This is a genomic window from Streptomyces sp. NPDC107471, assembly GCF_055582845.1.
On sequence record NZ_JBVJPC010000005.1, the window covers coordinates 247,367 to 305,037 of the forward strand.

Sequence of the window (57,671 nt, forward strand, 5' to 3'; positions counted from 1 at the left end):
GTGTCGGCGTAGGGCGCCACCACTTCCGCGGCGTGCAGCACGCTGTCCTTCGCCGAGCCGGTCGCGGCGCGCACGCTGTCGATGCGGGTCACGGGATCCTCCTCCTCGGTGGCGTACGGTAATTCGACTTTCCACCCTTTTACGGATCATGCATGCCGGAGCTCAGCCCGGCACCTGAGGGCGGGCATCCGGATCAATAACGGATGAATACGTGGCAACAGGAGCTTGTCGACGACAATGCCACGGATCGCCGCCCCGCGCCCCTGCCCGGACCTTCCCGGACCGGATCCGTGCGAGGATCGGTCGGGCACAGGAAGACAACGGAAGGCAGATCGTGGCCGAGCAGCTTTACGCCACCCTGAAGACGAACCACGGCGACATCGAAGTCCGGCTTCTGCCGAACCACGCCCCGAAGACGGTCAGGAACTTCGTCGAACTCGCTCAGGGCGAGCGCGAGTGGACGCACCCGGGCACGGGTGAGAAGTCCACCAAGAAGCTCTACGACGGCACGATCTTCCACCGCGTCATCAGCGGCTTCATGATCCAGGGCGGCGACCCGCTGGGCACCGGCATCGGCGGCCCGGGTTACGAGTTCGAGGACGAGTTCCACCCGGACCTCGGGTTCAACAAGCCGTACCTGCTGGCCATGGCCAACGCCGGTCCCGGCACCAACGGCTCGCAGTTCTTCATCACCGTCTCCCCGACGGCCTGGCTGAACCGCAAGCACACCATCTTCGGCGAGGTCACGGACGCGGCCAGCCAGAAGGTCGTCGACGCCATCGCCGGCGTCAAGACCACCCGCCCCAACGACCGCCCGGTGAACGACGTCGTCATCGAGCAGGTCGTCGTGGAGACCCGCCAGGGCTGAGCCCGGGCAGCCGCCGCGCAGGGAACCAAACGCCCCGCTCAACCGTAAGGATGAGCGGGGCGGTGCACGTGGCACGACGACCTAGGGCGACTTGGGGGATGGCATGAATCAGGAGGCGGGCAGCACTCCGGAGGCCCAGCACCTGCCTGGCTGCTACCGGCACCCGGACCGCGAGACCGGCATCCGCTGCACCCGTTGCGAGCGTCCGATCTGCCCCGAGTGCATGGTCAGCGCCTCCGTCGGCTTCCAGTGCCCCGAGTGCGTGCGCGACGGCGGCGGCAGCGGGCCCGCTCCGGCCGCGGCCCGGCCGCGCACCATCGTCGGCGGCACCGTCACGGCCGATCCCCGACTGTTCACGAAGATCCTCATCGGGATCAATCTGGCGATGTTCCTCGCCATTCAGATCCAGCCGTCGCTTGTGCGGGACCTGGCGCTGTACGGCGCGTGGCCGCCGGCGCCGTTCACGCCCACCGAGGGGGTCGCGGGCGGTGAGTACTACCGCCTGGTGACCTCGATGTTCGTGCACGAGCAGATCTGGCACATCGGCTTCAACATGCTGAGCCTGTGGTGGCTCGGCGGTCCCCTCGAAGCGGCCCTGGGCCGGGCCCGGTATCTCGCGGTCTATTTCGTCTCCGGTCTCGCGGGAAGCGCCCTGGCCTATCTGCTGGCGACTCCGATCACCCAGACATTCGGCGCCTCGGGCGCGATTTTCGGCCTCTTCGGTGCCACCGCGGTCCTGATGCGCAAGCTGAACTACGACCTGCGGCCGATCATCGCGCTCCTGGTGATCAACCTGATCTTCACCTTCGGCTGGAGCAGCATCTCCTGGCAGGCCCACATCGGCGGCCTCGTCGCCGGCCTGATCACCGGCTTCGGCATGGTCCACGCCCCACGCGAGCGGCGGGCGCTGGTGCAGTACGGCACCTGTGCGCTGGTGCTGCTGGTCGTCGTGGTCGTGACCGTGATCAGAACCGCGCAGCTCACCTGACGGAGCCCGCGGACCCCCTCTGAGCGGCCCTTGTCCACAGCGAGTGCCGGATCTTGTGCATACAGTGCGGGAACTGCTGTGCCCCCTGTCGCTGACCCGTGTTCATGCAGGTCAGGCAGGGGGCGAACAGGCTTGCGGCAACTGGTGCGATGGTCGTACCGGCGTCAACGTCCGATGGGTTATCCACAGATCGTCGTCTTTTCCCCAGCCGGTTGTGGAAATGCGGCCAGGCTGTGGATAACTCAGCGAATACCCCTGGGGAGAGCTACTTCCACTGGGTGGAGACGCCGAATCCGGCGGCGATGAAACCGAAGCCCACCACGATGTTCCAGTTGTCCAGGGCATCGAGGGGCAGGGAGCCGTCGGTCACATAGAAGACGACGATCCAGGCGAGCCCGATGAGGAACATGGCCAGCATCACAGGCGCCACCCAGGCGCGGCTGTTCAGCTTGATGGCGGTCGCCTGCTTCGCCGGCGGCGGCGTGTAGTCGGCCTTCTTGCGGATACGTGACTTCGGCACGAGGGTCTCTCCTGTCGATGCGCTGCGTGGCCGCGCAGGTAACTGGTCCGGGCTCGGGGCAGCGTACAAGGGGACACTGAGTGCTCCCCCGGGCGTCCGTTAGCGTAGTGCTTCCGCAGCGCCGAAGGAGATAAGGGTACGTTGAGCAATTCTGCCGACTCCCCCCAGTCCGGATCCAGCCCTGTCCGCGGGCGGGGTTTCCGGCCGGTGCGCGTGCTCACCGTGGGGGTCTTCGCTCTCGCCGGACTCATCTTCTTCACGAGCTTCAACACGGCCAAGGGCACCGACATCCGCACGGACGCCTCCCTGCTGAAGCTCTCGGACCTCATCCAGGAGCGCAGCCGCAACAACGGCGAGCTCGACGAGTCGAACGGCTCGCTGCGCCGGGACGTCGAGTCGCTCGCCGAGCGCGACGACGGCAGCACCAGGGCCGAGGACGAGAAGCTGGCCGCCCTGGAGGACCGCGCGGGCACCCAGAGGCTCAAGGGGAAGGCGGTCACGGTCACGCTCGACGACGCCCCGCCGAACGCCACCGCCAAGCTCCCCGGCTATCCCGAGCCGCAGCCCGACTACCTGGTCATCCACCAGCAGGACCTCCAGGCCGTGGTCAACGCCCTGTGGAAGGGCGGCGCCCAGGGCATCAAGGTCATGGACCAGCGGCTGATCTCCACCAGCGCCGTGCGCTGCGTCGGCAACACCCTGATCCTCCAGGGCCGCGTCTACTCACCGCCGTACAGGATCCAGGCGGTCGGGGACCCCGACAAGCTGAAGCAGGCACTCGCGGACTCCAAGGCCATCCAGAACTACATGGTCTACGTCAACGTCTACGGCCTGGGCTGGAATGTCGCCGACGACGGCACGGTGACTCTTCCCGGCTACTCGGGCACAGTGGATCTGCAGTACGCCAAGCCCGTGGAGTAGCACGGTGTGAGCCCCTGGAGCCGCCGGTGCGTGTCGTCGTCAGGACCGTCAGCGAGCTGTGCATCACCGCCGGCGCCCTGATCGTGTTGTTCGTCGTCTATGTGCTGTTCTGGACCGGTGTGAAGGCCGACACCGTCATGGACGACCAGATCGACCAGTTGCAGGACCAGTGGGCCCAGGGGAGCGTGCGGCAGCCGCAGGTGACCACCGGCCCGTCCGTCGCCCCCGCGGAACCGGCGCCGTACCGGAGCGGGAAGCCGTTCGCGATCATGTACATCCCCCGGCTCGGTTTCACGTGGAACAAGCCCGTGCTCGAGGGCACCGGGGTGGGCACCCTCAAGAAGGGCCTCGGCCACTACGCGAACACCACGCGGCTCGGGCAGCGGGGCAACTTCTCGGTCGCCGGCCACCGGCGCACCTACGGCGATCCCTTCAAGGACTTTCCGCGGCTGCGGCGCGGTGACGCGGTCGTCCTGACGGACGGAACCACCTGGTTCACGTATCGGATCGACAAAGGGCCCTACAAAACCGTGCCCACCGACATTGAGGTGATCGATCCTGTGCCACGTAAATCCGGGTACACGCGCCCTGGCCGTTATCTCACGCTGACCACGTGCGATCCGGAGTGGGGACACAGCCACCGGCTGATCGTCTGGGCCCACCTGGACTCCACACAGCCTGTGGAGGACGGCAAGCCGGTTGCCCTGCGCCGTTAGTCTGGTGCGGTACGGCGTGTGTGTGGTGCCGTGGTGCGACGGAAGGGACGGCATGTACGGCTGGATCTGGCGGCATCTGCCGGGGAACGCGTGGGTGAAGGCGCTGCTCTCCCTCATGCTGGTCGTTGCTGTGGTCTACGTCCTGTTCCAGTACGTGTTCCCGTGGGCCGAACCGCTGCTGCCCTTCAACGATGTGACGGTGGACAACCAGTGAGCGCGCGCATTCTCGTCGTCGACAACTACGACAGCTTCGTCTTCAACCTGGTCCAGTACCTGTACCAGCTCGGCGCGGAGTGCGAGGTGGTGCGCAACGACGAGGTGTCGACGGCACACGCCCAGGACGGCTTCGACGGCGTCCTCCTGTCGCCCGGCCCCGGCACGCCGGAGCAGGCCGGGGTCTGCATCGAGATGGTGCGCCACTGCGCCGCCACCGGGGTGCCCGTCTTCGGCGTCTGCCTCGGCATGCAGTCGATGCAGGTGGCGTACGGCGGTGTCGTGGACCGCGCCCCCGAGCTGCTGCACGGCAAGACCTCCCTCGTGGAGCACGAGGGCAAGGGCGTCTTCGCCGGGCTGCCGACGCCGTTCACGGCGACCCGCTACCACTCGCTGGCGGCCGAGCCGGCGACGGTCCCGGCCGAACTGGAGGTCACCGCGCGGACGCACGACGGGATCGTCATGGGGCTGAGGCACCGTGAACTCCCGGTCGAGGGTGTGCAGTTCCACCCCGAGTCGGTGCTGACGGAACACGGTCACCTGATGCTGGCCAACTGGCTGGTGGAGTGCGGGGACCAGGGCGCGGTGGCGAGGTCGGCGGGGCTCGCCCCGGTGGTGGGCAGGGCCACGGCGTGACGGCCCTGCGCCCCGAGCGCGAGGACTTGTACGGCGACGCGTCGTACCAGTCCTACGGCGGCGACCCCTACGGCGGTCAGTCCTTCGGCGGGGCCGCCCCGGCCGAGGAGGCCCGTGCCGAGGAGCCGTACGACGGGGCGTCGTACGCCGGGGAGTCGTCGGGCGGGGCGTCGGCGCCGTACGTGCCCCCGGCCGACGACGAGACGGTGGCGTTGCGGATACCCGATCCGCCGCCCCCCATATCCGCCTCTGCGGCCCCTTCCGTCACATCCGCCACTGGATCCCCACAGGGCGGCCGTGCGGCCCGCAGAAAGGCCGCCAAGCGCCGTCACGGGCGTCATGGCGGCGCGGCCGGCTCCGAGACGCAGCCGGAGGCGGAGTCGGCCGACGGCAGGCCGCTCTCCCGGGTCGAGGCCCGCAGACAGGCCAAGGCCCGCAAACCCGGCGCGGCCGTCGTCGCGAGCCGGGCGATCGGCGAGATGTTCATCACCACCGGCGTGCTGATGCTCCTGTTCGTCAGCTACCAGCTCTGGTGGACCAATGTGCGGGCGCACGCACAGGCGGACAAGGAGGCGAGCAGTCTCCAGAACGACTGGGCGAGCGGGAAGGGCGCCCCCGGCACCTTCGAGCCGGGCCAGGGCTTCGCCCTGCTGCACATCCCGAAGCTGGACGTCGTGGTGCCGATAGCCGAGGGCGTCAGCAACAAGAAGGTCCTCGACAAGGGCATGGTCGGGCACTACAGCGAGGGCGCGCTGAAGACCGCGATGCCCGACGCCAAGACCGGCAACTTCGCGCTCGCCGGGCACCGCAACACCCATGGCGAGCCCTTCCGTTACATCAACAAGCTCAGCCCGGGTGACGCGATCGTCGTCGAGACGCAGGACGAGTACTTCGTCTACAAGATGACGTCGACGCTGCCGGTGACGTCTCCGAGCAACACGAGCGTGATCGACCCCGTCCCCAAGGGATCCGGTTTCACCACGGCCGGCCGCTACATCACCCTCACCACCTGCACCCCGGAGTTCACCAGCAAGTACCGGTTGATCGTCTGGGGCAAGATGGTCGAGGAACGGCCGCGCAGCAAGGGCAAGCCGGATGCGCTCGTCCAGTAAGGGCAGATGACAAGTGGCAGCGACCACCGAGCAAGAGCAGAACACCGGCACCCTCGCGCCGCGCCGCCGCGGCCCCGGCCGGATCGCCATGGCGGTCAGCGTCTTCGGTGAACTCCTCATCACGGCGGGCCTGGTGCTCGGCCTGTTCGTCGTCTACTCGCTGTGGTGGACGAACGTCGTCGCCGACCGCGCGGCGCACAAGGAAGCCGACAAGGTCCGCGACAGTTGGATGCAGAACCGGGACACCGGCCCCGGCGCGCTGGACACCAGGAACGGCATCGGCTTCCTGCACGTCCCCGCCATGAAGAACGGCGAGGTGCTGGTCGAGAAGGGCACCTCGACGAAGATCCTCAACGACGGTGTCGCCGGCTACTACACCGACCCCGTCAAGGCCACGCTCCCCACCAGCGGCAAGACCGGCAACTTCTCCCTCGCCGCCCACCGCGACGGCCACGGCGCGAAGTTCCACAACATCGACAAGGTCAGGAAGGGCGACCCGATCGTCTTCGAGACCAAGGACGAGTGGTTCGTCTACAAGGTCTACGCGGTCCTGCCCGAGACCTCGAAGTACAACGTCAAGGTCCTCGGCCGGATCCCCGAGGAGTCCGGCAGGAAGAAGGCCGGCCACTACATCACCCTGACGACGTGCACGCCGGTCTACACCTCGCGCTACCGGTACGTGGTGTGGGGCGAACTGGTCCGCACCGAGAAGGTGGACAGCGAGCGGACGCTGCCGAAGGAACTGCGGTAAGCAGCGACGGAAGAGCCCCGGCCCCCTCAGAGGGGGCCGGGGCTCTTCCGTGTGTGCCGGTGCCGTACGGCTAGCCGGTGGCGCCCCCGAAGAAGCCGCCGCCGTTGTTGCCGCCGTTGTTGTTGCCGCCCCCGACGCTCACCGTGGTCAGCGTGATCGGGGTGCCACCCGGATCACCCACCTCGTTGCCGCCCCCCGGATCCTGCTGGGCCACCAGGGCGTTGTCGCTCTGGTCGCTGCCGTTGGCGAACTGGATGTTCGTGAAGCCGGCGTTGTTGAGGATCTGCCGGGCCTGGGCGACCGTGCGACCCACGACGTTCGGGACCTCGGTCTTGTCCGCCGCCTTGCCGATCTGGATGTTGACCGAGGAGTTCTTGTCTGCCTGGGTGCCGGCCTGCGGCGCGGTCGAGATGACCTTGCCGATCTGGTTGGTGTCGTCGGTCTCGATCTCGGTGCAGTTGCCGACGAGGTTGTTCGCCTGCATCTGTGCCCTGGCCTCGTCGCAGGAGCGGCCGACGACGTCCGGGACCGTGGCCTTCTCCTCGGCCTTCGCGATGGTGAGGGTGACGGTGGAACCCTTCTCCACCTCCGCGCCCAGCTCCGGGTTCTGGTCCAGGACCGTGCCCGCCTGCTCGGTGGACACCTTCTGCTTGGTCTTGACGACGAACTGGTACTTGTCGCCCTGCAGCGTCTCCGTGGCCTTGTCGACGTCCTCGCCGAGGACACTGGGGACGGCCACCTTCGGCGCCCCGGTGGACACCACGATGCTGACGGCGGTGTTCTTGTCGACCTTGGTGCCGCCCGTCGGGTCCTGCTCGCAGATGTTGCCCTTGGCGGTGTTCTCGCAGGCCTTCTGGGTGACCTCGCCGAGTTTCAGGTCGACGTTGCCCAGTTGTCTCGTGGCGTCGTCCTGCGACTGGTTGACCAGGTTCGGCACGGCCACCTGGTCGTTGCCCGCGCCGCCCCCGCTGAAGATCCACTTGCCGATCAGGATCGCGCCGACGAGCACCAGGATGCCCGCCACCACCAGCAGGATCGTCGAGGTGTTCGACTTCTTCTGGCGGCGCCGGTCGGGGCGGTCGTCGTAGCCGTAGCCGCCGTCGTCCGGGTTCGTCGGCGGCAGCATGGTGGTCGCGCCGGCGTCGGAGCGCAGGGCCGTGGTCGGCTGGTCGTCCGGGTAGCCGCCGTAGCCCACCGAGCCCATGGCGGCGGTGGCCGCGACCGGCTGGCCGTCGAGGCAGGCCTCGATGTCGGCACGCATCTCGTCGGCCGACTGGTAGCGGTAGTTGGGGTCCTTGACCAGGGCCCGCAACACGATCGCGTCCATCTCGGGCGTGATCTCGGGGTCGAAGACCGACGGCGGCTGCGCCTCCTCGCGCACGTGCTGGTACGCGACGGCCACCGGGGAGTCGCCCACGAAGGGCGGCCGGACCGTCAGCAGCTCGTAGAGGAGACAGCCGGTCGAGTAGAGGTCTGACCGCGCGTCGACCTGCTCGCCCTTCGCCTGCTCCGGCGAGAGGTACTGGGCGGTGCCGATGACCGCCGAGGTCTGGGTCATCGTCATGCCGGAGTCGCCCATGGCGCGGGCGATGCCGAAGTCCATCACCTTGACCTGGCCGTTGCGCGTGAGCATCACGTTGGCCGGCTTGATGTCCCGGTGGACGATCCCGCTGCGGTGGGAGTACTCCAGCGCCTGGAGGATCCCGATGGTCATCTCCAGGGAGCGCTCCGGCAGCAGCTTGCGGCCGGAGTGCAGCAGCTCACGGAGCGTGGAGCCGTCGACGTACTCCATGACGATGTACGGGATCGAGACCCCGTCGATGTAGTCCTCGCCCGTGTCGTAGACCGCCACGATCGCGGGATGGTTGAGCGAGGCGGCCGACTGGGCCTCCCGGCGGAACCGGGCCTGGAAGGACGGGTCGCGCGCGAGGTCCGCGCGCAGCGTCTTCACCGCCACGGTGCGGCCGAGGCGCGTGTCCATGGCGAGGTAGACCTCCGCCATGCCACCACGGCCGAGCACCTGGCCCAGCTCGTACCGGCCGCCGAGGCGACGCGGCTCTTCCATAGCTTCCTACCAGCCCTCTCCGTCGGTCCCGACGGGCACGTGTGTGCCGTCGGAGGCTGCACTCCGGGCCTACCGTACCCGGCTAGCTTTGTGTGACCTGGCCAAGTGCGTCACCCGATACAGGACCGGTATCGCAACGTGCACCGATGTGGAGGTGACGTGAGCGGGGTCACTTCTTGGAGTTGATGACCGCCTCCATGACGCTCTTGGCGATGGGCGCCGCGAGACCGCTTCCGGAGATGTTCTCGCGGACCGCGTTGTCGTCCTGGACGACCACGGCCACGGCGACCGGCGCGCTGTCGCCGACCTTGGCGTACGAGATGAACCAGGCGTACGGGTTCTTGCTGTTGTTCTCGCCGTGCTGGGCGGTACCCGTCTTGCCGCCGACGGTCACGTTGTCGATCTGGGCCGTGGTGCCGGTGCCCTTCTCGACGACCGTCTCCATCATCGACTGGAGGATCTGGGCGTTCTCCGCCGACAGCGGCTCGCTCATCTTCTCCGGCTCGGTCTTCTCCAGGGTGTCCAGGTTCGGGGCCTGGAGCGAGTCCACCATGTACGGCTTCATCAGCGTGCCGTTGTTGGCGACGGCCGAGGCGACCATGGCCATCTGGAGCGGGGTGGCGGCGGTGTTGTACTGGCCGATGGAGGACAGCGCGGTCTGCGAGGGGTTCATGTCGTCGGAGAAGACCGACGCGCTGGAGCGGACCGGCACGAACTGCTCCTCGTCGAAGCCGAACTTCTTGGCCTCGTCCAGCATCTTGTCGTTGCCGAGGTCGGAACCGATCTTGCCGAAGACCGTGTTGCAGGAGTACTGGAGCGCGACCCGCATGGTGGCGTTCTCGCAGGGGATGTTGCCCTCGTTCTTCAACTGGGTCGTCGTCCCGGGCATGGTCCACGGCAGCGGCGACTTGGTCTTCTCGTCCGCCTCGGTGTACAGGCCGTTCTCCAGCGCGGCGGCCGCGGTGACGACCTTGAAGGTGGAGCCGGGCGGGTAGACCTCGCGCAGCGCCCGGTTGAGCGAGGGGTCGTCGGGGTTGTTCTTCCTGTCGAGCTTCTTCCATGCCTCGGCGTCGGCGTCGCTGCCGCCGGCGATCGTGGAGGGGTCGTACGACGGGTAGGAGGCCAGCGCCAGGATCTTGCCGGTGGACGGCTCGATGGCGGCGACGGCACCCTTGCCGCCCTGCTTCTTCAGACCGTTGTAGGCGGCCTTCTGCGCGGCGGCGTTGAGGGTGGTGACGACATTGCCGCCCTCCTTCGGCTTGCCGGTCAGCATGTCGAGGGTGTTGCGGAAGAACAGCCGGTCGTCGTTGCCGGTGAGGATGCCGTCCTCGATGGACTCGAGCTGGGTGGCGCCGTAGGCCTGGGAGACGAAGCCGGTGACCGGCGCCCACATGGCGCCGTCCTTGTAGGTGCGCTTGTACTTGAAGTCGCCGGACGTCGTCTCGGCGTGCCCGGTGATCGACTTGCCGTCGACGATGATGTCGCCGCGGGGCGTGGCGTAGCGGGCGATCAGCACACGGCGGTTGTCCGTGTCCTCGCGCAGAGCGTCGGCCTTGACGTACTGGAGCCAGTTGTCGCGGATGAGGAGGGCGAGGATCAGGAGGCCGCAGAAGATCGCGATCCGGCGCAGGGGCTTGTTCATGACGGGCGGACCACCTGGGTCATCTCGGCGTCGGGGCTGGGGGCGGGGGCGGGCGCCGGACGGCGTGCGGTGTCGCTGATCCTGATCAGGATGCCGATGAGGGCCCAGTTGGCGATGACGGAGGAACCGCCGTACGCCAGGAAGGGCATCGTCATTCCGGTCAGCGGGATCAGGCCCATCACACCGCCGGCCACCACGAAGACCTGGAGCGCGAAGGCGCCGGACAGGCCGATGGCGAGCAGTTTGCCGAACGGGTCGCGGGCGGCGAGGGCGGTGCGGACGCCGCGCTCCACGATCAGGCCGTAGATCAGCAGGATCGCCATGAGGCCGGCCAGGCCCAGCTCCTCGCCGAAGGTGGCGAGGATGAAGTCGGAGTTGGCGGCGAACCGGATCAGCTCGGAGTGGCCCTGTCCCCAGCCGGTGCCGAGGGTGCCGCCGGAGCCGAAGGCCCACAGGGCCTGCATGGCCTGTTCGGAGTGGACCATGCCGTCGCCGTTGGGGGTGCGGCTGAGGGTGTACTCGCGCATCGGGTTGAGCCAGGCCTGGACACGGGTCTGCACGTGCGGTTCGAAGCTCGCCACACCGACGGCGCCGGCCGCGGACATCAGCAGACCGAAGACGATCCAACTGGTCCGCTCGGTGGCGACGTACAGCATGATGATGAACATTCCGAAGAACAGCAGCGAGGTACCGAGGTCGGTCTCGAACACCAGGATGAGGATCGAGATCATCCAGACGACGATGATCGGACCGAGGTCGCGGCCGCGCGGCAGGTACAGGCCCATGAAGCGGCGGCTGGCGAGGGCCAGGGCGTCCCGCTTGACCATGAGGTAGCCGGCGAAGAACACCGCGAGCACGATCTTGGCGAACTCACCGGGCTGGATGGTGAAGCTGCCGACCTTGATCCAGATCTTGGCGCCGTAGGTGATGTTGGCGCCGAGGCCCGGGACCAGTGGAAGGAGCAGCAGGACCAGCGCGCCGACCATGGAGATGTAGGTGTAGCGCTGCAGGACCCGGTGGTCCTTGAGGAAGACCAGGACGACGGCGAACAGGGCGATGCCCATGGCCGTGTAGATGAGCTGGTTGGTGGCCTTGCCGCCGGCCTGGCCGATCTGCTGGAGCAGCTTCGACTGGTCCAGCCGCCAGATCGCGACGAGCCCGAGGCCGTTGAGCAGGGTGGCCAACGGCAGCATCAGCGGGTCCGCGTACGGCGCGAACTTGCGTACGACGAGATGGGCGACGCCGGCCAGCAGACCGAGGCCGAGGCCGTAGCTCAGCAGGCCGGCCGGGACCTGGTCGTCGATCGCCAGGCCCACGTTGGCGTAGGCGAAGACCGGGATGAGGACGGCGAACACCAGCAGCGCCAGCTCGGTGTTGCGGCGGCTCGGTGCGCCGATCGCGCCGATCGTGGACGTGTGGTGCGTCGACGTGTTCGAAGTACTGCTGCTCATCGTGTGACAGGGCCTCTCACGGCTTGCCTACTGCGTACCGCAGTTCCCGACGACCTGCTTCTCCTCGTCCGAGAGGGTGGGGCCGGGGGTGGGAGTGGGCTTCGGGGACGCGGAAGCGTTCGGGGACGGGGAGGACGTGCTCGTCGGGGTCGGTGTGGCCTTGGACGTCAGGGAGGACAGAGTGGTTCCCGTGGTGCCCCCGGCCTGGCCCTCGCCCGGCTTGGAGTTCTTCCTGCTCTCCGTGGCCTGCGCCTCGTCCTGCTTGCGGCACGCGGCGGCCTGCACGCCCAGCTCGTCGATCTTCTTCTGGGCCGTCCTCAGGTCGCCCTCGGCGATGGTGCCCTCGACCGACTTCTGCTGGTACGGCGGCAGGTACTTGAGTTCGATCTCGGGGTGGTCCTTGGACACCTTCGAGAGCGACACCCACGCCAGGTCCTGGCTGATGCCCCGGTACAGCGCCACGTGCTCGCCGTTGACGCCGACGTAGTACTGGGTCTGCGTCCAGCGGTAACCGCCGTACAGGCCACCGCCGATGACGGCGAGCGCGAGCACCGTGTAGAAGGATCTCTTCAGCCACCTGCGGCCCTTGCGGGGCTTGACGAAGTCGTCGTCGGAGTAGTCGCCGAAGCCGTTCGTCGGGATGTAGCCGGTGGTGTCGGAGGAGCCGGACGGCCCGAACTCGCCGCCCCCGCCCTGTCCGTGGCCCTGGCGGCCGAGCCCGGAGGCGCGGCCCGCGGGGGTCTGCATGATGCCGTTGTCGTGGAGCTGGTGCTGGTTCTCGGCGACCGCGCCGACCACGACCGGGGTGTCCGAGAGCTGCCCGGCGAGGGTGTCCCCGGTGTCCAGGTCCAGGACGTCGGCCACGATGACCGTGATGTTGTCGGGGCCGCCGCCGCGCAGTGCGAGCTGGATGAGCTCCTGCACGGTCTCCTGGGGGCCCTGGTAGCTGGCGAGGGTGTCCTCGAGCGTCTGGTGCGAGACGACGCCGGAGAGGCCGTCGGAGCAGATCAGGTAGCGGTCGCCGGCGCGGACCTCGCGGATGGAGAGGTCGGGCTCGACGTGCTCGCCGCTGCCCAACGCCCGCATCAGCAGCGAGCGTTGGGGGTGGGTGGTGGCCTCTTCCTCGGTGATGCGGCCCTCGTCGACCAGACGCTGCACCCAGGTGTGGTCCTGGGTGATCTGGGTGAGGACGCCGTCGCGCAGCAGGTACGCGCGCGAGTCGCCGACGTGCACGAGGCCGAGCCGCTGACCGGTCCACAGCAGGGCGGTCAGGGTGGTCCCCATGCCTTCGAGCTGGGGGTCCTCCTCGACCATGGAGCGCAGTTGGTCGTTGGCGCGCTGGACGGCCACGCCGAGCGAGGTGAGGACGTCGGAGCCGGGGACGTCGTCGTCGAGGGCGACGATCGTGGAGATGGCCTCGGAGGAGGCGACCTCGCCGGCGGCGGCGCCGCCCATGCCGTCGGCGATGGCGAGCAGGCGGGGCCCGGCGTATCCGGAGTCCTCGTTGCCCTCCCGGATCATGCCTTTGTGCGATCCGGCGGCGAAGCGCAGTGACAGACTCATGCGCACCTCGCCCGTCGGCTCCGGGTACATCCGCACGGTGCCCACCCTCCGGTCGGGAGCGCGCCGGGGCCCGGGGTGGGGGCCCACGCCGCGTGCTCGCTCCGCTCGCGCCTATTCATGATGTAGCACTACTTCCGCAGCTCGATGACGGTCTTGCCGATGCGGATCGGCGCGCCCAGCGGAATCGGGGTCGGGGTCGTCAGCCGCGATCGGTCGAGATACGTGCCGTTGGTCGAGCCCAGGTCCTCGACGATCCAGTTGCCGTCGCGGTCCGGATAGATCCTGGCATGGCGGCTGGAGGCGTAGTCGTCGTCCAGCACGATGGTGCTGTCGTGCGCCCGGCCCAGCGTGATGGTCTGCCCCTGGAGCGCCACGGTGGTGCCGGTGAGGGTGCCCTCGGACACGACGAGCTTGGTGGGGGCGTTACGGCGCTGGCGGCCCCCGGCGGCCGGCTGCTGGCGCTGCTGCGGGGGCGCCTGCCGCTGGGCCTGCTGGGCCCGGCCGGCCTCCCGGCGCGAGCCGCGCTGGGTGACGCGCGTACCGAACAGGTCGCTGCGGATGACCTGCACGGCCACGATCACGAACAGCCACAGTACGGCCAGGAAACCCAGCCGCATGACCGTGAGGGTCAGCTCTGACATTGCCCCCGCTTCACCCTTCGGCTTGCCGGTAAATGATGGTGGTACTGCCCACGACGATCCGCGAGCCGTCGCGGAGCGTAGCGCGGGTGGTGTGCTGCCCGTCCACCACGATGCCGTTGGTGGACCCGAGATCCTGGATCGTCGAGGGCGTTCCGGTCCGGATCTCGCAGTGCCGGCGCGAGACGCCGGGGTCGTCGATCCGCACGTCGGCCTCGGTGCTGCGGCCCAGCACCAGCGTGGCGCGGGAGATCTGGTGGCGGGTGCCGTTGATCTCGATCCAGTGGCGGGTGCGGGAGCCCGGCGCGGGCGCGCCGACCGGGCCGCCGGCCGGGCGGGGAGCCTGGGCGGGCTGCGGGTAGCCGTAGCCGCCGCGGCCGGGTGGCGGGGCGGCCGGCATGGGCGGGGCGCCCGCCGGAGCGGCCGGCGGGTAGCCGTAGCCACCGGGTGCCGGTGCGCCGGGCCGGCCGGCCGGGGCCGAGGTTCCGGGGGCCTGCTGGTTCGTGGAGGAGGCGAGCGTACGGCTGCGCACCCGGTACAGACCGGTGTCGAGGTCGTCCGCCTTCTCCAGGTTGACCTTGATCGGGCCCATGAAGGTGTAGCGCTGCTGCTTGGCGTAGTCGCTCACCATGCCGGCGAGCTCGTCGCCGAGCTGGCCCGAGTAGGGGCTGAGCCGCTCGAAGTCCGGCGTGCTCAGCTCCACGATGAAGTCGTTGGGCACGACCGTGCGGTCGCGGTTCCAGATGGTCGCGTTGTTGTCGCACTCCCGCTGGAGCGCCCCCGCGATCTCCACGGGCTGGACCTCGGACTTGAACACCTTGGCGAAGGTGCCGTTGACCAGACCTTCGAGACGCTGCTCGAACTTCTTCAGGACTCCCATGAGGCACCTCCTCCGTCCTTGCCGCCCTGGGTACTGCGCCGGCTGCTGCTTACCTGGTACTGCTTACTGATCGTATCCACGCGCCGGTGAATCGGCTGGTTCCCCCTGTCGGCACGGTCGACGGGTGTCGACGCCTCCGAAGTTCCCTGCGGAGCCCCACTTCGAACTCCGCTGTCGAACTCCTCTGTCAAGGATCGTAGAGGCGGCCGCAGACCAGTGTCCCGCACCTGACTGTGGACCCCTACCTGCTCCTGGGGAGACGGGCGTTACCGGTACGAGGTTGATACGTGGACCGGCACCGGCCGGCACCTGGCCCGGCGGCACCCCGGATCGGCGGCCCGCCACCGAAGCCGCTGGTGGGCGGCTGCCCCCGGACAACGGATGTGAACCCACCCTCGCCAGCGTGCTAATGTTCTGCGTGTCGGAAGGCGCCGGACCGCAAGGCGAGGAGCCCGAGGACACACCCAATGCGCGGGTGGCGGAATAGGCAGACGCGCTGGATTCAGGTTCCAGTGCCCGAAAGGGCGTGGGGGTTCAACTCCCCCCTCGCGCACCACTGGAAGCCCCTCAGGTCCTGGACCTGAGGGGCTTCTCGTTGTTCCGGTGGGCTCCCGGGTGGTGGCACGGCTCACGCTGTGAGGTCTCTCTCACTTGATCGCGGACAGGGGTGGCGAGCGCTGCTCGGCGGCGCGCTGCCGTCCGGTTCGCTGGCATCAAGCTGCACCCCCGCACCAGGTCATCGCCCGTGGCGCCGGCCACCTGCGCGGCGGGTGGGGCGGCGGGGGCGTGCGGAGGGGAGAGCTCCGGCGCGGTGGGCGGGCGTAGCGCCAGGTCAGTCGGTTCCGAACGCGGTACGGGATTTCGGGGGCGGAAACCGGCGGCATGGGTTCCGCTGTCAGCACCTTGCCAGCGCAGCTCCCTGCATTGCTTTTCTGTGGTGGTGCGTGTTGTTCCTCGGTGAAGATTCAGTTGTCGGCAGGACGGGGAAATCCGGTCGACGGAATCGCAAGAAATTAAATTCTTGATTTCCGAGGGGGAAATACTTCATGCGTGACAACCTGCTGCGTGCCGTCGTCGCCACCCTGGTTCTTTCGGTCACCGTCGTGCTGGGCGGTGCGAGCGTCTCGGCGGCCGCTCCGCAGGACCCGATCTGGGGCTCGGCGACCTTGACGACGGACAGCCCGGACGAGGACCCCATCTGGGGATGAGCTGGTCCCCGTCGGGGGATGGAAGTCGGCCAACCGTGGCCGAAAGGGTCCGCTTCTTCGAAGCGGGCCCTTTGTTACTGTGCGGTCACCCTGTGAGTCGTCACATTTTCGTTGCCAATCATTTTCTGCATAAACATAATGATCGGCGGCACCTTGTGATCACTGGGGGAGGAGCACAGATGCTGGAGCCGCTCGGGCTGCCGTCCCATGTGTCCGAGATCTACCGGTCGCTGCTCAGACAGCCGGCCTCCGTGGAGGAGCTCGTGTCCTCCCTCGGGTGGCGCCCGGAGCGGGTGCGCTCCGCGCTGGACGAATGCGTGCGGCTCAATCTCGTAAAACCCTCGTGGGGCGCCCCGGAAAACCTTCGTGCGGTCAGTCCTGAGGTGGCTCTGCAGGCCCTGATGACGCGTCGGGAAAACGAACTCCTGGAACGCCAGAAAGAATTGGGCGAGGCGCGGACGGAAGTCGCGCGATTCATCGACGACCACAACGCGGCGCAGCAGGATCTGCGGGGCTCGGTCATCGAGCGGCTCAACGGGCTCGAGGAGATACGTTCCCGCATCGAGGAGCTCACGCAGAAGTGCGAGGCCGAGCTGCTGACGTTCGCGGCCGGCGGACCCCAGACCGCGGAGAGCCGGCAGGCGAGCCGGCCGCTCTGCGAGGACCTCGCGGGACGCGGGGTGGCGATGCGCAGCGTGTACCTCGACAGCGTGCACAACGATCCGGCGACCGTGGAGCACCTGCGGTGGCTGCACTCGCACGGGGACGAGGTGCGCACGACCGCGTCGCTGCCCTCACGGATGCTGATCTTCGACCGCGCGCACGCCGTGCTGCCGACGGACCCCGACGACTCCGCGGCGGGGGCGCTGGTGCTGCACGGGCGGGGCGTGCTGGTCGCGTTGGGCGAGCTGTTCGAGCGCGTGTGGGAGAACGCGCTGCCCTTCACCCGGGGCCGGCCGCAGCACCGGGAGCGCGGCGAGGGGGAGCTGACCTCGCAGGAGCAGGCGGTGCTGCGGCTGCTCGGGGAAGGGCTCACGGACGAGGTCGTCGCGCGAAAGCTCGGGGTCTCGGTGCGGACGGGGCGGCGGATCACCGCGGAGCTGATGAGCCGGCTGGGGGCGCGGAGCCGGTTCCAGGCGGGGTTGCGGGCCGCGCAGTTGGGATGGCTGGCGGGGGCGGAGGAGGAGTGACCGGCGCCCGGGGTCTCGTGGTGTCGCCGGGCGGGCGCGGGTCCGCCGGGGCCTGCCGCGCCCCGCGGCGGAGCCGCCCGAGGACACAGCCCCGGGCCGCCGGGGGCGCGTGCAGGGACCGTATAGGGGCCGTATAGCGGGCGATCTCAGTCTTGGGGCGTCAGAGGGCGGGGCCACCGGGCTCCGGCAGTGACGTACTCAGGGAGTCGAGATGAGCAACGTGAGCCTGACGGACGGGCTGGACGCCGAGCGGAAGCAGGAGATCAAGGAGATCGTCTGCGACATCCTCGAGATCGACGAGGACGAGGTCACCGAGGTCAGCCTCTTCAAGGAGGAGCACGACGCGGACTCGCTGCGGGCCATCGAGATCCTCGCCGCCCTGGAGCGGACGCAGCGCGTGACCATCGACCAGGCCGAGCTCAGCCGCATGGTCAACCTGGAGGGTGTGTACGCGGTGGTGGCCGAAGCCGCCCGGCGCTGACGCCTCCTTCCGACCGTCAGACGGGTGAGCTGCGATGAATGCTTCGATCAGCACGGACACACAGGCCTCCGGCCGCCGGGTCGTCATCACCGGACTCGGGGTGGTCACCAGCATCGGCATCGGCGTCGAGGCCTTCACCGCCGGACTCCGTGACGGGCGCAGCGGCGTCAAGCCGATCACCGCGTTCGACACGACCGGCTTCGCGCACGCCAACGGCTGCGAGGTCACCGACTTCGAGCCGGAGCGCTGGATCGTGCGGCAGCACCCCGAGGAGCTGGGCCGCGCGAGCCAGTTCTCGGTGGCCGCCGCGCGGATGGCGGTCGAGGACGCGGGCCTGACCGAGGAGGACGTACGGGCGCGCCGCTCCCTGGTGTCCGTGGGCACCACGGACGGCGAGTCCCGCGACCTCGACCAGCTCGTCGGGACGAGCATGGACGGCGGGCCCGACGCGTACGACCCGACCGTCGCCCGGCGCATCCCCGCGGGACGGCTGTCCGCGGGCATCGTGCGCGAGCTGGGCCTGACGGACGTGGAGGCCGTGACGATCCCGACCGCGTGCGCGGCGGGCAACTACGCGGTCGGCTACGGCTACGACGCCCTGCGCAGCGGCGACGTCGACATCGCCCTGTGCGGTGGCGCGGACGCGGCCTGCCGCAAGACGTTCACCGGGTTCTACCGGCTCGGCACCGTCGCCCCCGAGGTGTGCCGGCCCTTCGACAAGGACCGCGAGGGCATCCTCACCGGGGAGGGCGCCGGCATCCTGCTCATGGAGAGCCTGGAGTCGGCACTGGCCCGCGGGGCGCGGATCTACGCCGAGGTGCTCGGCTACGGGCTCGCCTGCGACGCCCTGCACCCGGTCGCCCCGGACCAGGGCAGCATCGCGCGGACCATCGAGATCGCCCACCGCAACGCGGGCGTGACCCCGGACCAGGTCGACTTCGTCTCCGCGCACGGCACCGGGACGAAGGCCAACGACATCACCGAGGCTGGCGCCATCCGCCAGGTGTTCGGCGAGGACGCCATGCCGCGCACCGTCTCCATCAAGTCGATGATCGGGCACAGCATGGGCGCGGCCAGCGCCGTCTCCGCGGCGGCCTGCGCGCTCGCGATCACCGAGGGCTTCATCCCGCCGACGATCAACCACCGGGAGACCGACCCCGAGTGCGCGGTCGACTGCGTGCCCAACGAGGCCGTCGAGGCGGAGCTGACCGTCGTCCAGAACAACGCGCTGGCCTTCGGCGGCAACAACGCCGTCCTCATCCTCGGCGCGTACCGCGACCACCGGAGCGCGGCATGAGCTGGATCGTGACCGGGATGGGGGCCGTCGCCAGCATCGGCGGCAGTGTCGAGGAGATCTTCGACTCGCTTGTCGCGGGGCGCAGCGGGCTCGGACCGCTGCGCGGCTACGACCGGGAGAAGTTCCGGGCGCAGGTGGCCTACGAGATCGACGACCGGCCGGCGCCGGGCGTCGACGAGCCGCTGCGGGCGACCCGTTGGCTGGAACAGGCGGTCGCCGCGGCCGCCGCGGACGCCGGGCTCGGGGACGACCTGTCCTCGGTGCCGGTGCTGGTCGGCACGACCCTCAGGGAACTGCGCTCCGTCGAGCTGTCCTGGCGCGACGGGGTCCCCTTCGACGCGGCCGACCTGCACTTCGGCACCATGCTGCGCCGGCGCTTCGGTGCCGCCGACACCCACACCGTCGCCAACGCCTGCTCGGCCTCGCTGTACGCGCTGGCGATGGGCGCCGACCTGCTGGAGACGGGCGCGGCGCAGACCGTGGTGGTGGCCGGCGTCGACACCATCACCGAGAGCACCTACGGGCTGCTCGACCGCTGCTACCCCGAAGCGCCCGACCGGGTGAGGCCGTTCGACCGGGCCCGGCGGGGGATGCTCCAGGGCGAGGGCGCGGTGGCCGTCGTGCTGCGCAGGGAGGCGGACGGACCGGGTCCGGCCGACCGGGTGCACGCCCGGGTGCGCGGGGTCGCGGTCAACTGCGACGCCTACCACCCCTCGGCGCCGGACGCGAAGAGCATCGCCGCCGCCGTGCAGGAGGCGCACCGGCGGGCCGGCGTACGGCCCGCCGACATCGACCTCGTCATGCTGCACGGCACGGGCACACCGCTGAACGACGAGGCCGAGTCGACCGCGCTGGGCTCGGTCTTCGCGGGCCTGGACGTCTCCCCGTACATGACGGCCATCAAGTCGATGACCGGGCACACCGCCGGGGCCTCCGGGCTGCACAGCCTGGTCGCGGCGGTGGACGTGCTGCGCACAGGGACGGTCCCGCCGACCGTGCACCTCGACGACCCCGTGGAGGCCGTGGCCGGGTTCCGGCTGGTGCGGGGGGCGGCGGAGCGGCCGGCCGGGCCGATGCGGCTCGCGCAGATCGACTCCTTCGGGTTCGGCGGGCTCAACGCGGTCGCCGTCGTCGAGAGCATGGGGGTGGGTGATGAGTGACGTCGCCACGGCGGACGCCGTGATCACCGGACTGGGCAGTGCGGTACGCGGGCTCGACGGGCCCGCGGGGCTGCTCGACGCGCTGCCCGACGGGCACCGTACGGCGGCCGACCCCGTCGACCGGCTGACCGGGCGCGGGCTGCGGTACAAGGACCGGGCCACCAAGCTCGCCATGGTGGCGGCCCGGGACGCGCTGCGGGCGGCCGGCCTGGTCGACGAGTCCGGCGACCTGACGGTGCCGGGCGAGAGCGTCGGGGTCAGCGCCAGCACCAACTACGGCAACGCCGACACCGTCTGCGAGACCGTGCGGACCATCGACGAGTCCACCTACCTGGGCACCAGCCCGATGATGCTGCCCGCCACCTCCAGCAACGTGGTGGCCTCCTGGGTCGCCATCACGCACGGGCTGCGCGGCGCCAACGTGACCCTGTGCAACGGGCCCACCTCCGGGCTCGACGCCGTCAACTGGGCCCGGCTGCTCGTCGTCTCGGGGCGGGTCGAGCGGATGCTCGTGGTGGGCGTGGAGCCGGACAACCCGGCGGTGCGCCATGTCACGGGGGTCGCGGAGGGGCGTGCGGACGGGGTGCCCGAACTGTTCGACGGGGCGGTGGCCCTGGTCGTGGAGTCGGGGGCGTCGGCCGCGGCGCGGGGCGTACGGGCACTGGCCGTGCTCGGACCGTACGCGCGTCGGGGACGGCATGCACAGGCGGTGGCCGAGGTACGCCGGCGCCGGCCCGGGCCCGTGGGGCTGTGGTGCGTGCCCGAGCATCCGGAAGGGGTGCGGGCGCCCGCGGCGGGGCTGGGGGCGGGGGTCGGCAGTGCGGTGCCCGTGCATGACCTGGCCGCTCTGTACGGGCCTTCTTCCGGGGCGCTGGGGGTTCTTCAGTGTGCCGCGGGGGTGGCGTGGCTGAGCGGGCGGTCGGACGAGATGGTGCTTGCCAGTGCGGGGACCGGGGACGCGGGGGGCGATGACGCGAGTGCGGCGTTGCTCCTTGCGGGGGCCGGGGGTGCGGTGTGACGGCCTCGGCTTCGGGGTTCCCACCCGCACCACCCGTGTTGCTTTCGTCGTCGGGTGCGGGTGGCCCCCGCGGGGGTTCCTCGCCGTCGGCGGCTTCCCCGGTTCGGATGCGGCGGGCGGCGCTCGAAGGCGGTGATCCCGTGCGGGTCCTGCTGCTGCACGGGCTCGCCGGGAGCACCTCCCAGTGGGCGGCGTACGCGGAGCTCGCCGACGACGCGGTCGAGGTGTGGGACGCGGTGCTGCCCTGGGGTGCCGAGGGCGACCCGGGGTGGAGCATCGACGGGGAGCCCGGCCGGTACGTGGAGCGGGCTCTGGACGCCGTGCCCGGCGGGGCGGACGTGGTCGTCGTGCACTCCTTCACCGCGGGGCCGGCACTCGAGGTGCTCGCCCGGCGCGGGGACGTCCGGGCCGCGGTCGTCGTCGCCCCCTTCCACCGGCGCTCCCCCGACGCCTTCACCTGGGACGACGCCCAGTACTACCTGAACGGCTTCCACCGGATCCTCGAAGAGGGCCTGCGGATCGGCGCGGGCGACCGCGTCCCGCCCGAGCTGCGTGCCGCGATGGCGCTCAGGGTGCGGGAGCGGATCGGGCCGTACGGCTGGCAGCAGTTCTTCGGCGCCTACCTGCGCAGCCCCGGGCTAGACGTCGACGCGCTGCGACTGCCCGTGCTCGTGGTGGCCGGCGCCGACGACTTCGCGGCCCCGCCCGACGACGCCCGGGCCCTGGCCGCCGCCCTGCCCGACGGCCGGCTGCGGCTGTTCGACGACTGCGGCCACTTCGCGATGGCGGAGCGGCCGCGGGACTTCGCCGACGCCGTGCACGAGCTGCTGCACGAGGTCCTTCCCGAGCGGGTCGCATCGCCCGGCGGCACCCGCGCGGTCCCGGCCACCTCCTGACACCGCGCCGGACCGGCACCACCTTCCTTCACCTGTACGAGCGTTCAGTTCCTCCTGCCCATCCCTACTGACGGAGTCGACGTGACCACCACGCACACCGCTGACATCGAGACCGCGGTCCTCGCCCTGAAGGAGCCCAGCTCCCTGGAGATCCGGCCCCGTTACGAGGGCTCCAACATCTGCACCTGGATCGGCTTCAAGCACGTCAACTACCTCGTCGAGGAAGCCGTGCTGAACCATCTGCGCCAGGCCGGTCTCGCGCCCGGCACGGTCTACGAGGTCTACGGCCTGTGCACGGACATCGTCGACATCGACACCCGCATCCTGCACGCCTTCCACATCGACGACACGGCCGTCGCCGAGGTGAAGCCGCACCGCAAGGCCAAGGACGGCGAACTGCTCTTCGCCGTCACCCTGCACGTGCGGCGCGAGACGCTGCTCAAGGCCGTCACCTCCACCGTGCGCGTCCAACTGCGTCTCGACCCGCGCGGCGGCGGCGAGCTGCCCGTGCCGGCCGCGCTCGCGCCGTTCGCGGTGGACCGGCTGGCCGCCGAGCCGGGCTGGACGCCGGAGCCGGTCGAGGCCGACCTCGCCGCCGACGACCTGGTCAAGGAGCTGACGGCCGGGAGGAACGCGTACGCCTGGAAGTTCCGCATCCCCTACTGGTACTGCCACTTCACCGAGCGCCAGCAGATGTCCGGCTACCTGCGGCTGATGGAGGAGGCCAAGGACCGGCTCGTCGCCGACCGCGGGGTCTCCATCAAGACGCTGCTGGACGAGCAGAACTGGATCCCGGTCGTGCCGCACTCGCGGATCACCGTCCTCGACGAGGCGCGCATGGAGGAGGACCTGTACGTCGTCCTCACCGTCGAGAGCGTCTTCAAGGGGTTCACCTACGACTCCCGCATGGACACGTACGTCGTGCGGGACGGGGAACTGGTGCAGACCGCCACCGGACGGATCACCCACGGGTACGCCGTCATCGAGAACCGGCGCGACTGGTCGCTGGTCTCCTTCGACGACCGCATGAACGCGGCCCTGGAGGGCCGGACGGCATGAACGCCGAGGCCGAGGCCGTGGTCACCGGGGTCGGCGCCGTCACCTGCCACGGTGTGGGCGCGGACGAGCTGTGGCGGGCCATGACGGCGGCCGGGACCCGTCTGCCGGACCGGCCGGCGGACCCGCTCGCCCTCATGGACCTGCCGCTGATCAACCTGGTGCCCGACCTCGGCCCGTCCGGCCCCGACCAGCCGGGCCTCGACCTGGCGTCCGAGCGGGCGACGCGGTTCGCCTCGCTCGCCGCCGCCGAGGCGCTGGCCGACGCGGGGCTGGACGCCGGCGCCCTGGACACGGTGCGCGGCGCCGTCGTGCTCGGGAGCTGCATGGGCGAGCCCGGGGTGAACGAGCGGGGCCGGGGCGGCGGGCCTTGGCAGCCGCCGTTCCGGCTCGCCGCCGCCCTCGCGGGTGAACTGGGCCTGTTCGGTACGGCGATCGACGTCGCCAACGCCTGCGCCGCCGGCGGATACGCCCTCGGCGTCGCGGTGGACATGATCCGCGCCGGGGAGGCCGACGTGGTGATCGCGGGCGGCTCCGACGCCTACTCACGGGTCGCCCTCGGGTGCTTCAACCGGCTCGGGGCGGTCGACCCCGAACGCTGCCGGCCCTTCGAGAGCGACCGGGCCGGGACGGTCTTCGCCGAGGGCGCGGGCGTGCTGGTCGTGGAGTCGGCCGCGCACGCCCGGGCCCGCGGGGCGCTGGACGCCGGTGCCGGGCGGGTGCTGAGCCTGTCCGGGGTCGGCTGGAGCTGTGACGGCGACCATCCGACCGCGCCCCGGGAGGACGGCGAGGAGATCGTGCGGGCGATGCGGCGGGCGCTGGGCGAACCGCCGTACGACGTGGGGTGCGTGGTGCCGCACGGGACCGGTACGCGGCTCAACGACGTGTTGGAGAGCCGGTTGCTGCGGCGGGTGCTGGGCACCGGCCGGGTGCCGCTGTACAGCCTCAAGGGGCTGCTCGGGCACGCGGGCGGGGCGTCGGCGGCGCTCGGGGTGGTGGCCGGGGCGCTGATCCTGCGCCACGGGGAGGTGCCCGGGAACGTGCCGCTCAAGGAGCAGGACCCGGAGTGCGAGGTGTGGCTCCCGGAGGACTCCGTGCCCCTCGGGGTGCGCCGGGTGCTGGTGAACGCGTACGGGTTCGGGGGGAACAACGCGTCGGTGGTGCTGGGGGCTGTGGCCTCGGCTTCGCCGTCGGCCCTCTCGTTCCCACCCGCACCACCCGTCTCGGAATCGTCGTCGGGTGCGGGTGGCGGAGGTTCGCCGGCTGCGGGTGTCGGTGGTGCGTCTGCCGGAGGGGATTCGGGCTCGTCGTTCTCGGGAGGCTTCGATGGGTGACGTCGCTGTTACCGGGGTCGGGGTGGTTTCTCCCTGGGGGGACGAGGCCGGGGTCGCTGCCGGGTACGGCGGGCTGCCTGCCGACGGGGCCTGGTTCGATCACCGGGCGAGGCTCGGGGCGCGGGGGTACAAGTACCTTCCCGCCGCCGCCCAGTACGTGCTCGCCGCCGCTCGGGCCGCCGTCGCCGACGGGGACTGGGGCGCGGGTGTGCCCGCCGACCGCCGGGGGCTGCTGCTCGCCACGAACGCCGGGCTCGCCGGCGCCTACGACGCGATGGACGCCACCGTGGCCGAGCAGGGAGCCGACCGCGTCTCCCCCGCACTCGCGCCCTACTTCGCGGTCAACGTGCTCGGCAACCGGCTCGCCGCCGAACTCTCCCTGCACGGTTTCGCGCTGACCGTCGCCACGGCCCGTACGGCCGCGCTGGACGCCCTGTCCACGGGGACCTCGGCGCTGGCCGCCGGCCGGTGCGAGGCGCTGCTGCTGGCCGCGACGGAGGAACCGGTGCCGGCCTCGCGGGGCGGGGGCGGGGAGCAGGGGGCGGCCGTACTCGCCCTGGAGCCGTTCGCCGCGGCCCGCGCCCGCGGCGCCACCGTGCACGCCACGCTGCGGTCCCGCTCGGTGTTCCTGCCCCCGGGGGCGCTGGACCGTGGGGAGGGCCGGGAACGGGCCGCTCGGGTGCTGGACCGGGTGCTCCGTGAACTTCACGAACCCGTTCCGGGGGCGCCGGTGCCGCAGGTGCACCTCGATCTCGACACCTCCCCGGTCTCCGAGGCCGTCGCCGGGGCGCTCGCCGGGCTGCGGACGCGGGCGGCGGCCGAGCCGGACGAGCTGCCCCCGCGGCGGACCGGATGCCTGGGCCCCGCTCTCGCGCTCGCGCACGCCGTGACCGCGCGGGACGGCGGGGAACGGCTCGTCGTCAGTGCCACCGGGGCGGGCCAGCTCGCGTTCGTCCGGGTCTGTCCCGTACCGGACCGTCTCACACAGGAGTTGCAGCATGCTGAAGTCGCTTGAGGGGAGCTGGTGCCTGGTTCTGGGGGCGTCCAGCGGGATCGGACGGGCCATCGCGCTCGGGCTGGCCGACGAGGGCGTCCATGTCACCGGGGTGCACTTCGACACCGCCGCGCGCGCCGACGAGGTCGCCGGACTGGTCGAGGACATCCGCGGCAAGGGCGTCGAGGCGCGGTTCTTCAACGCCAACGCCGCCTCCAGGGCGGCCCGGGCCGAGATCCTGCCCGAGCTCGCCGAACTGACCGGGGCCACCGGGGGGATCCGCATCCTCGTCCACTCGCTGGCCTTCGGATCGCTGGTGCCGTTCCTGCCGCGGGAGGGGTGGGAGAAGCGGATCAGCGGACGGCAGATCGAGATGACGCTCGACGTCATGGCGCACAGCCTCGTCCACTGGACGCAGGACCTGGTCGCGGCGAACCTCCTGCGCGGCGGATCCAAGGTGTACGCCATGACCAGCGCCGGGACCTCCCAGCACCTGCCCAGCTACGGGGCGGTGTCGGCGGCCAAGAGCGCCCTGGAGTCCCATGTGCGCCAGCTCGCCTGCGAGTTGGCCACCAGCGGGATCGCCGTGAACGCGTTGCGGGCGGGCACCACCGTCACTCCCGCGCTGCGGCGGATCCCGGAGCACGCCGGGTACATCGAGCGGGCCGCCGAGAACAACCCGCACGGCCGGCTGACCCGGCCCGAGGACGTCGCGGACGCGGTCGCGCTGCTGTCCCGCACCGAGTCCTCGTGGCTGACCGGCAACACCATCGGCGTCGACGGGGCGGAGCTGCACGCCGCCGCGGGGGCGTGGGGCTGAGAGAGCCGGTCCGACCCACCGGGTCCCGCGGGATCCGCCGTACGTCACCTGCCAACTTCCGCGTACTTACTACGACTTCAGGAGCAGACAGCTATGAGTGTCAGTCTTGCCACCGGGGCGGACCCGGACACCCTGGTCGTCTCCGGCTGGTCCGTGGCGTCGCCGTACGGTCTCGGCGCCGAGGCCTTCGCCGAGGGCGTGCGGGGCCTGCGGGACGCGGTGCGTCCCGGCGACGAGGAGTCCGACCTCGGACCGTACGAACGGGCCGGGCGGATCCCGGACTTCGACGTGCGCGCGATCCTCGGGCGCAAGGGGACCCGGGCGATGGACCGGGCCACCGGGCTGGCCGTGGCCACCGCCGGGATGCTGCTGGAGCAGGCCGGGGCCGGCCTCGCCGACGAGGTGCCCGAGGCCGTGGGCATGGTGCTGGGCACCGGGCACGGCAGTGTGCAGTCGATCATGGACTTCACGCGGGACTCGCTGACCGGGGAGAAGCCCTTCCACGTCGATCCCGCGCTGTTCCCCAACACCGTGATGAACCGCGCCGCCGGGCAGAGCGCCATCTGGCACACCCTGCGCGGGCCCAACACCACCGTGTCCGGTGGGGCGTTGACCGGGCTGCTCGCGCTCAGTTACGCGGCGCGGCTGCTGCGGCGCCGGCACTGCGAGGCGGTGCTGTGCGGGGCCGTGGAGGAGTTCTCCCGGGAGCGGGCCTGGCTGGAGTACCGGGCCCGCAGCGGCGGCCCGCAGCGGCAGCCGGTCGGACCGCTCGGGGAGGGGTGCGCGCTGTTCCTGCTGGAGTCGGCCGGGCGGGCGCGCACCTACGGACGCACCGAGCTGGCCTCGCTGCTCGGCTCCCGGTTCATCGCCTTCCCCGACCCCGAGGGGGCCGACGAGGCCGTGGCCCGGGCCGTGCGGGAGGCGCTGAAGGAGGCCGACGTCCGGGTCGAGGACGTGGGACTGCTGGTGCCGTCCGACGGGGGCGGGGTGCTCGGGGCCCGGGAGGACGCCGCGCTCGCCGGGATCTTCGGGGAGCACCGGCCGCCCCGGCTGCGGTTGCGGCGGCTGGTCGGGGATCTGGGGGCGGCGAGTGCGTCCCTTCAGGTCGCCGGGGCGGTCGCTGCCGGCGGCCCGGGTGAGATCGCGCTGGTGACCTCGGTGGACGTGGACGGGCAGGCGGGGGCGGTCGTGCTGCGGGTGGGGTCGCCGTGACCCCGGCCTCGACGCGGGTGGGGTCGCCGTGACCCCGGCCTCGGCTCCACCGTCCGTGTCCCCGCCCGCACCACCCCCGTCCGGGACGGACTCCCCGTCGGCGGCCCCGGGTTCGTCCCTCTTCTTCCGGCGTTCCGCCCGTCGGCTGCGTCGGAGCTTTGTCCGGTTCGTCTGTGCTCATCATCAGGAAGGACGTGTGTACGTCATGAGCGACACCACCATCGCCACCTCCGTGCTCGACAAGGAGCAACTGCGGGATCTGGTCGCCGATGTCCTCGACCTGGACGTCGCCGAGGTCACCGACGAGGCGCACTTCGTCGACGACCTCGACGTGGACTCGTTGATGGCGCTCGAGATCACCGTGCGGCTGGAGAAGGAGTACGGCGTCAAGCTCCAGGAGACCGAGCTCGCCGCCATCACCTCGCTGCGCGGGACCTACGAGCTGCTCGACCGCAAGCTGCGGGACGCGCAGTGAGCGCCGCGACGCCGCTCGGCGACCTCGACCTGATCCGCAGCGGGCCCGCCGGGGCCGTCACCGCCTTCGACGCCCCGGTGGACGGGCCCGTCGTGGACGGCCACTACCCCGGATTCCCCGTCCTGCCCGGCGTCTTCCTCATCGAGGCCGCCGACCGCACGGTCCGCCAGTGGGCGCACGGCAACGTGCCGGCCCGCGAGGGGGCCGAGGGCGGCGAGGTCGACCTCGTCGCGATGGACCGCTGCCGGTTCCACCGGCCGGTGTTCCCGGGCGACCGGGTGCTGGCCGACGTGACCGTCACCGACAACGCGGCCGGTCTGCTGTTCAGGGCCGCCGTCGCCACCAACCGCGGCAAGGTCGCCGACATCCGGCTCCGCTACCGCGTCAGGGACGGCCACGACCAGGAGGCCCAGGAAGCCGAGGGCGCCGCGTGACCGGGGACGAGTACGGCGTCGGCCGTATCAAGAACACCATCCCGCACCGCGGGGAACTGCTGCTCGTCGACCGGGTCCGGCGAATCGTGCCCGGGCAGAGCCTCACCGCCCTCAAGGCCGTCTCCGGCAACGAGCCCTGCTACGCCCCGCTGGGCCAGGACGCCGCCCCGGCCGACTACGCCTACCCGGCCTCCCTGGTCGTGGAGTCCTGGGCGCAGTCCGCGGTGCTGCTCTCCGTGTGGGAGGCGCCCAACCCGGACGTGCTGGCCGGGAAGGTCGAACTCGCGGGCTCCATCAACGAGGTGACCTTCGGGGCGCGCGCCTACCCCGGGGACGTCCTGGAGCACCGGGTGCGGATGGTCAAGGCCGTGGACGAGACGGCGATCCTCGCCGGGGAGACGTACGTCGGCAGCCGTGAGGTGCTGCGGATCGGGGCGTTCGTCGTGGCGCTGCGGGACGTCACCGAGCTGGCGCCGGCGCCCGGGCGCGCGCTGCTGACCGTATGAGACAGCCAGAGGGAGACGACGGAATGTCCGTACAGACAGAGAGCCGGCGCGTCGCGCTCGTCACCGGGGGGTCGCGCGGGATCGGGCGGGCGGTCGTCGAGCGGCTCGCCCGCGACGGTCACGACATCGGGTTCTGCTACCGCTCCGACGAACAGTCCGCGGCCGTCGTGGAGAAGGAGGTGCGGGAGCTGGGGCGGCAGGTGTTCGCGTGCCGGGTGGACGTGGCCGACGCCGCCCAGGTCCGGGAGTTCGTGCAGCGGGCCGAGGACACCCTGGGCCCGGCGACGGCCGCGGTCACCTCGGCCGGGATCACCCGGGACAGCCCGCTGGTGCTGATGCCGGACGAGGACTGGGACGCGGTCGTGCGCACCAACCTCGACGGCACCTACCACCTGTGCCGCGCGGTGGCCTTCCCGATGGTCAAGCGGGGCGGCGGAGCCGTCGTCACGCTCTCCTCGGTGGCCGGGGTCGCGGGCAACGCGGGCCAGACCAACTACTCGGCGTCCAAGGCGGGGATCATCGGCTTCACCCGCTCCTTCGCCAAGGAGGCCGGGCGGCACGGCATCCGCGCCAACGCGGTCGCGCCCGGCTTCATCGACACCGACATGACCTCCGTGCTGCCGCCGAAGAAGGCCAAGGAGATGCAGGGCCGGATCCCGCTCAAGCGGTTCGGGTCACCGCAGGACGTCGCCTCGCTGGTGTCCTTCCTGGTCTCCGAGGAGGCGTCGTACATCACGGGCCAGGTCTTCCAGGTGGACGGCGGCATCTCGCTGTGAGCGCCGCCGCCCGCCGGAGGCGCAGGCCCCCGCGCTTCTACTTCTCGCTGCGCAGCCCCTACTCGTGGCTGGCGTACCGGGATCTGCTGGCGCACCATCCGCGGACGGCGGCCGCCCTGGAGTGGGTGCCGTTCTTCGAGCCCGACGAGCTGAGCGCGAAGATGCTCGCCGAGGCCGGCGGGGCCTTCCCGTACACGCCGATGTCGGCGGAGAAGCACCGTTACATCCTCCAGGACGTACGGCGGTTGGCGGCCGGGCGCGGGCTCTCCTTCACCTGGCCGGTGGACCGCGACCCGGTGTGGGAGGTGCCGCACCTCGGCTATCTGGCCGCGGCGCGGCACGGCCGGGGCCCCGAGTACATCGCGCTGGCCGCCCGGGCCCGCTGGGAGCTGGGGCAGGACGTCTGCGACCGGCGGACGATCGCCGGCTTCGGTGCGGAGCTCGGTCTGGACGGAGAGGAGCTGGCATGCGCCTCGGACGATCCGGAGCTGCGCGCCGAGGGGGTACGGGTGCTGCTGGACATCCAGCGTGACGGTGTCTTCGGCGTCCCCTTCTTCGTCGACCATTACGACAAGTACTGGGGGGTCGACCGGCTCCCCGCCTTCGTCGCCGCGCTCACGGCGAAGGACCCCCGGCTCGCGAGCGACTCGGGCGACTCGAGCGGCTCGAGCGGCTCCCGGCTCGCGCCGGACCTTCCGCTCGCGCCGGAACCGAGTGAGCCCGCCCCCCTCGACGGCGCCGGAGTGCGCGTCGACGACGGGCACGCGGGCGGATGCGGCTGAGCCACCCCCCGGCCCGCCGCATCACCCCCCACGGCCGCCGTACGGCACCCCGCCCCCCTGAGGTGCCTGCGGCGGCCGTCGGCGTCCACCGGAGGCCGCGTACCGCACCAAAGGCCACATATAGGTGCCGCATAGTGCGCCCCGGTTGGCTGAAGTCCAGACCGCTGCTGTGCGAGCGCGGCCCGACGGGCCGCAGAGGGTGAGTAGTTGGGGTGACCGACTTCGAGAGCTTCGTCGGCGCGCTGCGCCGCAGGGCCGAGCACCGGCCCGCGCACAGCGCCGTCCGCTTCCGCACCGGACCGGAGGTGGAGGAGCTGGCGTACGGGGAGCTGGACCGCCGGGCCCGGGCCGCCGCCCAGTGGCTCGCGACCCGGGTGGCCCCCGGCGACCGGGTCCTGGTGTCCTGCGGCCCCGGCACCGGTTTCCTGCGCGCCTTCCTGGCCTGCCTCTACGCCGGCGCGGTGCCCGTGCCGGTGCCGCTGCCCGGCGGTTTCGGGCGGCAGGAGTCGCGGACCACCGCGATCGCCGCCGACACCGGGGCCCGCCTGGTGCTGACCGACGGCCCGGGACTGACCGCCGTGCACCGCTGGCTGGAGGCCGAGCGGGCGGACCTGCCCGGGCTCATGGCGGTGGAGGTGGAGTCGGCCGAGCACGCCGGGGACGCCGACGCCTGGCGCGAACCGCCCGTGGCCCCGGGCACCTTGTGCTTCCTCCAGTACACCTCCGGCTCCACCAGCGACCCGAAGGGCGTGATGGTGCCGCACGGGGCGCTCGTCCACAACCTGGGGATGATGCGCGACCGGCACGGCTGGCACGGCGACATGACCTGGTGCAGTTGGCTGCCCGCCCACCACGACATGGGGCTCATCGCGATGATGCTGGCCCCGCTGTACCTGGGCGGCACGGCGGTGCTGATGTCGCCCACCGAGTTCCTCAAGCGCCCGGTGTCCTGGCTGCGGCTCATCGACGAGTACGGCGCCGAGGTCAGTTGCGCCCCCAACTTCGCCTACGACCTCTGCGCGCGCCGCCTGACCGAGGAGCAGACCGCCGGCCTCGACCTGTCGCGCTGGCGCTACGCCTGCAACGGCGCCGAACCGGTCGACGCGGCCACCCTCGCCCGGTTCGCCGAGCGCTTCGCGGACGCGGGCTTCGCGGCGCGCGCCCTCCTGCCCGGCTACGGCCTCGCCGAGGCCACCCTCTACGTCTCCGGCACCCTCGCCGACGAGCCGCCCGCGGTGCTGTCCGCCGACGCCGGCGCCCTGGCCCGGGACGAGCTCGTGGCGGCCCAGGAGGGCGCCGCACGCCAGGAGTTGGCCGGCAGCGGTGTCGTGGACGGGCTCGACGTGCGGATCGTGGACCCGGCGGGCAGGGCCGAGCTGGCCGAGGGGCGGGTCGGGGAGATCTGGATCCGCGGCGAGAGCGTCGCCCTCGGGTACTGGAACCGGCCCGAGGAGACCGAGCGGACCTTCGGCGCGCTCACGGCCGACGGCAGGGGGCCCTTCCTGCGCACCGGCGACCTGGGGGCCTTCCGGGACGGACAGCTCTACGTCACCGGCCGCCTCAAGGAAATGATCATCGTGCACGGCCGGAACCTGTATCCGCACGACATCGAGCGTGAACTGCGCGACTTGGACACCGCCTTCGCCGACCGGCCGACGGCGGTCTTCGCCTCCCGGCCCGGGGGCGCGGGAGCCGAGGAGATCGTCGCGGTCCAGGAGGTGCGCGGACGCGGCCGTACGGCGGACGAGCTGGCCGCCCTCGCCCGCACCGCCCGCGCCCGTCTCGCCCGGCGGCTCGGGGTGCGGGTCGGCGGTGTGGTGCTGGTCAAGCCGGGCCGCGTGCAGCGCACGACCAGCGGGAAGATCCGGCGGGCCCGGATGCGGGAGCTGTTCGAGGCCGGTGAACTGACCGCGCTGCACGAGGAGTTGTCCCCTGAGCTCACCCGGTCCTTCCGGACCGAATGGGATCCGCACGGCTTCGCCCGGGAACTGGAGGAACGGCTCGGTGACCCCCGTGACGAGCGGCGGGTGTTCTCCTACCGCCGGGTCGCGGAGTGGGACCGGGCCGAGGAGTTCCCGGCCGAGGTGTGCCGGGAGCTGGACGCGCTCGGGGTGCCCCGCTCCTTCGTGCCGGCCGAGCACGGGGGCGGGCTGCGCAGCGGCGAGGAGCTGCTCCAGCTCATCCGCACGCTGTCCCGGCGCGACTTCACCTCCGCCCTCGCGCACGCCAAGACGTACCTGGGCGCGATCTCGGTGTGGGTGGCGGGACGCGAGGAGCAGGCCCGGGCACTGGCCGAACGGGTGAACCAGGGAGCGGTCGTCTCGCTCGCGCTCACCGAGCACGCCCACGGCAGCGACCTGCTGGCCGGTGAGCTGCGCGCCGAGCGCACGGCGGCCGGCTGGCGGCTCGACGGCCGCAAGTGGCTCATCAACAACGCCACCCGCGCCGACCTGGTGTGCGTCCTGGCCCGCACCAGGCCGGAGGGCGGCACCCGCGGCTTCAGCCTCTTTCTGGTGGACAAGTCCGCCCTCGCCGGGCGCAGTTGGCGTCCGCTGCCGCAGGTGCCCACCCACGGGGTGCGCGGGGCCGACATCAGCGGCATCGCCTTCGACGGCGCCGAGGTCCCCGCCGACGCGCTGATCGGCGGCGAGGGCGAGGGCCTGGAGATCATCCTCAAGGGCTTCCAGATCACCCGTACGCTCTGCTCGGCGATGTCCCTGGGCATGACGGACCACGCCCTGCGCATCGCCGCCGACTTCGCCCGCTCCCACCGCCTGTACCGGCGCCCGCTCGCCGAACTCCCGCACGCCGCCCGCACCCTGGCCGAGTCCTACGCCGACCTGCTGGCCATGGAGGCGGCCGCCCTGGTGGCGACCCGCTCCGCGCACACCCTGACCGGGGAGCAGAGCGCGGTGTCGGCGGTGGCGAAGTACCTGGTGCCCACGCTGGGCGACGAGGTGATCGGGGCGCTGCGCTCGCTGCTGGGCGCCCGCGCGATGCTGACCCGGGACTTCGCCGACGGGGCGTTCCAGAAGCTGGAGCGGGACCACCGGATCGTCGGGATCTTCGACGGCAGCACGGCCGTCAACCTCAACTCCCTGATCAACCAGTTCCCGGTGCTGTGCCGGGGCTGGCGCGGCCGGCTCGCCGACCTCGACGCGGTGGCGGTGGCCGCCCGGCTGGACGGTCCCGCGCCCGCGCTGGACCACGGCCGGCTGAGCCTGTACGCGCGGTCCGGGTCCAGTGTCGTGCAGTCGCTGCCCGAGGCCGTCGAGCGCGTCGCGCGGGCCGCGCCGGCCGGGGTCGCCGAGCGGGCCCGGACGCTGCTCGCCCTCGCGGAGGAACTGCACGCCGAGATGGCCGCGCTGCGGCACAGCGCACGGGCCGTACCGGAGTCGGCGTTCGTCGCCGCCCGCCGCTACGCCCTGGTGTACGCGGGAGCGGCGAGCCTGCACCTGTGGCTGGAGAACACCGGCACCCCGCGGGCCCGCGGACCGCTGTGGACGGACGCGGCCTGGCTGGACGCGGTCCTGGCCCGCCTGCTGCACCGGCTCACCGGCGCGCCCGACCTGGACGACACGGACGGACCTGCCCTGGACGCCCTGCTCCCGGCCCTGGACGCCCAGACCGGACAGGGTCTGCTGTTCTCGCTGTTCCCGTGCCGCCTGGCCGAGACCCCCAAGGAGGAAGCGGCATGACGGACCTGCTGACGTCGGGACGGGTGCCCGGTGATGCGAAGGGTGCCCCGGCCGGGGACTTCCGCGCCGACCCCGCCCTGGAGCGCATCGCCTCCCTGGAGGCCCTTCTCGGTGACCCCGACGACCCCGCCAACCCGCTGGGCCTGAGCGCCGTGCTCGACGCCGACGAGCGGGGGGAGCTGCTCGCGGCCGGGGAGGCGGCGCTCGCCTCGTTCGGGCTGGGGGCCGAGTTCGTGCCGGTGGAGTTCGGCGGGCGCCTCGCACGGGCCGACCGGTTCGCCCTGCTCATGCGGAGCCTGTTCCGGCGGGACGCCTCCCTCGCGATCGGGCACGGGGTGACCAGCTTCATCGCCGGACTGCCGGTGTGGGCGGACGGCTCCGACGAGCAGCGGCGCCGGGTGGCGGACCTGCTGTGCGGCGGCGGCCGGGTGGTCGCCGCCTACACCGAACTCGACCACGGCAGCGACTTCGCCCGGATCGCGCTCACCGCCCGGCCCGCGCCCGGCGGCGGCTACCTCCTCGACGGCGGGAAACAGCTCGTCAACAACATCGGCCGGGCTGAGGCCGCGGTCCTGTTCGCCCGGACCGACGAACGCCCCGGCAGCCGCGGCCACTCCCATCTCCTCGTCGGCCTCGACACGCCGGCCGTCGACCGCACCGCCCGCTACCCCACCTCCGGGGTGCGCGGCTGCCTGCTGGGCGGCGCCGACTTCACCGCCGCCCACGCCCCCGCCGACGCCCTGCTCGGCGAGGAGGGCGGAGCCATGGAGACCGTACTGAAGGTCTTCCAGGTCACGCGCTGCGTGCTGCCCGGGATGGTCGTCGGCGTCGGCGACCGGCAACTGCGCACCGTGCTCTCCTTCGCCGGGGAGCGACGGCTGTACGGCGCTCCCGTCAGCGCCCTGCCGCTCGCCCGCGCCACCCTCACCGGCGCCTTCGTCGACCTGCTGGTCTGCGACGCGCTCGCCATGGTCGCCGCGCGCACCCTGCACCTGGCGCCCGAGGAGGCGAGCGTGCGGTCGGCGGCGGTGAAGTACCTGGTGCCGAAGCTGCTCCAGGACAGCTCCTACCGGCTCGGGGTCCTGCTGGGCGCCCGCAGCTACGTGCGCGAGGGGCCGTACGCCGGGTTCCAGAAGACGGCCCGGGACCTGCCCGTCGTCGCGCTCGCCCACGCGAGCGGGGCGGTGTGCCTGTCGAACATCGTGCCGCAGTTGCCCCGGCTCGCCGACCGCGCCTGGCGCCCGGCGGCGAACGGCCCGCGGCAGCCGTACGACGCCTCGCTGTTCCGGCTCCACGACCCGCTGCCCGCCCTCGACCTCGGCCGTCTGGAGCTGACCGCGCGCGGTGCGGACGGACTGGCCGCGCTGCTGCCCGAATTCGCCGAGGACCTCGCGGGACGCGGCCCCGAGTACGCCGAACTCGCGGCGCTGGCAGCGGAGTTCACCGTCCACCTCGCCGACCTCGCGGACCGGGCCACGGCCCTGCCGCCGCAGGACCGCACCCCGCTCGCCGGCCGCCGTGCCTTCCTGCTCGCCGAGCGGTACGTCCTCCTCCTCGCGGCCGCCGCCTGCCTGGGCGTGTGGCGCGCGGCCGCCGAGGACCCCGCGGGCGACCCGTTCCTCGCCGACCCGTGCTGGGCCGGTGCCGCGCTGCACCGGCTCGCCGAACGGCTCGGCCCGCGCCGCGCCCCGCTGTCCGAGGCCGCCGTGGACGCGCTCTTCACGGAGCTGTCCGCACGGCACGAGGCCGGACGCACCTTCGACCTTTTCCGCACCCGGCTCGCCACGGACGGCGGGCCCGCCAAGGGAGTTGACTCATGACCGAAACCACCGCCGCCCCCGTCGCGCCGCAGGACATCCGCGCCTGGCTCGTCGACCGGGTCGCCTACTACCTGGAGCGCAACCCCGCCGACGTCGACGAGGGCACCCAGCTCGCCGAGATGGGCCTCGACTCGGTGTACGCGCTCACCCTGTGCGGCGACGTGGAGGACCACTTCGGACTGGTGGTGGAGCCCACGCTGGCCTGGGACCACCCGACGATCGACGCGATCACCGCGCACCTGGCGGCGGAGCTGCGGCAGTCACCGGGGGAGGTGCCGCGCTAGGTCGTCGTTCGGCCGCGGCCTCGTCGTGGCCGGTCGCGCCCACGCGGCGGAGCCGCATATGTCACCGCCCCGCGCCCCTTCGGGCGCTTACGCCCTGGAGGGGCCCGTGCCTGAGAAAACCTATCCCGGAATCCTGTCCACCGTAGGCAACACCCCGCTCGTCGAACTGGCGCGACTGCTCCCGGAGTTCGGCTCCCGCGTGTTCGGGAAGGTCGAGCGGTTCAACCCCGGCGGCAGCATCAAGGACCGCTCCGCCCTCGGCATGCTGCTCGCCGCGATCCGGGCCGGCGAGGTGGAACCCGGCCGGTCCGTGATCGTCGAGTCCAGCTCCGGCAACCTGGCCGTCGGGCTCGCGCAGATCTGCCGCTACTTCGGACTGCGCTTCATCTGCGTGGTCGACGGCAAGACCACCGAGCAGAACCTCGCCATCCTGCGGGCCTTCCGCGCCGAGGTCGAGGTCGTCACCGAACGCGACGAGCTGACCGGCGAGTACCTGCCGGTCCGGCTGCGCCGGGTGCGGGAGCTGGTGGCCCGGATCCCCGGCGCGTACTGGCCCAACCAGTACGCCAGCCCGCTCAACCCCAAGGCCCACGAGACCACCATGCGGGAGATCGCGGACAGCCTCGACGGGAAGGTCGACTACCTGTTCTGCCCGGTCAGCACCTTCGGGACGCTGCGCGGCTGCCGCGACCACATCCGCGAGCGCGGTCTCGCCACCAAGGTGGTCGCCGTCGACGCGCTGGGCAGCGCGATCTTCGGCCTGGAGTCCACCCAGCGGCTCATCCCCGGTCACGGCGCCTCCGTGGTGCCGCCGCTCGCCGACCCGGCCTACGCCGACGAGGTGGTGCACATCTCCGACCTGGAGTGCGTGGTGGCCTGCCGCCGGCTCATCGCCCGGGAGGCGGTGCTCGCGGGCGGTTCCTCCGGGGCCGCGGTGGCCGCGCTGTGGAAGATCCGGCACCGCGTCCCGGAGGGCTCGAACTGCGTCCTCATGTTCCCCGACGGGGGCGACCGCTACCTCGACACCATCTACTCCGACACGTGGGTGCGCGAGAACTTCGGCGACGTCTCCCACCTGTGGAAGGACTGACCGGCCATGACCGCGCATCCCCTCTCCGCCGGGCAGGAAGCCCTGTGGCTCGCCCACCAGCTCGACCCGGACAGTCCCGCCTACAACGTCGTCCTCGCCGTACGGCTGCGCGGTGCCCTGCGCGTCGACGTGCTCCAGGAGGCGCTGACCGCGCTCGTGGCCCGCCACGAACTGCTGCGCTCCCGCTTCCCCGGCACCGACGACGGGCCCGTGCGCCGCGTCGGGGCGGCACAGTCCGTCCGCCTCGACGTCCGCGAGACACCGGACGCCGACGACGCCGGCCTCTTCCGGCTCGCCACACTGGCCGGCGAGGAGCCCTTCCGGCTCACCGCCCAGGGGGCCTTCCGCGCGGTCCTGCTGCGCCGGACCCCCGAGGACGCCGTCCTCGTCACGGCCACCCATCACATCGTCAGCGACGCCACGTCCCAATGGCTCCTGCTGCGCGACCTGTTCACGGAGTACGGGACCCGCACCGGCCGGCCGGCCGGACCGGGGGCGGCACCCGACACCGCCCCCGCACCTTCGGGTGGCTGGGACGAACAGGTCAGCGCCGAGCGGGAGTTCGTGGCCTCGGCGCGGGGCGCGCGAGCGGTGGCGCACTGGCGGGAGGTGTGCGCGGGGCTGCGGGCCGCCGTGCTGCCCACCGACCGGCCGCGTCCCGCGCACCGCACGCTCCGCGGCGCCACCCATGAACTCGACTGGCAGCCGGACGTCTCACGGCGGCTGCGGGAGACCGCCGCCGCACGCGGGCTGACCCCGTTCGCCTGGCTGCTCGGCACCTTCCAGGCCGCCCTGCACCGCTCCGGCTGCGGTGACGGCTTCCTCGTCGGCTGCCCCGCCACCACCCGCCTCACCCCGGCCACCCGGCAGGCCGTCGGCTACTACGTCAACGCCCTGCCGACCGCGGCCCGCTTCACCCCCGCGACGACCCTGCTGGAGACGATCGCGTCCGCGCAGGACCAGCTCCGCCGGGGTCTCTCGCACGCCCGCTACCCGGTCGAACTGCTGGGCGGCGGCCCGCTGTTCCGGATCTCCTGCACCCTCGTCGCCGCCGACCGGCTGCCCGTCGAGGGCCTGTACGAGGGCCCGGTGCGCCTCGGCGGACTGCGCGCCGAACTGGTCGACGTGCCGCAGCAGGAGGGCCAGCTCGACCTGACCGTGGAGATCCTCCAGGACTCCCGCGGCTTCAAGGCGGTCCTGCGCTATCGCAGGGACCTCTTCGACGCCGCCACCGTCGAACGGTTCGGCGAGACCTGGCGGTGTCTGCTGGACGCCTCCCTGGACGCCCCGGACACCGCCGTGGCCGACGTCGGGCTCGTCGCCCACGACGACGACCTGGCGTTCCTGCTGGCGCTCGGATCGGGGGCGGCATGAGCGAGAGCCTGCGCAGGCAACTGCCCGACGGACCCGCCGTGTGGTGCACCAACGGCCCCGCCGCTGTCGCGATGTGGCGCGAGATGCTGCCGCCCGGCGCCTACCACCGGGCGGCCGGACGGCTGCGGCCCGGTGACACCGTTGTCGACATCGGCGCCAACATCGGGCTGATGTCGGTGTACTGCGCCCGGACCCGGCCCGGCGTCCACGTCCTGGCCGCCGAGCCCGTACCCGCCCTGCACGCCTGTCTGGAGCGCAACCTCGCCGAGCACGCGGCCCCCGGCTGGCGGACCGAGTGCGCGGCCGTCTCCGACCGTCCCGGCCTGCTGAGCTTCACCTACTACCCCGAGGCGCCCGGCAACTCGGGACTGCACGCCGACCCGGACGCCGACGACGAGATCACCCTGACCTTCCTGCGCAACAGCGGGGTCGACCCCGAGGACGCGGCCGAACTGGTCGAGGGGCTGCACGAGGGCGTCGAGCTGACCGTGCCCGCCGTCACCGTCTCCGAGCTGCTGCGACGGCACGGCGTCGAGCGGGTCGACCTGCTCAAGGTGGACGTGGAGCGCGCCGAGCTGGAGGTGCTGCGCGGCGTCGAGGAGGAGCACTGGCCCCTCGTCGGCGCGGTGGTCGCCGAGGTGCACGACGAGGACGGCCGGCTGGCCGCCGTACGGGAGCTGCTGACGGCGCACGGGTTCACCGTCGACGTGCGGCAGGACCCGCTGCTCGCGGACACCGTGCTGTACGACGTCGAGGCCCTGCGGGCCGTATAGGGCGCATATAGCGGCGGAACCCACCATCGCTGCATCACCGAAAGGCTCCGCAGAGAGGGAACCCCATGCTGATCCTCCGACGCACCGACGTGACGGACGTCCTGTCCGGCCGGGAGACGGAGATCATCGACCTCGTCGCCGACACCTACCGGCTGCACGACGAGGGCCGCACGTCCCTGCCGCACTCGACGTTCCTGCGCTTCCCCGAGGAGCAGCACGCCCGCGACCGGATCATCGGACTGCCCGCCTACCGGGGCGGTGAGCGGCCGGCCGCCGGGATGAAGTGGATCGCCTCCTTCCCCGGCAACGTGGCCGCCGGCACCGAGCGGGCCAGTGCCGCGATCCTCCTCAACTCCCTCGACCACGGGCGCCCGGTGGCCCTCGTCGAGGGCGCGGTGGTCTCCGCCAAGCGGACCGCGGCGAGCGCCGCCCTGGCCGCCGCCGAGCTCACCGCCGAACGCCCGCCCGCCTCCGTGCTGCTGGTCGGCTGCGGGGTCATCAACCTGGAGATCCTGCGCTTCCTCACGGCCGCCCTGCCCGGGCTCACCGAGGCCGCCCTGTACGACACCGACCCGGTGCGCGCCGAGGAGTTCGCCGCCCGCTGCCAGGAGGCGGCGTCCGCGGTGAAGGCCCACCCGGTCACCGACCTCGCCGCGGCGCTCGGCGAGCACCGGCTGGTCTCGCTGGCCACCACGGCCGCGACCCCGCACCTGGACCTGACCGCCTGCGGCCCCGACACCACCGTCCTGCACGTCTCCCTGCGCGACCTGACCGCCGAGACGATCCTCGGCGCGGTCAACGTCGTCGACGACACCGACCACGTGTGCCGCGAGCGCACCTCCCTCGACCTCGCCCAGCAGGTCACGGGCGACCGGGAGTTCGTCGCCGCCGAGATCGGGGCGCTGCTGCGGGGCCGCGTGCGGCTCGCCCGCACGCCCGAACGGCCCGTCGTGTACTCGCCGTTCGGCCTCGGCGTGCTGGACATAGCGCTCGCCGAGTACGTGCGCGAGGAGGCCGAACGGCGTGGCCTCGGCGTCCGCGTCGAGGACTTCCTGCCGGCCTGAGCGCCGCCGCCCCGCCCGTTTTCCGCACCGACACCCACCATCCGTATGCCCGAAGGAGCAGTCATGACCGCCGAGCAGCAGAACGAAGGCCCCCGTCAGCGCGTGGTGTTCAACGACGAGGAGCAGTACTCGCTGTGGCCCGCCGCCCGCGAGCTGCCCGCCGGCTGGCACGCCGAGGGCACCGAGGGCTCCCGCGAGGAGTGCCTGGCCCGGATCGCCGAGGTGTGGACCGACATGCGTCCGCTGAGCCTGCGCCGCCGCATGCACGAGTCCTCCGCGGCCTGAGTCGCGCCGCCCTCCACCCAGGTCTGTGACAGGAGTTGCCGTGAACGCCGAACTGCTTCCGGAACGCTTCGCCGAGCAGGCGTTCCGTACGCCCCACGCCGTCGCCGTCGTCGACGGCGAGCGGGCGGTGACGTACGACGAGCTGGACCGCGCGTCCGCTCGCATGGCCCGCCTCCTCGGGGACCTGGGCGCCGGGCCCGAGACGCTCGTCGGGGTGAGCCTGCCCCGCGGCCTCGGCCTGGTGGTCGCGCTGCTGGGCGTGTGGCGGGCGGGCGCCGGCTACGTGCCGCTCGACCCGGCCCAGCCCACCGCCCGGCTGACCTCGCTGATCCGCGAGTCGGGGGCCGGGCTGGTGCTCGCCGGACCGGAACTGGAGCACCCGGTGACCGAGGCGGGCGCCCGCCGCGTCGACCCCGACGCGGCCCGCGAACTCCCGGACGCCGGCGCGCCGTTGCCCGCCGCCGACCCGGACGGTGTCGCGTACGCCATCTTCACCTCCGGCTCGACCGGCAAGCCCAAGGCCGTCGCCGTCACCCACGCGGGCATCGCCAACCGGGTCGGCTGGACGGTCGAGCGGCACGCCCTGGGCGCGGGGGACCGGGTGCTGCAGAAGACCACCGTCGGCTTCGACGCGGCCGGCTGGGAGATCTTCGCTCCGCTGGTCGGCGGCGGCACGGTGGTGCTCGCCCCGGCCGGCGCCGAACGCGACCCGGCCGGGCTGCTGCGGGCCGTCGCCGAGCACGGCGTCACCGTGCTCCAGGTCGTGCCCTCGGTGCTGCGGCTGCTGGTGGAGGAGGGCGACTGGAGCGGTTGCGGATCGCTCCGGCTGCTGTTCTCCGCGGGCGAGGCCCTGCACGCCGAACTCGTCGCGCGCGTACGGGAGCTGGCGGGCCCGGAGCTGGAGGTGTGGAACACCTACGGCCCCACCGAGTGCTCCATCGACGTCACCGCCTTCGCGGCCGACCCCGCCGTCACGAGCGGGCCCGTCCCGATCGGGCGCCCCCTGCCCGGCCTGAAGGTGCTCGTCCTCGACCCGTCCGGCACGCCCGTGCCGGTCGGCGTCCCCGGTGAGCTGTACGTCGGCGGCGTCGGCGTCGCCCGCGGGTACGCGGGCCGGCCCGACCTGACCGCCGAGCGCTTCGTGCCCGACCCGTACGAGTCCGGGGCCCGGCTCTACCGCACCGGGGACCAGGTGCGCTGGCGGGCCGACCGCACGCTGGAGTACCTCGGCCGCCTGGACCACCAGGTCAAGGTGAACGGCGTCCGCATCGAACCCGGTGAGGTCGAGGCCGCCCTCGCCGCGCACCCCTCGGTCACCGGTGCCGTCGTGGTGCCGTACCAGGGCGAGGACGGCGGCAGGCGGCTCGCGGCGCACCTGACGGCCGACGGCCCCGCGCCCGGCTCTGCCGAGCTGCGGGCCTTCCTCGCCGAGCGGCTGCCCGAGAGCCATGTGCCGTCCTTCTTCCACGTCTTGGACGCCTTCCCGCTGCTGCCGAGCGGCAAGGCGGACCGTGCCGCGCTGCCCACGCCGGCCGAGATCGTCGCCGCCTCGCGGGCCGGTTCCGTCGCCCCGCGCGACGCGGCGGAGGAACTGGTCGCCGGGGTCTGGGCGGAGCTGCTGGGCCGCGCACAGGTGGGCGCGCTCGACGACTTCTTCGCGCTCGGCGGCACCTCGCTGCAACTGACCCGGCTCGCCGCCCGGCTGCGCGCGGCCTCCGGCGAGAAGATCTCCCTGCGCGGGCTGTTCGGCGCGACGACGGTCGAGGCCCAGGCGCGACTGCTGGGCGTGCCGGGCGCGGGCGGCCCCTCGGCTGCCGCCGGTGACGGTGCCAGAGGGTCCGCTGCTGCCGCCGCCGCTGACGGTGCGGGGACGTCCGCCGCTGCCGCCGGGTCCGAGGGGACGTCCGTCGACGACGAGCCCCCCGTCCTCCCCGTCGCCCGCACCGCCGAACTCCCCCTCTCCTCCGGCCAGCGCCGCCTGTGGTTCCTGGACCGGATGCACCCCGGCAGCCCCGAATGGGTCGCCCCGCTCTTCCTGCGGCTGCCCGCCGGGCTCGGCCCGGCCGACGTGAGCGCCGCCCTGGACGCGCTGGCGGCCCGCCACGAGCCGCTGCGCACCCGGTACCTCGCCGAGGGCGGCGAGGTACGGCAGGTGATCGACGCCCCCGGCACCGCCGGGGTCGAGCTGCGGGTCGAGGACGCGGGCCGGGACGAGGTGTCCGGGCTGTTCGCCGAGCAGTTCGCCCAGGGCTTCGACCTGGCCGAGGGGCCGCTGTGGCGGGCCCTGCTGGTGCGGCTGCCCGGCGAGGACCACCTGCTGCTGCTGACCCTGCACCACATCACCTGCGACGGCTGGTCCACGGTCGTCCTGGAGCAGGAGCTGCGCGAGCTGTGCGCGGCCCGCACGCAGGGCCGCGCGCCCGGGCTGCCCGCCCTGGAGCTCCAGTACGCCGACTACGGGGCCTGGCAGCACGCCCGGCTCACCGAGGAGTTCGTCGAGGGGGAGCTCGCGCACTGGCGGGCCGCCCTCGACGGCGTCGAACCCGTGGAGCTGCCCGCCGACCGGCCCCGCCCGGCGGTCCGCGACCCGCGCGGCGCGGTCGTGCCGCTGCGGGTGCCCGAGCGGACCGCGGCCGCCCTGACCGAGCTCGGCCGCCGGCACGGGGCCACACCGTTCATGACGCTGCTGACCGCGTACGCCACCCTCGTCGCCCGCTGGAGCGGCCGCTGGGACGTGCCGGTCGGCACCCCGGTGGCGGGGCGCACCCGGCCCGAGACCGAGCACATGGTCGGCTTCTTCCTCAACTCGCTCGTCGTGCGCTGCGGTCTGACCCCGGACCTGGGCTTCGCCGAGGCCCTGGTCAGGGTCAGGGACGCGGCCCGCGCCGCCTTCGTCCACCAGGAGCTGCCCTTCGAGCGGCTGGTCGACGAGCTCCAGCCGGAGCGCGACCTGTCCCGCACCCCGCTCTACCAGGTCGCCTTCGACCTGCACAGCGAGGGCGTGACCAGTGTCGTCACCGAGGACGCGGACCTGGCCGCGTTCACCGAGGCCTGGCAGGTCGCCAAGACCGACCTGTCGCTGTTCATGCGGCAGACCCCCGAGGGCGCCCTGGACGGCGTCCTGGAGTACGCCACCTCGCTGTTCGACCGGGGCACCGCCGCACGCATGGCGGGCCACTTCCTCACCCTCCTCGACCAGGTCGCCGCCCGTCCGGACACCCCGCTCGGCGCCCTCGACCTGCTCGGCGAGCAGGAGCGCCGGCAGCTCCTGCACGGCTGGAACGACACCGCCTGGGAGCCCGACGGGCGCACCGTCCTCGAACGCTTCGAGGAGCGGGCCCGAAGCCACCCCGACCGCACCGCCCTCGCCTTCGGCGAACGGACCGTCTCCTACGGCGAACTGGACGCCGCCGCCAACCGGCTCGCCCAACATCTGCGCACCCTGTGCGTGGGCGCCGAGCGCCGGGTCGCCGTCCTGCTCGACCGGAGCCCCGAACTGGTCACCGCCCTGCTCGCGGTGTGGAAGGCGGGCGGCGCCTATGTGCCGGTCGACCCGTCCTACCCGGCGGAGCGCGTCGCCGCGATGTGCCGGGCGGCCGGGGTGCGCACCGCGGTCACCTCGTCGGCGTACGAGCAGCGCTTCGCCGGGGTGGAGCCCCTGCGGGTGCTGCGGCTCGACACCGACGCCGCCGAGATCGCCGTACGGCCCGCCGCCGCGCCCGCGCGGGACCGGGACCCGGACCGGCTCGCCTACGTGATCTTCACCTCCGGCTCGACCGGTGTCCCCAAGGGCGTCGAGGTCACCCAGCGGGGCCTCGCCAACCATGTGGCGTGGGCCGCGCGGGACCTCGCCGGACGGGACTACGGCGGTGCCGCGCTGTTCTCCTCGGTCGCCTTCGACCTGGTCGTCCCCAACCTGTGGGCGCCCCTGGTCACCGGCCAGCGGCTGTTCCTGCTGCCGCAGGACACCGACATGTCGGAGCTCGGCAAGCGGCTGTCGGAAGCGGCCCCCTTCAGCTTCCTCAAGCTGACCCCGGGCCATCTCGACATCCTCGCCCACCAGTTGTCCCCCGCGCAGGCGGGCTCGCTGACCCCGCTCACCGTGGTGGCGGGCGAACCGTTCACCCGGGCCGCGCTGGAGCGCTGGCGGGAGCTCGCCCCCGACATGCTGCTCCTCAACGAGTACGGCCCCACCGAGGCCTCCGTGGGCACGTCCGTCTTCCCGGTGCCGCAGGACGAGGCCGAACCGGTCCCCGACGTCCTGCCCATCGGCCGCCCCCTGCCCGGCATGACCATGTACGTCCTCGACCCGGCCCTGGAGCCGGTCCCGGTCGGTGTCGCGGGCGAGCTGTACGTCGGCGGCACGGGCGTGGCCCGCGGGTACGCCGGCCGGCCCGAGCTGACGGCCGAGCGGTTCGTGCCCGACCCCTACGGCGCCGCCGGTGCCCGGCTGTACCGCACCGGGGACCTGGTGCGGCGGCTGCCGGACGGGCACGTGGCCTTCCTGGGCCGGCTCGACGACCAGGTCAAGATCCGCGGCTACCGCGTCGAACCCGGCGAGATCCGGGCCGTCGTGGAGGAGCACCCCGAGATCCGGGAGGCCGTGGTGGTCGTCCACCGTCCCGAGACCGGCGAACCGGCCCTGGCCTGCTACGCCGTCCCGGCCGTGCCCGGCGCCGACCTGCCCGACCTCGCCGCGCGTCTCGCGGCCCGGCTGCCGGAGTACATGATCCCGGCGACCTTCACCGCGCTCGACGCGATCCCGGTCAACGCCAACGGCAAGGTCGACCGACGGGCCCTGCCCGAACCGGGCCGCCGCGAGGACGGGCCCGCGCACGTGGCGCCGGACGGGCCCGTGGAGGAGCGGATCGCCGGGGTCTGGACCGAACTGCTCGGCGTGCAGGCCTCCGCGCACGACAACTTCTTCCACATCGGGGGCAACTCGATCCTCGCGATCCGGCTCATCTCCCGCATCCAGCAGGAGTTCGGCATCGACTTCGCCGTCCGCACGGTCTTCGAGGGCCCCACGATCTCCCAGCTCGCCGCGACGGTCACCGAACGGGTCATGGCCGAGGTGGCGGCGCTGTCCGACAGCGAGCTGCTGTCCGAGGCCGCCGGGACCGCGGAGGCCCCCGCGACCGGCGGCGCACCGCAGACCACCGTCCGCCCCCACACCGCATCGCACACCGAGGAGCAGCAGGCATGAGCACCGGGGAAATGGAGAGGCCCGTCGTGACGGGCGGCGGCGACGGTGGTTCCGGTACCGAGGCCGACGCGCTGCGCGCGGAGTTGCTGAGGCGCCGTCTCGCGGGCCGCGGTGCCGCCGCCCCGCGCCGCGCGGAGATACCCCGCGCCGACCGCACCGCCGCGCTGCCGCTGTCGTACGGGCAGCAGCAGATGTGGTTCCTCAGCCGGCTGGAGCCGGACAGCCCGGAGTACCTGGTGCCGCTGGTGCTGCGGCTGCGCGGCGCCCTGGACACCGAGGCGCTGGAACGGGCCTGGCAGGGGGTGGTCGACCGGCACGAGATCCTGCGCACCCGCTACGAACTGGCCGGCGACGAGCCCGTGCAGGTCGTCGACGCGCCGCGGCCGCTGCCCCTCGCGCACGCCACGGCCGCCGACGACGCCGGGGTGCGGGCCCTCGTCGAGGCCGACCTGGCCCGCACCTTCGACCTGGCCCGCGACTGGCCCGTGCGCGGCCGGCTCGTCCGGGTCGGCGAGGACGAGCACGTCCTCGCGGTCGTCTTCCACCACATCGCCTGCGACGCCTGGTCCACCCAGGTCTTCGGCCAGGAGCTGAGCGAGCTGTACACGGGCGCCGCCCCGGCCCCGCTCGCCGTGCAGTACGCCGACTACGCGGCCTGGCAGCGCACGACGATGACCGAGGAGGTCGTCGCCCGGCACCTCGACCACTGGCGGAACGCGCTCGCCGACCTGCCGCCGCTGGAGCTGCCCACCGACCGGCCCCGCCCGCCGGTCCGCGACGGCGCCGGCGACACGGTCCCCTTCGCGGTGCCCGGCCCGCTCGCCGCCCGCCTGCGGCAGTTGGCCGCCGACCGGGACAGCACGCTGTTCATGCTGTTCCTGGCCGCCTGGCAGACCCTGCTGTCCCGGCACACCGGACGCACCGACATCGCGGTGGGCACCGTGGTCTCCGGGCGCGGCCGCCCCGAGCTCCAGCAGCTCATCGGCTACGGCATCAACAGCCTGGTGATGCGCGGCGACCTCGGCGGCGACCCGTCCTTCACCGGCCTGCTGGCCCGCACCCGCGCCACGGTCCTGGACGCCTACGACCACCAGGACGTGGCCTTCGCCCAGGTCGTCGAGGCCCTCGCTCCCGAACGCGACCTGTCGCGCACCCCGCTCTTCCAGGTCGCCTTCACCCTGCACGGCGACCGCGGCGCCGCCTTCGACCTGCCCGGCGTCGACGCGGAGCCCTTCGCGGGCTCCGGCGGGGTCGCCAAGTTCGACCTCGACCTCCAGGTCCGCGAGGGCGCCGACGGCTCGCTCGGCGGCCAACTGGAGTACGCCACCGCCCTGTTCGACCGTACGACGATCGAGCGCCTCGCCGGCCACCTGGTCCGGCTGCTGCACGCGGTCGCCGACGCCCCCGAGGCCCCGCTGTCCGCGCTGGAGATCCTGGACGAGCAGGAGCGGGCCGTGCTGCTCGGCCCGCCCCGCGAGCAGGCCCCGGTGACCCGGCGCGTGCACGAGCTGTTCGCCGAGCAGGCCGCCCGCACCCCGCACCGCACCGCCCTGTCCTTCGAGGGCACCCATCTGACCTACGCCGAGCTCGACGCCCGCGCCAACCGTGTCGCGCACGCCCTGATCGCCAAGGGTGTCGGCCCGGAGACCCTGGTCGGCCTGAGCCTGGAGCGGGGCATCGAGCTGATCCCCGCCCTCCTCGGCATCCTCAAGTCCGGTGCCGGCTACCTGCCGCTGGACCCGGCCAACCCGGCCGACCGCCTCGCCTACATCGTCGAGGACGCCCAGGCCCCGGTGGTCGTCACCGTCTCGGACCACGCCCACCTCTTCGACGTGGACCTGCTGCTCCTTGACCGGGACCCGCTGGACGGCCTGCCCGGCACCGACCCGGGCGTCCCGGGCAGCCCCGAGAACCTGATCTACACGATCTACACCTCCGGCTCCACCGGCCGCCCCAAGGGCGTCGCCCTCACCCACGCCAACGTCGCCCGCCTCCTGGCGCGCGGCCACGAGCACTACGCCTTCGCCGAGACCGACGTGTGGCCGCTGTTCCACAGCTACGCCTTCGACGTCTCGGTGTGGGAGATGTGGGGCGCGCTGCTGTTCGGCGGCCGCCTGGTCGTCGTCCCGCAGGCCGTGACGCGGTCGCCGGAGGAGTTCCTGGACCTGCTGGTCCGGGAGCAGGTCACCGTCCTCAACCAGACGCCGACCGCGTTCCGTGCGCTGGTGGACACCGACGCCGAGCTGTCGCTGCGCGCGGTCGTCTTCGCCGGCGAGAAGCTGGAGGTCTCCGAACTGCGGCCGTTCGCCGAGCGGTTCGGCCTGGACCGGGTGGCCCTGGTCAACATGTACGGGATCACCGAGACCACCGTCCACACCACCTACCACCGCATCACCGGGGCGGACCTCGACCCGCGGGCCGGCAACCCCGTCGGCCACCCGCTCGCCGACCTCCGCGTCTACCTGCTGGACGCGCACGCCCGCCCGGTCCCGGTCGGCGTGCCCGGCGAGATGTACGTGGCCGGGCCCGGCGTGGCCCGCGGCTACCTCAACCGGCCGCGCCTGACCGCCGAACGGTTCGTCCCCGACCCGTACGGCCCGCCCGGCTCCCGGCTCTACCGGAGCGGCGACCTGGCGCGCCGGCTGCCCGACGGCAGCCTGGAGTTCCTCGGCCGCATGGACGACCAGGTCAAGATCCGCGGCTTCCGCATCGAGCTCGGCGAGATCGAGACCGCGCTGGCCGGCCACCCGGACGTGCGGGACGCGGTCGTCCTGGTCCGCGAGGACACCCCGGGCGACAAGCGCCTGGTCGCGTGGGTGACCCCGGCCGCGGACACCGCGCCCGAGCCCGGCGCGCTCCGCTCCCACCTGGCGGCCCGACTGCCCGAGTACATGGTCCCGGCCGCCTTCGTCGCCCTGGACGCGCTGCCGCTGACCACCAACGGCAAGCTCGACAAGCGGGCCCTGCCCGCCCCCGGCCAGGAGGCCCTCGGCGGCGCCGCCTTCGTCGCCCCGCGCACGGTCGCCGAGGAACGCGTCGCCGAGGTCTGGGCGGACGTGCTGGGCCTGGAGCGGGTCGGCGTCGAGGACGGGTTCTTCGAGCTGGGCGGCCACTCCATCCGCGCGGTCACCCTGGTCGGACGACTGCGCGCGATCGGCTACGACCTCGCCGTGCGGGACGTCTTCGAGCACCGCACGGTCGCCCGGATCGCCGAGCTGGTCACCGGGCGCCCGGCCCCCGCCGACGCCGACCGCACCGTCGAGCCGTACGCGCTGATCGGCGCCGAGGACCGGGCGAAGCTCCCGGCGGACGGCCTGGTGGACGCCTACCCGCTGTCCCAGGTGCAGCTCGGCATGGTCGTCGAGATGCTCACCGACGACGGCAAGCACCCGTACCACAACGTCACCTCCTTCCGGATCCGCGACGAGCGCCCCTTCGACCAGGACGCGCTGCGTGCGGCCGCCGCGCGGGTCGTCGCCCGGCACGAGGCCCTGCGCACCTCCTTCGACCTGACCGGCTACTCGGTCCCCCTCCAACTGGTGCACGCCGACGCCGAGATGCCGGTCGGCGCCCGCGACCTCTCCCACCTCGGCCAGGACGAACTCCTCGCCTGCCTGCGGGAGTTCACCGAGCAGGAGCGGGCCCGGCTGTTCGACCTGGCGACCCCGCCGCTGCTGCGGCTGCACGCGCACACCGCCGGCGACGGCAGTTGGTGGATCACCAACACCGAGTGCCACGCGATCCTCGACGGCTGGAGCCACCACTCGCTGCTCATGGAGGTGCTCCAGGAGTACGACCGGCTGGTGGACGGCACCGACGCCCCGGAGCCGGAGCGCGCGGCCGTGCGGTTCGCCGACTTCGTCGCCGCCGAACTGGAGGTCCTCGACTCCGGGGACTCCCGCGCCTACTGGCAGTCCGTCGTCGACGGGTACGCCCGGCTCGCCGTGCCCGCCCCCTGGCGCGGAGCCCCGGACGACACCGGCGCCCCCTACCGCGTCCCGGTCCCCTTCCACGACCTGGAGGACCGCCTGCGCGCCCTGGCCGCCAAGGCCGGCGCCTCCCTCAAGAGCGTGCTGCACGCGGCCCATCTCAAGACGTTGAGCATGCTCACCGAGGAGGACCGCTTCTTCTCCGGCCTGGTCTGCAACGCCCGGCCCGAGGTCCTCGGCGCCGACCGCGTCTACGGCATGCACCTCAACACGCTGCCCTTCGCCCACGACCGCACGGCGGCCGGCACCTGGCGCGAGCTGGTGGCCTCGGTGTTCGCCCGCGAGGTCGAGCTGTGGCCGCACCGCACCTACCCGATGCCGGTCATCCAGCGCGAACTCGCCGACGGCGAACGGCTGATCGACATGCGGTTCAGCTACCACGACTTCGACCAGGTCGACCGCGCCCAGGTCGACTACCTGGCCAGCATCGACGACAGCCCCACCGAGTTCCCGCTCGGCGTCTCCGCCCGCGTCGGACACCTCGTCCTGACCGCCTCCCCGCGCGCCCTGAGCCGCACCGGCACGGACCGCCTCGCGCAGATGCTGCGCCAGGTCCTCGAGGCCATGGCCGCCGACCCGGAGGGCGACGCCCGCGCCACCTTCCTGCCGGAGGGCGAGCGGGAGCGCCAGCTCGTCGAGTGGAACGACACCGCCCACGAGGCCGAGACCGCCACCGTCCTCCAGCTCTTCGAGACGCAGGCGGCACGCACCCCGCGGGCGGCGGCGGTACGGCACGCCGGCGGCTCCCTGTCGTACGGCGAACTCGACCGGCGGGCCAACCAGTTGGCGCACCTCCTGCGCGAGCGGGGCGTCAGGCCCGAGTCCCGTGTCCTGGTCCGGCTGGACCGCGGCCCGGAGCTGCTGACCGCGCTGCTCGCGGTGTGGAAGGCGGGCGGCGCCTACGTGCCGGTGGACCCGTCGTATCCGGACGCCCGGGTGGCCGCGATGGGCGAGGCGTCCGCCGCGGTGGCCACGCTCACCGAACTCCCGGACCTCACGGGCCGGCCCGCCGCGGCCCCGGCCCGCCGCGACGACCTCGACACGCTGGCGTACGTCATCTTCACCTCGGGCTCGACCGGCGTCCCCAAGGGCGTCGAGGTCACCCACCGGGGCCTGGTCAACCACGTGGCCTGGGCGGCCCGCGAGCTCGCCCCGCACGGCACCGGCGGGGCCCCGCTGTTCTCCTCCGTCGCCTTCGACCTGGTCGTCCCCAACCTGTGGGCCCCGCTGGTCACCGGCCAGGCGGTGCACACCGTCGGCCAGGACGTCGACATGGCCGACCTGGGCGAACACCTGGCGGCCGCGGGCCCGTTCAGCTTCGTCAAGCTGACGCCGGGACACCTGGACGTGCTGGCCCAGCAGCTCACCGCCGACCAGGCGGCCGCCCTGGCGCCGGTCCTGGTGGTGGCGGGCGAGGCCTTCACCCGCGCCACCCTGGAACGCTGGCGCGCCCTGGCTCCGGGGACCCGTCTGATCAACGAGTACGGTCCCACCGAGGCGTCCGTCGGATCGACCGTCTTCCCGGTTCCGGAGGACTGCGCCCTCGACGTCCTGCCGATCGGGCGCCCGCTGCCGAACATGCGGGTGTACGTGCTGGACTCGGCGATGCGGCCGGTGCCGGTCGGGGTGGCCGGGGAGCTGTATGTCGGCGGGACGGGTGTCGCCCGTGGGTACGCGGGCCGGCCGGACCTGACGGCGGAGCGGTTCCTGCCGGACCCCTTCGGTCCCGGCCGCCTGTACCGGACCGGCGACCTCGTCCGCCAACTGCCTGACGGGAACGTGGAGTTCCTCGGTCGTATCGACGACCAGGTCAAGATCCGCGGCTACCGGATCGAGCTCGGCGAGATCCAGGCCGTCCTCACCGAGCACCCCGCCGTCCGCGAGGCGTTCGTGACGACGTACGACGGTGAGCTCGCCGCCTACTACGCCCCCGCCGAGGCCGCCCCCGACGCCGTACGGGCACACCTGGGCGACCGGCTGCCCGAGTACATGGTCCCGGCCGCCCTGCTCCCCCTTCCGGCGCTGCCCCTCAACGCCAACGGCAAGGTCGACCGGCGGGCCCTGCCCGCCCCCGACACCGCAGAGGCCGCCGACGACGGGTACATCGCCCCGCGCACGGTGACCGAGGAGCGCATCGCCGAGGTGTGGGCGCAGGTCCTCGGCCTCGAACGGGTTGGTGTCGAGGACGGGTTCTTCGAGATCGGCGGGCACTCCATCCGGGCCGTGGCCCTGGTCGGGGCCCTGCGCGCGGCCGGCTTCGACATCGGGGTCCGGGACGTCTTCGAGCACCGTACGGTCGCCGAGCTCGCCGAGTTCCTCACCGGGCGCCCCGCGCGCACCGAGGTGGATGTGCCCGTCGAGCGGTTCGCGCTGATCGCGGACGGGGACCGGGCCGCGCTGCCGGCCGACGCGGTGGACGCCTACCCGCTGACCCAGGTGCAGCTCGGCATGGTGCTGGAGATGCTGGCGGACGACCGGCACGCCTACCACAACGTGTCGTCGTTCCGGATCACCGAGTCCGTGCCGTTCTCCGCCGCCGCCCTGCGCGCCGCCGCCGTCACGGTCGCCGCCCGGCACGAGATGCTGCGCACCTCCTTCCACCTCGACGGCTTCTCGCAGCCGCTCCAGGTCGTGCACGCGGAGGCCGGGATCCCGGTCGCCGTCCACGACCTGCGGGGCCTGGACAAGGCCGCGCTCGACACCGCGGTGGAGACCTTCGTCGCCGCCGAGCGCGCCGACCTCTTCGACCTGGAGCACGCCCCGCTGCTGCGCATGACCGCGCACGTCGAGGACGACGGCTGGCGGCTCGGACTGACCGTCTGCCACGCCATCACCGAAGGCTGGAGCCACCGCGCACTGCTCATGGAACTGCTGGACGAGTACCGGCGGGTGCGCGACGGCGCCGAGCGGGTCACCGTGGCGGCACCGCAGGTGCGGTACGCGGACTTCGTCGCCGCCGAACTGCGGTCACTGGAATCGGAGACCGACCGCGACCACTGGCAGCACGTCACCGGCGGACACGCCCGCTTCTCCCTGCCGTCCGCCTGGGCCGGCGACCGCACCGCCGAGCGCGAGCGGTTCCGGGTCGCGGTCGCGCTCAGGCCCTTCGACGCCGGGCTGCGCGCCCTGGCCGCCCGGGCCCGCGTCTCGATCAAGAGCGTGCTGCTCGCCGCCCACCTCAGGACACTGAGCCTGCTCACCGAGGAGGACCGCTTCCACTCCGGGCTGGTCTTCAGCGCCCGCCCCGAGGCACCGGGCGCCGACCGGGTCTACGGCATGTACCTCAACACGCTGCCGTTCGCCTTCGACGCCGACCGCGACCGCACCTGGGAGGAGCTCGTCCGCGAGGTCTTCGCCCACGAGGCCGGCATGTGGGAGCACCGCCGCTACCCGATGCCGGCGATCCAGCACGACGCCGGCGTGGAGCGCCTGCTCGACGTCCGCTTCAGCTACCAGGACTTCGACCACGTCGACACCGACCGCGTCGACCTGGACGCCAGCTCCGGCGAGGGCGCCACCGAGTTCGACCTGGCGGTCTCCGCGGTCTCCGGGTACCTGCTGATGACCACCCACACCCACGCCCTGTCCCGGGCGAACGCCGACCGCCTGACCGCGCTGTACGCGGCCGTCCTGGACGCGATGACCAAGGACCCCTCCGGTGACGCCCGTGCGGTCCCGCTGGCCGACGACGAACTCCACCGCCAGCTCGTCGAGTGGAACGACACCGCCCACGAGGCCGAGACCGCCGACGTGCTCCGGCTCTTCGAGGCCCAGGCGGCCCGGGTCCCGGCCGCGCCCGCCGTCACCCTGGGCGAGCGGACCCTGTCGTACGCCGAGCTCGACGCCCATGCCAACCGGCTGGCGCACGCCCTGCGGGCCAGGGGCGTGGACGCCGAGGCCCGGGTGGCGGTCCAGCTCGACCGTGGCCCCGACCTGATCGCCGCGCTGCTCGCGGTGTGGAAGGCGGGCGGCGCCTACGTACCGGTCGACCCGTCCTACCCGGCCGAGCGGGTCGCCGCGATCGTGCGGACCGCGGGCGCCCGGGTGGCGGTGACCTCGCAGGCGTACGCGGACCGTTTCGACGGCACGGACGTGCTGTTCGCCTCGACGGCCGGTGAGGGGATGCCTGTTGAGGCCCCCGCCCGCCGCGACGACCTGGACGCGCTGGCCTACGTCATCTTCACGTCCGGTTCGACCGGCGTCCCCAAGGGCGTCGAGGTGCCGCACCGCGGCCTGGTCAACCACGTGGCCTGGGCGGCCCGCGAGCTGGCCTCCCGGGGGACCGGCGGGGCGCCGATGTTCTCCTCGGTCGCCTTCGACCTGATCGTCCCCAACCTGTGGGGTCCCCTGGTCACCGGCCAGCGCGTCTTCACCGTCGCGCAGGACACCGCTCCGGCGGACCTGGGCCGCGCGCTGCTCGCCGGAGCCCCGTACAGCTTCGTCAAGCTGACCCCGGGCCATCTCGACCTGCTCGCCGAACAGCTCACCACCGAGCAGGCGGACGAGCTGGCCGCGGTGACGGTCGTCGCGGGCGAGGCCCTGCCGGGCACCACCGCGGACCGTTCGCTGGACATCCTCGGACCGGGCCGCCTGATCAACGAGTACGGCCCCACGGAGGCCTCCGTCGGCTCCACGGTCTTCCCGGTCACCGAACCGGTCGGCCGCGAGGTCGTCCCGATCGGGCGCCCGCTGCCGAACATGCGGGTGTACGTGCTGGACTCGGCGATGCGGCCGGTCCCGGTCGGGGTGGCCGGGGAGCTGTACGTCGGCGGTACCGGGGTGGCCCGTGGGTACGCGGGCCGGCCGGACCTGACGGCCGAGCGGTTCCTGCCGGACCCCTTCGGTCCCGGCCGCCTGTACCGGACCGGCGACCTGGTCCGCCAACTGCCGGACGGGAACGTGGAGTTCCTGGGCCGTATCGACGACCAGGTCAAGATCCGCGGCTACCGGATCGAGCTCGGCGAGATCCAGTCGGTGCTGACCGGACACCCGGCGGTGCGCGAGGCGTTCGTCTCCGTGCACGAGCCGGTGCCGGGGGACCGGCGCCTGGTCGCGTACTGGACCGGCACCGGGGCGTCGCCGGAGGACCTCGCCGCGCACTGCGCGCTGCGGCTCCCCGACTACATGGTCCCCGCGGCCTTCATCGCCCTGGACGCCCTGCCGCTGAACGCCAACGGCAAGGTCGACCGGCGCGCCCTGCCCGCCCCCGACCGGGGCGACCTGCGCACGGGCACCGACCACGTACCGCCGCGCACCCCGACCGAGAAGGCCCTCGCGGCCATCTGGAGCGAGGTCCTCGGCGTCGAGCAGATCGGCGTCCACGACCGCTTCTTCGACCTCGGCGGCCACTCGCTGCTGATGATCAAGGTGCTGGCCGCGGCCCGCGCGACGGGGCTCGCCATCTCGATCTACCGGATGTACCAGCACGACACGTTGATCGAGCTGGCGGCCGCGGTGGACGAGGACATGCAGGACGCGGCACCCGGGACCCCAGCGGTCGAGGAACCTGCGGTCGAGGCAGCGGCGGTCGAGGCACCGGCGTTCGAGCCGGCGGTGGAGGTGCCGGAGGCCGAGGCCCCCGCCACGGTCGAGGCCCCCGCCACGGTGGAGGTGCCCGCCGAGCTGCTGTCCCGGCTGCTCGCCCAGGCCGGCGGGGAGGCGGCCGCCGAGGTCGCCGCCCTGCTCCCGCCGCGGGCTCCGGCCGTCGAGGGCATCGACGCCGTCATGGCCGACCACCACGTCCCCGGTGTCGCCCTCGCCGTCATCCGCGACGGCAAGGTCGTGGCCGTGGAGGGGCACGGCGTGCTCGCCGCGGGCACCGAGGTGCCCGTGTCCACGCGAACCCTGTTCCAGGTCGGCTCGATCAGCAAGCACGTGACCGCGCTGGGCGTGCTGCGCCTGGTGGACGAGGGGGTTTTCGACCTCGACACGGACATCTCGACCTACCTCACGGGCTGGCAGCTCGCCGACGACCCGCAGGCCCCGGGGCCGGTGACCGTACGGCACCTGCTCGGGCACCGCGCCGGGCTCGCCCGCCACCGCAGCGTCGGCTTCCGGCCCGGCGAGGAGCTGCCCACGCTCCTCGACCTGCTGGAGGGCAGGCCCCCGGTGACCACGCCGAGGGTGCGGCGCGAACTGCCGCCGGGAGAGGTGTTCCGCAAGAGCAGCACGCACTACTGGGTGCTCCAGCAGGTCCTTGAGGACGCCACCGGCGAGGCCTTCGAACCGCTGATGCGGCGCCTGGTCCTGGACCCGCTCGATCTCGCCGACACCAGCTTCGACCAGGACCACCCGCACACCGCGGGCCTGCCCGTGGCCCTCGGCCACGACGCCCACGGCACCCCCCTCAAGGGCGGCTGGCGGCGCCGGGCCCACCTCGCGGCGGCGGGCCTGTGGACGACGGCGGCCGACGCCGCCCGGTTCACCCTCGCCGTACGCGACGCGCTGCTCGGCGCACCCGGCGCACCCGTCCCGCAGGCCCTGGCCAGGGAGCTGCTGGCGGGCGAGACCGGCACCTTCTACGGGCTGGGCACGATCGTCGACGACAGCGGCGACGACCTGGAGTTCGGCCACGGGGGCGAGCCGACCGGCTACTGGAACATGGCGATCAGCCGCCTGCACGCCGGGACCGGCTTCGTCGCGCTGACCAACGCCGACTCGGGCAAGGCCGTCGTCAAGCACCTCACCGCCGAACTGGGCCGTCAGGACGGCACGTTCGGGCAGGGGCGGCTGGCCGGCGACTGGCGTGCCGCGGGCGACTCCGACGACCTTCCGGCCGTCCTCGCCCCGGTCGTCACCGACGAGGAGCGGGCATGACCCGCGGCCCCTCTCCCACCGCTCCCCTCAGGAGGAACTCGTGACACGGCATCTGATCTCGATCGACGACCTCACCGACACCGACCTGTACGCCCTCGTGGAACGCGGTGCCGCCTTCTCGGCCGGCACCGCGGGCCGCCCCGCCCCGCTCGCCGGGGACGTGGTGGGCGTCTACTTCAGCAAGACGTCCACCCGGACCCGCACCGCCTTCTCCAGCGGGGCGCTGCGGCTCGGCGCCCAGCTCGTCACCTACGGACCCGGCGACCTCCAGCTCAACACCGGGGAGACCAGCGAGGACACCGGGCGGGTGATGTCCCGGATGCTCGACGTGCTGGTCGCACGCACCGCGGGCGACCCCGCCGAGATGCGGGCCTGGGCCGCCCAGGACCGGATGGCCGTCGTCAACGCGATGTCCGCCGACGAGCACCCCACCCAGGCGCTCACCGACCTGACCACCCTGCACCGGCAGTTCGGCCGCGTCGAGGGCCTGCGGGTGCTCTACGTCGGCGAGGGCAACAACACCGCGTCGGCGCTGGCGCTCGCGCTGACCCGGTTCCCAGGCGCCGAGCTGGAGCTGCGCACCCCGGCGGGGTACGGCCTGGCGGAGCGGTTCCGCGAACGTGCCGCCGAGCAGGCCGCCCGGTACGGCTCGGTGTTCCGCGAGCGGCA

The 57,671-nt window shown here is 72.7% G+C and carries 44 protein-coding genes and 1 tRNA gene (2 of these 45 running past the window's edge); 37 read left to right on the top strand and 8 right to left on the bottom strand.

The genetic code is table 11. The features are described from left to right. Nucleotides 1-92 carry the 5' portion of a DUF5324 family protein gene (locus ACZ66S_RS18590; RefSeq protein ID WP_469902588.1) on the bottom strand. 610 nt of this gene lie to the left of the window's left edge, so only the first 92 of its 702 coding nucleotides appear in the window; the start codon lies at nucleotides 90-92; the stop codon falls past the left edge of the window. Nucleotides 93-334: 242 nt separating this feature from the next. On the opposite strand from ACZ66S_RS18590, the gene ACZ66S_RS18595 reads away from it, so the two are divergent. Both ACZ66S_RS18595 and ACZ66S_RS18600 read left to right on the top strand, forming a co-directional pair. Further along, complete coding sequence (locus tag ACZ66S_RS18595; protein ID WP_266516690.1) at nucleotides 335-868, top strand: peptidylprolyl isomerase; 534 nt, start codon at nucleotides 335-337, stop codon at nucleotides 866-868. 103 nt (nucleotides 869-971) lie between these two features. Then, nucleotides 972-1,856, top strand: a complete 885-nt coding sequence (locus tag ACZ66S_RS18600; RefSeq protein ID WP_469902589.1) for a rhomboid family intramembrane serine protease — start codon at nucleotides 972-974, stop codon at nucleotides 1,854-1,856. A 265-nt stretch (nucleotides 1,857-2,121) separates the two neighbouring features. Here the strand turns inward: ACZ66S_RS18600 and crgA are convergent, their stop codons facing one another. After that, nucleotides 2,122-2,376, bottom strand: coding sequence for a cell division protein CrgA (gene crgA, locus ACZ66S_RS18605; protein ID WP_356021520.1), 255 nt, complete (start codon nucleotides 2,374-2,376; stop codon nucleotides 2,122-2,124). 141 nt (nucleotides 2,377-2,517) lie between these two features. Between crgA and ACZ66S_RS18610 the strand changes: the two genes are divergently transcribed. Genes ACZ66S_RS18610 through ACZ66S_RS18635 form a run of 6 tightly spaced genes read left to right on the top strand, consistent with a single transcriptional unit; the run spans nucleotide 2,518 to nucleotide 6,725 of the window. Further along, nucleotides 2,518-3,297 (top strand): DUF881 domain-containing protein, encoded by a 780-nt coding sequence (locus tag ACZ66S_RS18610; protein WP_469902590.1) that lies wholly within the window; start codon nucleotides 2,518-2,520, stop codon nucleotides 3,295-3,297. Nucleotides 3,298-3,323: 26 nt separating this feature from the next. Further along, entirely contained in the window at nucleotides 3,324-4,013 is a 690-nt protein-coding gene (locus tag ACZ66S_RS18615) for a class E sortase (protein ID WP_469902591.1), read from the top strand. A gap of 52 nt (nucleotides 4,014-4,065) precedes the next feature. Beyond that, nucleotides 4,066-4,227: a hypothetical protein gene (locus tag ACZ66S_RS18620; RefSeq protein ID WP_155057297.1), complete on the top strand. Its 162-nt coding sequence runs from the start codon at nucleotides 4,066-4,068 to the stop codon at nucleotides 4,225-4,227. Then, nucleotides 4,224-4,862 (top strand): aminodeoxychorismate/anthranilate synthase component II, encoded by a 639-nt coding sequence (locus ACZ66S_RS18625; RefSeq protein ID WP_469902592.1) that lies wholly within the window; start codon nucleotides 4,224-4,226, stop codon nucleotides 4,860-4,862. The genes ACZ66S_RS18620 and ACZ66S_RS18625 overlap by 4 nt, the downstream gene beginning before the upstream one ends. Further along, the gene (locus ACZ66S_RS18630) at nucleotides 4,859-5,974 is read left to right on the top strand and encodes a class E sortase (RefSeq protein ID WP_469902593.1); all 1,116 of its coding nucleotides are present in this window, start codon (nucleotides 4,859-4,861) and stop codon (nucleotides 5,972-5,974) included. The genes ACZ66S_RS18625 and ACZ66S_RS18630 overlap by 4 nt, the downstream gene beginning before the upstream one ends. A 13-nt stretch (nucleotides 5,975-5,987) precedes the next feature. Beyond that, nucleotides 5,988-6,725 carry a class E sortase gene (locus ACZ66S_RS18635; protein WP_469902594.1) on the top strand — a complete coding sequence of 246 codons (738 nt, stop codon included), beginning with the start codon at nucleotides 5,988-5,990 and terminating at the stop codon, nucleotides 6,723-6,725. Between the two features lie 70 nt (nucleotides 6,726-6,795). Here the strand turns inward: ACZ66S_RS18635 and pknB are convergent, their stop codons facing one another. From pknB to ACZ66S_RS18665, 6 genes are all read right to left on the bottom strand, one after another. Next, nucleotides 6,796-8,790, bottom strand: a complete 1,995-nt coding sequence (gene pknB, locus ACZ66S_RS18640) for a Stk1 family PASTA domain-containing Ser/Thr kinase (protein ID WP_469902595.1) — start codon at nucleotides 8,788-8,790, stop codon at nucleotides 6,796-6,798. A gap of 169 nt (nucleotides 8,791-8,959) precedes the next feature. Next, entirely contained in the window at nucleotides 8,960-10,432 is a 1,473-nt protein-coding gene (locus tag ACZ66S_RS18645; RefSeq protein ID WP_469902596.1) for a peptidoglycan D,D-transpeptidase FtsI family protein, read from the bottom strand. Further along, nucleotides 10,429-11,883, bottom strand: a complete 1,455-nt coding sequence (locus tag ACZ66S_RS18650; protein ID WP_469902597.1) for an FtsW/RodA/SpoVE family cell cycle protein — start codon at nucleotides 11,881-11,883, stop codon at nucleotides 10,429-10,431. The genes ACZ66S_RS18645 and ACZ66S_RS18650 overlap by 4 nt, the downstream gene beginning before the upstream one ends. Nucleotides 11,884-11,910: 27 nt before the next feature. Beyond that, the gene (locus ACZ66S_RS18655; protein WP_469903015.1) at nucleotides 11,911-13,476 is read right to left on the bottom strand and encodes a Stp1/IreP family PP2C-type Ser/Thr phosphatase; all 1,566 of its coding nucleotides are present in this window, start codon (nucleotides 13,474-13,476) and stop codon (nucleotides 11,911-11,913) included. A 98-nt stretch (nucleotides 13,477-13,574) separates the two neighbouring features. Continuing rightward, nucleotides 13,575-14,087 (bottom strand): FHA domain-containing protein FhaB/FipA, encoded by a 513-nt coding sequence (locus tag ACZ66S_RS18660; protein WP_020134183.1) that lies wholly within the window; start codon nucleotides 14,085-14,087, stop codon nucleotides 13,575-13,577. Nucleotides 14,088-14,097: 10 nt separating this feature from the next. Further along, complete coding sequence (locus tag ACZ66S_RS18665; RefSeq protein WP_469902598.1) at nucleotides 14,098-14,964, bottom strand: FhaA domain-containing protein; 867 nt, start codon at nucleotides 14,962-14,964, stop codon at nucleotides 14,098-14,100. Nucleotides 14,965-15,433: 469 nt separating this feature from the next. On the opposite strand from ACZ66S_RS18665, the gene ACZ66S_RS18670 reads away from it, so the two are divergent. The 29 genes from ACZ66S_RS18670 to ACZ66S_RS18810 form a co-directional block, all read left to right on the top strand. Beyond that, nucleotides 15,434-15,520: transfer RNA gene (locus ACZ66S_RS18670), tRNA-Leu, on the top strand. A 490-nt stretch (nucleotides 15,521-16,010) separates the two neighbouring features. Continuing rightward, nucleotides 16,011-16,172, top strand: coding sequence for a hypothetical protein (locus ACZ66S_RS18675; protein ID WP_469902599.1), 162 nt, complete (start codon nucleotides 16,011-16,013; stop codon nucleotides 16,170-16,172). A 179-nt stretch (nucleotides 16,173-16,351) separates the two neighbouring features. After that, entirely contained in the window at nucleotides 16,352-17,362 is a 1,011-nt protein-coding gene (locus ACZ66S_RS18680; protein ID WP_469902600.1) for a helix-turn-helix transcriptional regulator, read from the top strand. A gap of 211 nt (nucleotides 17,363-17,573) precedes the next feature. Beyond that, nucleotides 17,574-17,843 (top strand): acyl carrier protein, encoded by a 270-nt coding sequence (locus tag ACZ66S_RS18685; RefSeq protein ID WP_469902601.1) that lies wholly within the window; start codon nucleotides 17,574-17,576, stop codon nucleotides 17,841-17,843. Nucleotides 17,844-17,877: 34 nt separating this feature from the next. Then, nucleotides 17,878-19,140, top strand: coding sequence for a beta-ketoacyl-[acyl-carrier-protein] synthase family protein (locus ACZ66S_RS18690; RefSeq protein ID WP_469902602.1), 1,263 nt, complete (start codon nucleotides 17,878-17,880; stop codon nucleotides 19,138-19,140). Beyond that, nucleotides 19,137-20,300: a beta-ketoacyl synthase N-terminal-like domain-containing protein gene (locus tag ACZ66S_RS18695; protein WP_469902603.1), complete on the top strand. Its 1,164-nt coding sequence runs from the start codon at nucleotides 19,137-19,139 to the stop codon at nucleotides 20,298-20,300. The genes ACZ66S_RS18690 and ACZ66S_RS18695 overlap by 4 nt, the downstream gene beginning before the upstream one ends. Continuing rightward, nucleotides 20,293-21,318, top strand: a complete 1,026-nt coding sequence (locus tag ACZ66S_RS18700) for a beta-ketoacyl synthase N-terminal-like domain-containing protein (RefSeq protein ID WP_469902604.1) — start codon at nucleotides 20,293-20,295, stop codon at nucleotides 21,316-21,318. Before ACZ66S_RS18695 ends, ACZ66S_RS18700 begins: the two co-directional genes overlap by 8 nt. 140 nt (nucleotides 21,319-21,458) lie before the next feature. Next, the gene (locus ACZ66S_RS18705; RefSeq protein ID WP_469902605.1) at nucleotides 21,459-22,214 is read left to right on the top strand and encodes an alpha/beta fold hydrolase; all 756 of its coding nucleotides are present in this window, start codon (nucleotides 21,459-21,461) and stop codon (nucleotides 22,212-22,214) included. An 81-nt stretch (nucleotides 22,215-22,295) separates the two neighbouring features. Further along, nucleotides 22,296-23,273, top strand: coding sequence for an acyl-CoA thioesterase (locus ACZ66S_RS18710; protein WP_469902606.1), 978 nt, complete (start codon nucleotides 22,296-22,298; stop codon nucleotides 23,271-23,273). Next, entirely contained in the window at nucleotides 23,270-24,604 is a 1,335-nt protein-coding gene (locus tag ACZ66S_RS18715) for a beta-ketoacyl-[acyl-carrier-protein] synthase family protein (protein ID WP_469902607.1), read from the top strand. Before ACZ66S_RS18710 ends, ACZ66S_RS18715 begins: the two co-directional genes overlap by 4 nt. Nucleotides 24,605-24,626: 22 nt before the next feature. Beyond that, nucleotides 24,627-25,619 carry a beta-ketoacyl synthase N-terminal-like domain-containing protein gene (locus ACZ66S_RS18720; RefSeq protein WP_469902608.1) on the top strand — a complete coding sequence of 331 codons (993 nt, stop codon included), beginning with the start codon at nucleotides 24,627-24,629 and terminating at the stop codon, nucleotides 25,617-25,619. Further along, a complete protein-coding gene (locus ACZ66S_RS18725; protein WP_469902609.1) occupies nucleotides 25,603-26,418 on the top strand; it encodes an SDR family oxidoreductase in 816 nt (271 codons plus the stop codon). The genes ACZ66S_RS18720 and ACZ66S_RS18725 overlap by 17 nt, the downstream gene beginning before the upstream one ends. Nucleotides 26,419-26,511: 93 nt before the next feature. Beyond that, on the top strand, nucleotides 26,512-27,630 hold the full coding sequence (locus tag ACZ66S_RS18730; protein WP_469902610.1) for a beta-ketoacyl synthase N-terminal-like domain-containing protein: 1,119 nt from the start codon (nucleotides 26,512-26,514) through the stop codon (nucleotides 27,628-27,630). A 205-nt stretch (nucleotides 27,631-27,835) separates the two neighbouring features. After that, the gene (locus tag ACZ66S_RS18735) at nucleotides 27,836-28,105 is read left to right on the top strand and encodes an acyl carrier protein (protein WP_469902611.1); all 270 of its coding nucleotides are present in this window, start codon (nucleotides 27,836-27,838) and stop codon (nucleotides 28,103-28,105) included. Further along, on the top strand, nucleotides 28,102-28,539 hold the full coding sequence (locus ACZ66S_RS18740; RefSeq protein WP_469902612.1) for a 3-hydroxyacyl-ACP dehydratase FabZ family protein: 438 nt from the start codon (nucleotides 28,102-28,104) through the stop codon (nucleotides 28,537-28,539). Before ACZ66S_RS18735 ends, ACZ66S_RS18740 begins: the two co-directional genes overlap by 4 nt. Continuing rightward, the gene (locus ACZ66S_RS18745; RefSeq protein WP_469902613.1) at nucleotides 28,536-29,045 is read left to right on the top strand and encodes a 3-hydroxyacyl-ACP dehydratase FabZ family protein; all 510 of its coding nucleotides are present in this window, start codon (nucleotides 28,536-28,538) and stop codon (nucleotides 29,043-29,045) included. Before ACZ66S_RS18740 ends, ACZ66S_RS18745 begins: the two co-directional genes overlap by 4 nt. 23 nt (nucleotides 29,046-29,068) lie before the next feature. After that, entirely contained in the window at nucleotides 29,069-29,821 is a 753-nt protein-coding gene (gene fabG, locus ACZ66S_RS18750) for a 3-oxoacyl-[acyl-carrier-protein] reductase (protein WP_469902614.1), read from the top strand. Then, nucleotides 29,818-30,603 carry a DsbA family protein gene (locus ACZ66S_RS18755; RefSeq protein ID WP_469902615.1) on the top strand — a complete coding sequence of 262 codons (786 nt, stop codon included), beginning with the start codon at nucleotides 29,818-29,820 and terminating at the stop codon, nucleotides 30,601-30,603. Before fabG ends, ACZ66S_RS18755 begins: the two co-directional genes overlap by 4 nt. Before the next feature lie 212 nt (nucleotides 30,604-30,815). Continuing rightward, the gene (locus ACZ66S_RS18760) at nucleotides 30,816-34,301 is read left to right on the top strand and encodes an AMP-binding protein (protein WP_469902616.1); all 3,486 of its coding nucleotides are present in this window, start codon (nucleotides 30,816-30,818) and stop codon (nucleotides 34,299-34,301) included. Beyond that, nucleotides 34,298-36,121 carry an acyl-CoA dehydrogenase family protein gene (locus ACZ66S_RS18765; RefSeq protein WP_469902617.1) on the top strand — a complete coding sequence of 608 codons (1,824 nt, stop codon included), beginning with the start codon at nucleotides 34,298-34,300 and terminating at the stop codon, nucleotides 36,119-36,121. The genes ACZ66S_RS18760 and ACZ66S_RS18765 overlap by 4 nt, the downstream gene beginning before the upstream one ends. Next, nucleotides 36,118-36,405 carry an acyl carrier protein gene (locus ACZ66S_RS18770; protein WP_469902618.1) on the top strand — a complete coding sequence of 96 codons (288 nt, stop codon included), beginning with the start codon at nucleotides 36,118-36,120 and terminating at the stop codon, nucleotides 36,403-36,405. Before ACZ66S_RS18765 ends, ACZ66S_RS18770 begins: the two co-directional genes overlap by 4 nt. Nucleotides 36,406-36,511: 106 nt before the next feature. After that, entirely contained in the window at nucleotides 36,512-37,495 is a 984-nt protein-coding gene (gene sbnA, locus ACZ66S_RS18775) for a 2,3-diaminopropionate biosynthesis protein SbnA (RefSeq protein ID WP_469902619.1), read from the top strand. A gap of 6 nt (nucleotides 37,496-37,501) precedes the next feature. After that, the gene (locus ACZ66S_RS18780) at nucleotides 37,502-38,869 is read left to right on the top strand and encodes a condensation domain-containing protein (protein WP_469902620.1); all 1,368 of its coding nucleotides are present in this window, start codon (nucleotides 37,502-37,504) and stop codon (nucleotides 38,867-38,869) included. After that, on the top strand, nucleotides 38,866-39,642 hold the full coding sequence (locus ACZ66S_RS18785) for an FkbM family methyltransferase (protein WP_469902621.1): 777 nt from the start codon (nucleotides 38,866-38,868) through the stop codon (nucleotides 39,640-39,642). Before ACZ66S_RS18780 ends, ACZ66S_RS18785 begins: the two co-directional genes overlap by 4 nt. A 65-nt stretch (nucleotides 39,643-39,707) precedes the next feature. Then, a complete protein-coding gene (gene sbnB / locus ACZ66S_RS18790; RefSeq protein WP_469902622.1) occupies nucleotides 39,708-40,706 on the top strand; it encodes a 2,3-diaminopropionate biosynthesis protein SbnB in 999 nt (332 codons plus the stop codon). 63 nt (nucleotides 40,707-40,769) lie between these two features. Further along, on the top strand, nucleotides 40,770-40,991 hold the full coding sequence (locus ACZ66S_RS18795) for an MbtH family protein (protein WP_469902623.1): 222 nt from the start codon (nucleotides 40,770-40,772) through the stop codon (nucleotides 40,989-40,991). 40 nt (nucleotides 40,992-41,031) lie between these two features. Then, the gene (locus tag ACZ66S_RS18800) at nucleotides 41,032-46,197 is read left to right on the top strand and encodes an amino acid adenylation domain-containing protein (protein WP_469902624.1); all 5,166 of its coding nucleotides are present in this window, start codon (nucleotides 41,032-41,034) and stop codon (nucleotides 46,195-46,197) included. Next, nucleotides 46,194-57,002 carry a non-ribosomal peptide synthetase gene (locus ACZ66S_RS18805; protein WP_469902625.1) on the top strand — a complete coding sequence of 3,603 codons (10,809 nt, stop codon included), beginning with the start codon at nucleotides 46,194-46,196 and terminating at the stop codon, nucleotides 57,000-57,002. The genes ACZ66S_RS18800 and ACZ66S_RS18805 overlap by 4 nt, the downstream gene beginning before the upstream one ends. A gap of 40 nt (nucleotides 57,003-57,042) precedes the next feature. After that, on the top strand, nucleotides 57,043-57,671 hold the 5' portion of the coding sequence (locus ACZ66S_RS18810; protein WP_469902626.1) for an ornithine carbamoyltransferase. 289 nt of this gene lie beyond the right edge of the window; 629 of the gene's 918 nt are visible here — the first part of the coding sequence; the start codon lies at nucleotides 57,043-57,045; its stop codon lies beyond the right edge, outside the window.

Excerpts from the sequence above, each read along its gene's own strand:
- pknB (WP_469902595.1), bottom strand. The coding sequence starts at position 8,790 with ATGGAAGAGCCGCGTCGCCTCGGCGGCCGGTACGAGCTGGGCCAGGTG.
- ACZ66S_RS18665 (WP_469902598.1), bottom strand. The coding sequence starts at position 14,964 with ATGGGAGTCCTGAAGAAGTTCGAGCAGCGTCTCGAAGGTCTGGTCAAC.
- ACZ66S_RS18725 (WP_469902609.1), top strand. The coding sequence starts at position 25,603 with ATGCTGAAGTCGCTTGAGGGGAGCTGGTGCCTGGTTCTGGGGGCGTCC.
- sbnB (WP_469902622.1), top strand. The coding sequence starts at position 39,708 with ATGCTGATCCTCCGACGCACCGACGTGACGGACGTCCTGTCCGGCCGG.
- ACZ66S_RS18600 (WP_469902589.1), top strand. The coding sequence starts at position 972 with ATGAATCAGGAGGCGGGCAGCACTCCGGAGGCCCAGCACCTGCCTGGC.
- ACZ66S_RS18680 (WP_469902600.1), top strand. The coding sequence starts at position 16,352 with ATGCTGGAGCCGCTCGGGCTGCCGTCCCATGTGTCCGAGATCTACCGG.
- ACZ66S_RS18645 (WP_469902596.1), bottom strand. The coding sequence starts at position 10,432 with ATGAACAAGCCCCTGCGCCGGATCGCGATCTTCTGCGGCCTCCTGATC.
- ACZ66S_RS18730 (WP_469902610.1), top strand. The coding sequence starts at position 26,512 with ATGAGTGTCAGTCTTGCCACCGGGGCGGACCCGGACACCCTGGTCGTC.
- ACZ66S_RS18795 (WP_469902623.1), top strand. The coding sequence starts at position 40,770 with ATGACCGCCGAGCAGCAGAACGAAGGCCCCCGTCAGCGCGTGGTGTTC.
- fabG (WP_469902614.1), top strand. The coding sequence starts at position 29,069 with ATGTCCGTACAGACAGAGAGCCGGCGCGTCGCGCTCGTCACCGGGGGG.
- ACZ66S_RS18685 (WP_469902601.1), top strand. The coding sequence starts at position 17,574 with ATGAGCAACGTGAGCCTGACGGACGGGCTGGACGCCGAGCGGAAGCAG.
- ACZ66S_RS18675 (WP_469902599.1), top strand. The coding sequence starts at position 16,011 with ATGCGTGACAACCTGCTGCGTGCCGTCGTCGCCACCCTGGTTCTTTCG.
- ACZ66S_RS18765 (WP_469902617.1), top strand. The coding sequence starts at position 34,298 with ATGACGGACCTGCTGACGTCGGGACGGGTGCCCGGTGATGCGAAGGGT.
- ACZ66S_RS18650 (WP_469902597.1), bottom strand. The coding sequence starts at position 11,883 with ATGAGCAGCAGTACTTCGAACACGTCGACGCACCACACGTCCACGATC.
- ACZ66S_RS18690 (WP_469902602.1), top strand. The coding sequence starts at position 17,878 with ATGAATGCTTCGATCAGCACGGACACACAGGCCTCCGGCCGCCGGGTC.
- ACZ66S_RS18715 (WP_469902607.1), top strand. The coding sequence starts at position 23,270 with ATGAACGCCGAGGCCGAGGCCGTGGTCACCGGGGTCGGCGCCGTCACC.
- ACZ66S_RS18735 (WP_469902611.1), top strand. The coding sequence starts at position 27,836 with ATGAGCGACACCACCATCGCCACCTCCGTGCTCGACAAGGAGCAACTG.
- ACZ66S_RS18780 (WP_469902620.1), top strand. The coding sequence starts at position 37,502 with ATGACCGCGCATCCCCTCTCCGCCGGGCAGGAAGCCCTGTGGCTCGCC.
- ACZ66S_RS18785 (WP_469902621.1), top strand. The coding sequence starts at position 38,866 with ATGAGCGAGAGCCTGCGCAGGCAACTGCCCGACGGACCCGCCGTGTGG.
- ACZ66S_RS18620 (WP_155057297.1), top strand. The coding sequence starts at position 4,066 with ATGTACGGCTGGATCTGGCGGCATCTGCCGGGGAACGCGTGGGTGAAG.
- ACZ66S_RS18700 (WP_469902604.1), top strand. The coding sequence starts at position 20,293 with ATGAGTGACGTCGCCACGGCGGACGCCGTGATCACCGGACTGGGCAGT.
- ACZ66S_RS18660 (WP_020134183.1), bottom strand. The coding sequence starts at position 14,087 with ATGTCAGAGCTGACCCTCACGGTCATGCGGCTGGGTTTCCTGGCCGTA.
- ACZ66S_RS18695 (WP_469902603.1), top strand. The coding sequence starts at position 19,137 with ATGAGCTGGATCGTGACCGGGATGGGGGCCGTCGCCAGCATCGGCGGC.
- ACZ66S_RS18655 (WP_469903015.1), bottom strand. The coding sequence starts at position 13,476 with ATGTACCCGGAGCCGACGGGCGAGGTGCGCATGAGTCTGTCACTGCGC.
- ACZ66S_RS18805 (WP_469902625.1), top strand. The coding sequence starts at position 46,194 with ATGAGCACCGGGGAAATGGAGAGGCCCGTCGTGACGGGCGGCGGCGAC.
- ACZ66S_RS18770 (WP_469902618.1), top strand. The coding sequence starts at position 36,118 with ATGACCGAAACCACCGCCGCCCCCGTCGCGCCGCAGGACATCCGCGCC.